This is a genomic window from Gordonia sp. NPDC003422 (genome assembly GCF_053588675.1).
Genome location: NZ_JBSFQL010000001.1, coordinates 344316 through 400867, shown reverse-complemented (window position 1 = coordinate 400867; position 56552 = coordinate 344316). Strand labels below are relative to the sequence as shown.

Here is a 56552-nt window from a genome sequence, read left to right as displayed (position 1 = left end):
CCGCATCCACGTACCCGCCCACCTCGGCGGCAACTCACAGACCGGCTCGGCGCTGGTCCGGGTGCTCTCCCGCCCACCCAACCCCACCCCGATCGACCCCACCGGACACGGTGGGCTGCATGTACCCCCGGTCGGGGCGTTGGACTACGAACCAACAGACGCACAGCGGCGCGCCATCGCGCTGACCGATCACCACTGCCGCGGACCCTACTGCGGACGACCCGTGGAACAGTGCCAACTCGACCACGTCACGCCCTACAACCATGCCCACCCCACCGACGGCGGCTGGACCATCACCGACGACCTCATCCCGCTCTGCATCCCCTGCCACCAGTTCAAACACCTCGAGATCTGGATACCCACCCTCGCCGAAGGACGCGCGGTCATCTGGCGACACGCAGCGAGCGGGAGGACGATCATCACCTGGCCGTAGCTTTCGGTAGTGCCAATACTGTTGGGATGCTTGCCCTTCGAGGTCCTCGGCTAGCGCCTCGGGCACCCTTCGAGACGCTCGCAAGCTCGCTCCTCAGGGCGGCGCCTCAGGGAGCGAAGGAAGGCTCCTCGCTAGCTGCAAGCGCTCCACCTCAGTGTTGCGGCCACCGGGTGGCGTCGTGATCAGGGCAAATAGGCGGCCCGGAGCCTCCGCGCGGCCGGCGCCCGCGACAACTGGAGCCGAATCGGAGAACGCGAGTGCTGCAGCACTCGCGTTCTCCAACTCAACTCGAGTTCTCGCAGGACGACGCGAGAAATGGCCAGACCGAAGCCCAAGCCGCGCCCGACTTGGGCGGTGATGTGCCATGGGTGGCCTCAGACCACACCCTGTGCCGAGTCGGGTCAACCGTGTGCTGCAGCACACAGATTCTCCAACAGGACACAGAGTGTCGGGAGCGACGCCTCGGCAGGCTGAATTTGCCCAGGTCATCGGTCGTGCTCACGCCTCGCGATCGACTTGCGCTTCGGCGAAGTCCAACTGACGCAGTGCCATTCGGAGGACCTCGTCGCCGATGCGGCCGGCGGCGTGTTCGTCGATGAAGACCGACCGCTGGACTTTGAGGACGTCGAGGCGCATGCGGGCACCGGCGGCGGTGGGGCTCTCGCCAATGGTCTCGGGTCCGCGGCCGAGTTCTTCCCACGCCGAATTGCGTTGGGTGGTGACCCATTTGCGGAGCATCATCACCTGGAGTCGTCGGGGGTCGTCGTCACCGATGTCGGCGGCGTACCCGTCGAGGACCTGCTCGGCCTCGCGGCTCGCCCGGTCCTGCGCGGCCGCGTAGGCCAGACGATCGGCGGACTCGTCGTCCGTCGACACCCCGAGGCGCCGGATCACCCACGGCAGCGTGGTGCCCTGGATCAGCAGGGTGCCGATCACCACCACAAAGGTGAGGAACAGAATCTCGGGCCGGCCTGGGAAATCCTCACCGGTCTGCTCCACCGTCAATGGGATGGCGAAGGCCGCGGCAAGCGAGACCACGCCGCGCATACCCGACCACGCCACCACGAACACCCACCCAGGCGGCGGAATGCCCTCGCGGGCACGGATCTTCGCCGAGAACAATCGCGGCAGGTAGGTGGCCGGATACACCCAGACGAATCGGATCAGGATGGTGGCGGCCAGCACTGCCGCTGCATCGATGGACACCTGCACCCACGACTCGCCGGACAAACCCTCGATCAGGAAGGGCATCTGCAGTCCGATGAGCAGGAAGACGAACGCCTCGAGGATCGCGTCGATCGACTTGCGGACCGCCTCGTCCTGCAGGCGGGTTGCGTAACCCGCACGGACCGAACGCGATCCGAGGAACAGTCCGGCGGTGACCACCGCGATGACACCCGACGCGTGGGCCTCCTCCGCGGCGAAATACGTCGCGAACGACACCATGATCCCGATCGCCGTCTCCATCGGCGGATCGTCGAGCCAGGTGCGCAGCCACGACACCGCGAACCCGATAACCAGCCCGATCACCACCCCGCCCACGGCCGCGAGAGCAAACATCGCCAGCCCTTCGGCAAGGCTTGCGGTGGCGCCGACCGCGACCACCGCGATCCGGAACGCGGTCAGCGCGGTCGCGTCGTTCAACAGGCTCTCACCGCCCAGCAGCGTCATGATCCGACGCGGCAACCCGAGACGCCGCCCGATCGCCTGCGCCGACACCGCGTCGGGCGGCGCGACGACCGCACCGAGCACCAGTGGCGGCAGCGAGCGGCAGATTCGGTACGGTCCAATACGCGACGAGCCCCACCACCAGTGTCGTGAACAGCGGCAGCCCGACGGCGAGCAGTCCGATCGCCCGCCGATTGGCGCGGATGGCCTGGTAAGAGCTGTCCTGGGCGGCCGAGTAGAGCAGCGGCGGCAAGATCAGGAACAGCACCAGGTCGGGTTCGAGCATCACCTCGGGCATGCCGGGGATCCACCCCACGGCGAGACCGACCGTGACCAGGACCAGCGGGGCCGACAACCCGTACCGGCGGCACAGCGCCGCGATGGGTACCGCGGCGACCGCGACGAGCAGCAGCTCAGGACTCACCCGTCGAACACTAGTGGGCGGGGATAATGGCGGCCATGCGTATTTTCGGCAGGCAACGACCCAGCCGTTCGGGAGCGGACTCCGGCACTGCCTCGGCGGCACGGTGTCCGGAGCTCGGCGAGATCGGAGTCGACGCGGGCACCGACCCGGCGCCCCGGACCGGAGACTCTCGGGTGTGCGAAGGCTGCGTCGCGCTCGGCGAGGATCATTGGGCGCACCTGCGTATGTGCTTGACTTGCGGACATGTGGGTTGCTGCGACTCCAGCCCCCGCCGTCACGCGACCGGGCATTTCGAGGCGACCGGGCATCCGGTCATGCGTTCGGCAGAGCCCGGCGAGGCGTGGCGCTGGTGCTACATCCATGAGGTGATGGGATGACAGACGGGGAACGTAGGATTTGAGGATGACGTCGAACAGCGACAGCGTCGTACCGGACGCGCATGGCGAAGGCTGGGTCGAGCCGACCGCACACCCCGCCGAGCCGCCCGCGCCAAACCTGGTCAAGCCGGCTGCGGAACAGGCCACGCCGGCAGCGGACGCCCCCAAGCCCGTCGAGGACTCGGGTGAGCCGGAGAGCCGCGTCGGTCCGCCCGACGTCATCGGCACACCACTGAGCCCGACGGCGACCAAGGTGATGGTCCTCGGTGCCGGCGAACTCGGCAAAGAGCTGGTCATCGCCTTCCAGCGACTTGGTGTCGAGGTTGTCGCCGTCGACCGGTACGCCGACGCGCCGGGCCACCAGGTCGCACATCACGCCGAGGTCATCGACATGACCGACCCGGACGCGGTGCTCGCGCTGATCGACAAGCACAAGCCCGCCTACGTCGTCCCGGAGATCGAGGCGATCGCCACCGACGCCCTGGTCAGCGCCGCCGAACGCGGACTCACCGAGGTCATCCCCACCGCGTCGGCCGTGGTCGCGACGATGAACCGCGAAGGCATCCGACGGCTTGCCGACGAGGAACTCGGGCTGCCGACGTCGCCCTATCTGTTCGCCGACACGCTCGACGAACTGCGGGTCGCGGCCGAACAGATCGGGTACCCGTGCGTGGTCAAGCCGGTGATGTCGTCGTCGGGCAAGGGGCAGTCGGTGGTGAAGACGCCCGGCGATCTGGCGGCAGCGTGGGAGACCGCGGCCACCGGCGGCCGGGTGCGCAGCGAGCGCGTCATCGTCGAAGGTTTCATCGAGTTCGACTACGAGATCACGCTGCTGACGGTCCGCTGCGTCGACCCGAAGACCGGTCGCCTCACCACCGCGTTCTGCGCGCCGATCGGACACCGGCAGATCAACGGCGACTACGTCGAGAGCTGGCAGCCGCACGATATGAGCGCCGACGCGCAGGCCGCGGCGACGTCGATCGCCGCCCGCATCGCCACCGGCCTGGGTGACGGAAAGCTCGGTGGCCGTGGGATTTTCGGTGTCGAACTGTTCGTCAAGGGCGACGACGTCTACTTCTCGGAAGTCAGTCCGCGCCCCCACGACACCGGCCTGGTGACGATGGCGACGCAGCGTCTGTCCGAGTTCGAGATGCACGCACGCGCGATCCTCGGCTTGCCGGTCGACGTCACGCTCGCCTCGCCAGGCGCCTCCGCGGTGATCTACGGCCAACTCGACCAGCCGGCGATCGGCTACGAGAACGTCGCCGTGGCACTCACCGTGCCCGAGACCGACATCCGGCTCTTCGGCAAGCCGGAGAGTTTCCACCGCAGGCGGATGGGCGTGGTCACGGCCACCGCCGACGATGTGGCGACGGCTCGCGAACGTGCGGTCCGCGCGGCGTCGATCGTGTCGCCGGTCGCGGGTCGGCCTGCGCAGCGCCGAGTGCCGCAACCCCCGAAGCCGAACCCCCCGAAGCCGACCGCCCAGAACCCGAGCCCCCCGAACCTGAACCCACCGCCGCGTCCCGCGGGAGGACCACCGCCCGGTGCCGGCCAGCCCGGCCCGCCGCCGGGAGTTCGCGTGCCCGGCCCGCCGCCGGGAGCTCGTCCACCCGGACCGCCGCCGGGGGCTCGTCCACCCGGACCGCCGCCGGGGGCTCGTCCGCCCGGTCCGCCGCCCGCGCGCGGATCGGCTCCGCAAGGATCGCCGCCCGGGTCACGTCCGGGACCACCCCGGCCACCGGGCCCGCCGCCTCGTCCGGCTGCACCCGTCGGGCTGAGCAAGGACAGCAGCGGCAAGGAGGGCAGGGACGCCCGGGAGCCTGCACCGGCCGACGGGCCGCAAACCCCGGTCGACTGACGCCGACGTGCCCCTTTACGGAGAGTTGATCGTCGCTGCGGTGATCCTCGTCGGACTGGTCGGCATCGTGATCCCGGTGCTGCCCGGCACCTTGCTCGTCGGTGGCGCGATCCTGGTCTGGGCGATCATCGTCGGTGGCGCGGCGTGGGCGGTCTTCGCGATTGTGGCCGTGGTCCTTGCCGTCGGCGAGGTCGTCAAGTACTTCCTCGCTGGTCGCACTCTGCGCTCGGGTGGTATCCCCAACATCACCGTCATCGTCGGCGGTCTCGCCGCCATCGTCGGGTTCTTCGTGATCCCGCTCGTCGGACTGTTCGTCGGGTTCATCATCGGCGCCGCCGCCACCGAACTGATCCGCACCCGCGATGGCGCGGCGGCCTGGCGGGGGACCATCGCGGCCAGCAAGGCGGCGGCCGTGACGATCGGTATCGAGTTGGTGGCAGCGCTCATCGCGACCGGAATCTGGACCGCCGGCGCATTCACATGGTGAGAGCGTCGCTCGCCGGTCCGGTGGCGTGCGTGCTCCTGCTGGTGGCCGGCTTTGTCGACGCGATCGCATTCGTCTTTCTCAACGGCAACTTCGTCTCGTTCATGTCGGGCAACACCACGGTTCTCGGCGCGGCACCGAGTCGGGGGCTGTGGAGCGAGGCCGCCCTCTGCATGACGCTCATCGTGCTGTTCTTTTGCGGCGTCCTGGGTGGGTCGGTGTACAACCGGCGGACGCGACGCTCACCGGTACCGATGCTGGGACTGGTCACGCTGGGACTCGCGCTGGCGGCCGTGGTGGCCGAGCTCGGGGCCGGCACCGCCGCGATGCTGATCGTGACGGTGGCCGCGGGGCTGATCAACACCGTGTTCGAGCGCGACCACCTGCGGCACGGCCTCACCTACGTCACCGGCACGCTGGTGAGCGCCGCCCGACAACTCGCCGACGCGGTGACCGCCGAACCTGGCGAGCGCAACCATCGGGCCTGGCTCGCGAGTATCGGGATGTGGTTCCTGCTGGCACTCGGGGCGGTCGCGGGCGGATTCGCCTACCGATGGATCGCGTTGGGGGCCTTGTACATTCCGGTGGCGCTGCTGGCCGTCGCACTGTTGGCAGTGGGGCTGCTGAGCGGAACGATCAACGGTCCCCCCGACACCGGGTCGGTCATCACGTGAGCACGCAGCCCGAAGGCGTCGTCCAGCAGTTCGGCGTCGATGACGTCGTCGGGTGTTCCTTGGGTGGCGATAGCGCCGTCCTTCATGACCAGCAGTGAATCCGAGTATCGCGCAGCAAGATTGAGGTCGTGCAGCACCATGACGACGGTCTTGCCGTGGTCGGCCTTCAAGGTCGCGACGAGATCCAGGATGTCCACCGAATGGGCGAGATCGAGGTAGGTCGTCGGTTCGTCGAGCAGGAGCAGGTCGGTGCCCTGGGCCAGAGTCAGGGCGATCCACACCCGTTGGCGCTGACCGCCCGAGAGCGCGTCGAGGGTGCGATCGGCGAGGTCGGTGGTGTTGGTCAGTTCCATCGCCTGCGACACCGCGGCCTCGTCCTCCGACGACGCCTGGGAGTACCAGCGCTGATGCGGATGCCGACCGCGGCGGACCAGCTCGGCAACCGTGAGTCCTTCCGGCGCAACGGGATTCTGCGGCAGGATGCCCAGCGTACGGGCGACCTGCTTGGGGCGGACCCGGTTGATGTCGACGTCGTCGAGGTACACCGTCCCCGCCCGTGGCGGCAAGAGGCGGGCCAGGCAGCGTAGCAACGTCGACTTCCCGCAGCCGTTGGCGCCGATGAGCGTGGTGATCTGGTGGTCGGGGATCGCGAGGTCGAGGTCGGAGATCACGACGCGATCGTCGTAGCCGACCGAGAGATGTTCGGCGCGTAGGCGACTCATGTGGTGGCCTTTCGGGACATGGTGACCATCAGGTAGATGAGGAACGGGCCGCCGAGTGCGGCGGTGACGATGCCGACGGGCAGCCCGTCCAGCCCGGGTACGCCGATCCGGCACAGCAGATCACCGCCGAGCACCAGAGCCGAGCCCAGCAGCCCCGAGGCGAGCGGAGTGGGGACCGCGGTCCCGGTCAGGCGCATCGCGATCTGTGGGGCGAGCAGCGCGACAAAGGCGATCGGGCCCGCCGCCGACACCGACAGCGCGGTCACCCCGACAGCGACGAGCAGGATGGTCGTCGACATCGCGGTGGTGCGGACACCGAGTGCGCGAGCGAGGTCGGGTCCGAGGGACAGTGCGTCGATCTGCCGGGACAGCAGCGCCACGATGACGATGCCGACCGCCAGGCCGCCGGCGACCGGCCACACCTGCGACCACGTCGCACCCGACACCGACCCGACCAGCCACACCTGCGCGTTGGCGACGTCGTTGATCTCGGCGCGGGTGAGCAGGAAGCTGGTCAGTGCCTGCAGCATCCACGTCATGCCGACACCGATGAGCACGAGCCGGAACGGGCTGATGCCGTGATTCGACCGTCGGCCCGGCCAGGCCAGCAGGTACATCGCGACCGCCGTGGCAAGGGCGCCGATCAGCGCCGACGTCGGGACGCCGAGATCGGCGAACCAGGCACCCCAGCTGGTGGAGAAGGCGATCGCCGCCACGGCTGCCGCGCTCGCCCCTGCGGTGATGCCCAGGATGTCGGGGGTCGCGAGGGGATTCTGCGCGATGAGCTGCGTGAGTGAGCCGCACATGCCCAGCCCGAAGCCGACGAGCAGCGCGACGAGGGCGCGGGGCAGCGTCACGTCGAAGACGATCACGTTCTCGATGCGACGTCCGCCGCCGAGCAGGATGCGAGCCACGTCGATCGGGGTGAGCGGGAAGTCGCTGACGCCGATGCTGGTGAGGAACAACAGCAGGGTGAGTGCCGCCAGCACCGTGGTGACCAGCACCATCCGCGGTCGGATCAGCCACGACGCCTCGACGCGACGCGGCGTGGGCAGCGTGACCGCGAGCCGGACCGGTTTCGTCATACGCTCGCCAGCTTCTGTTTGCGGACCATGTACATCAGGAACGGCGCGCCGACGAAGGCGAGCATGATGCCCACCTGCACTTCTGCGGGCCGCGCCACGACGCGGCCGAGGATGTCGCAGCCGAGCAGCAGGATCGCGCCGAGGAGCGCGGAGTAGGGGATGATCCAGCGGTAGTCGGATCCGGTGAACACGCGTGCGATGTGCGGGGTCACAAGACCGAGGAACACGATCGGCCCACACGCTGCCGTCGCTGCACCGATGAGCAGGGTGATCGCCAGGATGCCGATGCCCCGGATCACCGCGACCCGCGACCCCAGGGCACGCGTCATGTCGTCGCCGAGGCTCAGCACGTTGAGGAAGAACCCGCTGGCCAACGCCAGGACGAGCCCGACCACGATGAACGGCAGGCTCGCCCAGAACACGTCCATGCCGCGTCCGGCGGTGGCGCCGACGCTCCAGAAGCGCCACGCATCAAGCGAATTCGAGTCGACCAGCACGATCGCCGACGTTATGGCGGTCAGCATCGCAGTCAGCCCGGTGCCGGCCAGCACCAGTGTCAACGGGCTGGCACCGGACAGTGCCGACAAACCGAACACCGCGGCGGCCGCCACCACCGCGCCGATCAGACCGAACATCATGAACGCGATCGGGCTCTGGATGTTCAGCACGTAGATACCCCCGACGACGGCGCATGCGGCACCCGCGTTGACGCCCAGCATGCCGGGGTCGGCGATCGGGTTGCGCGTGTGCCCCTGGGTGATGGCCCCAGCGGCTCCGATCGCGAGGCCGACGACGAGCCCGAGCAGGGTGCGCGGAATCCGGAGGTCCCAGACGATGTCGTCGAGGTCGTCGTTGCGCTCGATCGCAGGCATGCGGAAGTGCGTCACGGCGTCCCAGATCTGCGCACCACCGGCAGAAAAGCTGTCCCACACCGATCCGATCGGTGTGACGCGCGTCCCAACGGCGACCGACAAAAACAGCAGCGCCGCCAATACGGCCATGAGCAGGGGAATTCCCGCAATTCGGCGCACGAAGGGTCACCTTACCAACCGTCGAAATCCGCGTATGCAACCGAGAACGAACAAATTTCACTTGCGTAACAAACGTCACAGAAGACTGGGATTTGGCTGAGGTGTGAGTAACGATTCGCCCAGTGTTGGTCGATAGTCCGGGTACACCGCGACCGAGGAGGACGGTCGCCGAACGAGGAAGGTAGTCGATGAGAACCACTCTCAAACGAGCAACCACTGCGGCGATGGTCGCCGCGGGTGTGGCGGCCGGGACTCTCGCAGGCACGGGGGCATCGCAGGCAGCGACGCCGGGCGATCTGCAGATCACCGGCAGCGTCGAATGCCACTTCGGCCAGTGGGGGCAGCCGTGGAACAAGGCGTGGTACATGTACCGCTGGATGACCGTCCGCAACATCGGCGGCAGCACCATGCACAACGTCAATCTCCACGAGATCAACGGCAAATCCGTCTACATCAAGGAGCTCAAGCCCGGACAGACGATGTCCAAGTGGAGCAAGAAGGACAACCGCTGGATTCGACCCATCGAGACCCGCTGGACCGGTTGCTTCCCGAGCTCGATCTCCGGGTACACGATCGGCGCGGAGGCCGAGAACCTGGCCAACAACTTCGGGTACTGGCGAAACGACCGAACGATCTGACAGTTCGAGAACAGGCCATGCGCCTGGTGAGGTGACGGGCAGGACGCACCCGAAACACCCGCCGACGCAACAGAAAAGAGCGGCGACCGATGGATTCCCGGTCGCCGCTCTTTTGCGCTTTGCTAGGCCGTGGGCCGCGACACCTTGTCGGGCTCCGATGCGGCAAGCATGTCCTCACGCTCGACGACCTTGACGCGTTCGCGTCCTTCGGCCGCACCCAGTGCGCGCTCGTGCTCGTCGAGGCGGTACCAGCCGTCCCAGGTGGTGAACGGGATGCTCTTGGACTCGAGCAGCTTGATGACGGCGTCCTCGGAAGGGTTGGCCGGGTTGAGCAAGGCGTCGTTGGTCATGTCTTCGAGGATGCAGTCGACGGTCTCGTTCGCGTCGCCCTTGGTGTGGCCGATGAGGCCCACCGGACCGCGCTTGACCCAGCCGGTGGTGTAGATGCCGGTGAGCTGAGCACCCTCGTCGAAGACGCGTCCGGCCTCGTTGGGGATGACGCCGGCCTGCGTGTCGAACGGGATCTGCGGCAGGTTGTCCGACAGGTAGCCGACGGCCCGGTAGACCGCGCCGAGGTCCCAGTCGGTCATCTTGCCGGTCGGCTTGACGTTGCCGGTGCCGTCGAGCTGGGTGCGCTCGGTGCGCAGGCCGACGACCTTGCCGTCCTCGCCGAGGATCTCGACGGGATTCTCGAAGAAGTGCAGGAACAGCTTGTGGATGGCGCCCTGCTTGGGGTCGCGGATCGCGTAGTTCTCGATGATCGTGGCGACCTGGTCGGTGATCTTCGAACCACGGCGTGCGACGGCAGAACCCTCGTCGTACTCGATGTCCTCGGGGCTGACGACGACCTCGATGTTGGGCGAGTGGTCGAGTTCCTTGAGTTCGAGCGGGGTGAACTTGGCCTGCGCAGGTCCGCGTCGGCCGAACACGTGCACCTCGATGGCCTTGTTGGCCTTGAGGCCCTCGTAGACGTTGGCCGGGATCTCCGTCGGCAGTAGCTCGTCACCGGTCTTGGCCAGCACGCGTGCGACGTCGAGGGCGACGTTGCCGACGCCGATGACGGCGACCTTCTCCTGATCCAGCGGCCAGGTGCGCGGGAAGTCGGGGTGACCGTCGTACCAGGCCACGAACTGTGCGGCGCCGTAGCTGCCGTCGAGGTCGATGCCGGGGATGTCGAGGGCGCGGTCGTCGGTGGCACCGGTCGAGAAGATCATCGCGTCGTAGTGGTCGCGAAGCTCGTCGAGCGTGATGTCGGTGCCGTAGTCGATGTTGCCGAGCAGGCGGACCTGCGGCTTGTCGAGGACCTTGTGTAGTGCGGTGATGATGCCCTTGATGCGGGGGTGGTCGGGCGCGACGCCGTACCGGATCAGGCCGAACGGTGCCGGCATGCGCTCATACAGGTCGATGCTGACGCCGCGTTCCTTGGCGGTGTCGGACTTCATCAGGGCGTCGGCAGCGTAGATCCCGGCGGGCCCTGCGCCAACAATGGCGACCCGTAGTGGTCGGCTCTGGTCGGTCATCTCGGAGGCGTTCCTCGTTGTCGGTGGTGGCCGGTGCGAACGTGTCCGGCTGTGGTTATCCCTTCTACGGTAGGCGCTGGGACGTCACACCCCAAAATCTCTGTGAGGGTCACCTCACTTCCAAGCCGACGATCGGCGCCCGATGACCGTGCGATCGGACACAGATGTGGTGTCGATAGGATTGCCGCGTGTCAAAGCAGGTGAAGCCCGAGCCGATCGAGGAGGAGCCGGCCCCGAAGTCCTGGCGGAATGCGTGGCCGTTCTTCGTCGCGCTCGGCGCGGTGGTCCTGCTCGTCGGTGGGGTCGCGTTGTCGTATCTGTTCCGACCTGCGGAGGACCGGGCCAGTGAGACGGCCCAGGTGCAGTACGCGATCAACGATTTCTACACCGCACGCAACGGCGCGAACTACGCGGCGTATCGGGAGCACACGTGCGCGGCTGACCTCGCGTCGCCGGAGTTCATCACCGAGCAGGCGTTCGTCGCACAGAATCAGGACCTCAAGGACAACCCGATCCAGATCCCGGAGATCACCGACCTGACGGTCGAAGGTGACCGTGCCACCGCGCAAGTACATTGGCATCGCAAGGACTCATCCGACAAGGTGACCACGACGCCGACGATCGTGGTGCGCGAGAACGGCGAGTGGAAGGTGTGCAGCTCGTGACCTATGCAGGAGACCTGACCCCGCAGCAGGCCTGGGAGAAGTTGGAGAACAATCCCAAGGCCGTGCTGGTGGACTGTCGAACTCAGGCCGAGTGGTCCTTCGTCGGTGTGCCCGACCTCGAAATCCTGGGCAAGCGAACCATTTTCGTCGAATGGAACACCTTTCCGAACGGCGCGCACAACGAATCGTTCGTCGCCGAACTGCGCGATGCCGGCATCGCCGACGACCACGAGGTCATCTTCCTGTGCCGGTCGGGTCATCGATCGATCGGCGCCGCGGAGGCCGCGACCGCCGACGGGGTGGCGCTCGCCTACAACGTGCTCGACGGATTCGAGGGTGCGTTGGACGAGAACGATCATCGGGGGCAGGTCGGTTGGCGCGCCCAGAATCTTCCGTGGAGGCAGTCGTGAGTGAGCTGGCCGACCATAGGGACCGGAGGCAGTCGTGAGTGAGTTTTTCGAGCTACCTGATGGGGTGTCGCCGCAGACCGTCGCGGTTCGGGGTGGTCTGGCGCGGTCGGGGTTCTTCGAGACCTCGGAGGCGATGTACCTCACCAGCGGCTACGTCTACGACTCGGCGGAGGCGGCCGAGCGGGCGTTCACCGGTGAGGACGAGCGATTTGTCTACTCGCGCTACGGAAATCCGACGGTCGCGATGTTCCAGGAGCGGCTGCGTCTGCTCGACGGCGCCGAGGCGTGTTTCGCGACGGCCAGCGGCATGGCCGCGGTGTTCGTCGCGCTGGGTGCGCTGCTGAAGACCGGTGACCGACTGGTGGCGGCCCGCAGTCTGTTCGGGTCGTGCTTCGTGGTCTGCAACGAGATCCTGCCGCGGTGGGGTATCGAGACGGTCTTCGTCGACGGCGAGGACCTCGACCAGTGGGAGCAGGCGCTGTCGGTACCGACCGACGCGGTGTTCTTCGAGACCCCGTCGAACCCGATGCAGGTGCTCGTCGACGTGGAGAAGGTGTCGGAGATGGCGCATGCGGCCGGCGCAAAGGTGGTGCTGGACAACGTCTTCGCCACACCGCTCCTTCAGCGCGGCCTGGATCTCGGGGCCGACGTCATCGTCTACTCCGCGACCAAGCACATCGATGGCCAAGGCCGCGTGATGGGCGGCGCGGTCCTCGGCACCAAGGAGTACATCGACGGACCCGTGCAGACGCTGATGCGTCACACCGGCCCGGCCATGAGCCCGTTCAACGCGTGGACCCTGGTCAAGGGACTTGAGACCATGCAGCTGCGCCTCGACGCGTCGGTCGCTTCGGCGCTGCGGGTCGCCGAATTCCTGGAGCGCGACACCCGCGTCCGGTGGGTGAAATACCCGTTCCTGCAATCACATCCGCAGTACGACCTCGCGAAGTCGCAAATGGGTGGCGGTGGCACCGTGGTGACCTTCGAGCTCAACGACCGCTCCGGCGTCGACGGCAAGAAGCGCGCATTCGAGGTGCTCAACGGCCTGCACATCATCGACATCTCCAACAACCTCGGAGACTCGAAGTCGCTGATCACGCACCCGGCAACCACCACTCATCGTGCGATGGGACCGGAAGGGCGTGCGGCGATCGGACTCGGCGACTCGGTGGTGCGACTGTCGGTCGGGCTAGAGGGCACCGACGATCTCATCGAAGACCTCGACCGCGCGTTGGGCTGACGCGGTCCGCCCGGCCTGCTCCTGAATACCGCCCCGCATTTCCGCCCTGGCGAACGGTGTCGTCGACGATATGTCAACGGGTCGTCTGCCTCGGGCGGATTTCCGGTGCAGGTTTCGGTGGGCGGATTTCAGAGGGCCAAGCCTGTGGCGCGATCAGCCGTAGTCACCGACACCGAGCGCGTTCAGAACGGTGCGCAGTTTGACGGCCGTCTCGTCCAGTTCGGCCTGCGGGTCGGAGTCGGCGACGATGCCGCCACCCGCCCAGGTGCGAAGGTGCCGGTGGTCGGCGGCCAGTTCGAGGCACCGGATGGTGACCATCCACTCGCCGTCGCCGTGCGCGTCGCACCAGCCGAGCGCGCCGGCGTAGAAGCCTCGATCACCTTCGATCTCCCGAATCATCTCTGCCGCAACATCACTCGGTGTGCCGCACACCGCTGGTGTCGGGCCGAGGAGTAGCGCGAGGTCGAGGGCGGTGGTCGCCGGGTCACGCAGTGTCGCACGGATCGGCGTGGCCAGATGCCACAATTCCCCGGTAGAACTGATCTCGGGTTCCGGCGGTGCGTCGACGTGGTCGCAGAGCTGGGCCAGTCGTTCGCGGATGTGGTCGACGACGAAGGCGTGCTCGGCGCGGTCCTTGGCAGACGCGGCGAGTCGCTCGGCGGCGGCGGCGTCTGCGGTCGGGTCGTCCGACCGCGGCGCCGACCCGGCATACGGATGACACGTGACCTCGCGACCGTGCTTGCGCAACAACATCTCTGGGCTTGCGCCGAGCAACCATGCGCCGGTGCCGAGGTCGACGGCGAATGCGTTGTGCCCGGCATTGCCGCCCGCGAACACCTCGACCAGCTCGCCAGGGTCTACCGGCGGATCGACCTCGAGGTCGACTCGTCGGGCCAACACCACCTTGTCGACCTCGCCGGCGACGATGCTCTTGATCGCGTTCGCGACCCGGTCGCGGTGTTCGGCGGCGTCCGGGTGAAAACTCTGGGCGACCACGGTCCGTGGCGTCGCGGGTCGACCGCCCAGCGGTGCGTCGTCGAAGTCGAGCCGGTTCGGTGCGACGAGGGCTACTGCGTCGTGTGGGTCGAAACCGATGGCCCCGGTCAGCGACCTGATCTGGCCCGATCGCAATGCGGCCGACGCGGCGTCGACCTCGGTGAATCGCCGCGCTACGCCGTGGGCGCGCACGGTGCCACGGGGTCGGGAGAGGACGAACACGGTCGGGTCGGTCGGCTGCACTCCCTCACGCTACCGAGTGAGTGCACCCCTATTTCCGCTCACGCTGAGTGAAAATTGACACCCCTGGGCCTCGTCGGTCACTCTTGGTGCAGGTCATGAGTGCCAGTGACAAGCCCCGGCTCGCTGGTCGGCAACCCTCCTCCGTTGGTGGGGTGCTCCGGGTGACGACCTGGCCGTTTTCGACGTGAACGCGGCAAGCACGGATTCCTAGGAGTATTTGCCATGACTGCTGTCCTTCCTGTCGCTCGCGAGACACGCTTCGACGTCGCTGCCGCGGCACCCGTCGTCGGCGCCGACACGTGCGTGCCCCTGATCACCGGCGAGAGCATTCGCTACGCGAACCTCGACTACGCCGCGAGTGCACCCGCGCTGACCTCGGTCGCCGACGCCGTGACGCGCTCGCTGTCTGAGTACGCCAGCGTCCACCGCGGTGCCGGCTACCTGTCGCAGCTCAGCACCACCCGCTACGAGGAGTCGCGCGAGACCGTGCGCCGATTCCTGCGGGGCCGCACCGACGACACCGTCGTGTTCACCCGCAACACCACCGACGCCATCAACCTGGCCGCGCATATCACCCCGGGCGACGTGGTGGTCCTCGACATCGAGCACCACGCGAACCTGCTGCCGTGGACCACGCCGCTCGATCCGGCCACTCGTGTGCGGGGTCGGGTGGTCGAGGCGTGCGACACCATCGCCGACACGCTGATAGCGCTCGAGGCCGAATTGGCGTCGAAACCCGCTGCACTGCTTGCCGTCACGGCCGCGTCGAATGTGACCGGAGAGGTGCTGCCGATTGGACGCCTCGCGTCGATCGCCCATCGTCACGGCGCGCGGATCCTGGTCGACGCCGCGCAACTGGTTGCGCACCAGCCGATCTCGATCGTCAGCCACGGCATCGACTATCTAGTCTTCTCCGGACACAAGACCTACGCGCCGTTCGGTGCGGGTGTGCTCATCGGGCGCCCGGACTGGTTCGACGCGGCAACGCCGTATCTCGCCGGCGGTGGTGCCACCCGCGACGTCTCCGCGGGTGGCGTCACCGCAACGTGGCACACCGGCCCGGCCCGCCACGAGGCGGGATCACCGAATGTGCTGGGCGCCATCGCGATCGCGGCAGCGTGTGACGCTTTGACCGAACTCGGCCCCGAAACGATAGGCCTGCACGACGAGACGCTCCGGGCCCGACTCGATGACGGCCTGGCCGCCATCGACGGCGTCACGCCTTTGCGCATCTTCGACGATTCGCGCAATCGGGTCGGCATCGCGGGTTTCGTCGTCGACGGGGTGCCGCCGCGCGTCGTCGCCGAATACCTGAGCGACCACCACGGCATCGGTGTGCGCGACGGAAAGTTCTGTGCCCATCCGCTTCTGAAGCGCTTGGGTCATCCCGAGGGTGCTGTTCGCGCGAGCTTCGGCTTGGGGACCACCACCGAAGACATCGATCGACTGCTCGACGCACTCACCGAATTCACAGGGGGACAACGGAAATGACCATCACCACGCCCGCCCGGTCCACTGTCAGCATCGGTCGTCCGGCGTTGCGAGTCGCCGTCGCGGGCGACGACGTGGCCCAGTCGCTGCCGATCGTCGTGCGGCGAGAGTTGTTACGGGAGGCCCAGCGTGCGCGTTCGCTGCTGCGATCCGGGACCCACGATCCCGCGAACTTCGCTGTGGCACTGGAGGTCGAGGTGGCCATAGCCCCGACGCCTGCGTCCGCGCGGGCCGCGGTCGCACACGCCGACGCCACGCGTGACGAGTCGGCGTCGGAGACAATCCGCTACGTGGGCACCGCACACGGACTGACCACACTGATCCGCGACATCTACGCCGCCGAGGTCGCCGACGCGGTGATCCTGGTGCCGATCGACGGGTCGGCCACGGCGCGCCGCGTCCGCGAACAGGTGTTGCCGTACTTCGCCGAGGAGCGTCGTCGGGTCGCCTGAGGGGTTCCGCTGTAGGCAATCTGTACCTGGGAGCGCCACCACGTGCACTGTGCAGCTGACGCGCCTCCCGCGTACAGATTTCCGACGGGGAGACGGAGCTCTCGGTGCTCAGGCCTCGCCACGTTCCCATTGTTCGATGAGCCGTGCCTGCGATTCGTCGGTGAGCGTGCCGTAGAGCTTGAACCGGGCCATCCCGCCGTCGGGGTAGATGTCCATGCGGGCCTCGGTCATGGGGCGGTCGAGGTCGAGGACGAAGCGGTGCCGGGTGTCGGGCTGGAGTTCGGTGCGGGGCAGCACCTCGAACCATTCGCCGTCGCCGTCGCGTCCGCGCACCATCGCCGACCCCGGCGCGTTGCCGAGGAAGTAGCTGGTGTCGAGTTCGACGAGACTCACCAGTCCCTGCCCGGCCAGGCGCACCTGCACCCAGTCGTTGCCCTCGTCGCGTCGACGAGAGGTCTCCCAGCCCTCACCCATGTGCCGCGCCCGGCCGGGCATCAGGAGGTTGTTGGGGGAGCTGTAGAACATGTTGGAGCAGGCCGTGATCAGGCCACCGTTCTCCAGCGCGGCCAGATCGAAGTGTCCATAACGGAAGAAGTGTGGGTCGGGCACACCCCGACCGTGCACTCGGAAACGTGCGACACCGCCGTCGGGATGCATGGTGAGCCGGACGTGGGTGAAGCGATTGGTGGCGTCGACCTTGAACGGGTTGCGCGTGTCACCGTCGACCGCCTGCTTCTCGACGATGGTCACCCACTCGGTGTCCTCGACCAGTTGCTCCGCCGACACCACGCCCTCGACCGCGGCCGCCTCGACGGAGATGAACGGCGGATAGTTGCCCTTGAACCACGAGGTGTCGACGACCACGCCGTACACCACGCCGGGCGCCCCGAGCCGGACGATCGCCTGGTCGACGCCGGTACGACGCCGACGACGTGTCTCCCAGCCGTCGTAGACCTGTCCTTTGTGGCCAAAGGTCGCCGGTTGGTACTGCGCAGGCGGTGTCTTGATGAGGTTCTGGCTCTCGGCGAACAGGTCGTCGTTGGTCCAGACCACCGCGCCGCCCAGGTCTCGAAGTGCCAGGTCGGGCATCGACGTGAAATGTGGGCGGGAACCTGACGGAATCGGCGGCGGCTGAGGGGTCACGGGTTCCGATCTTATAGAGGCATTTGCCTGGGCTGCCTCCCGAGCGCATACTTGCCACGCGCAACTAATTGCGGTCAGAAACTAGTTGCATCCGATAATGATTCGAGGAGGCCGAGATGCTCGACGACGCTCCCATCGACGAACTCTTCGACACCCTCGCCCGCTATCTGCGTATCCGCGACCGAGCCGTGCACACCACGTTCCGCACGCCCGACGGGGAGTTCGAGACAGCTGCGTACAAGGCCCTGTTCCATCTGGCGAGGCAGTCGATGCGGTCGCGGGAGGTCGCGGAATCCCTGCGCGCCGATCCGTCGACCGTCAGCCGATACGTCGCGCAACTCGTCGATCAGGGATTGATCCGCCGTGAGGCCGACCCCGACGACGGCCGCGCCACGCTCCTGGTCATCACCGACGCCGGACGCGACCGCGTGGACCTGATGCGGACGATGCGGCGCGATGCGATGAACAACGCCATGGGCGACTGGACCAACGACGAACTGCGGACCCTGGTGAGCCTGCTCGGCCGGTTTGTGGATGCCGCGGAGAAGGCGATCGCCCCCGCACAGGACTGCACGGAAGGACGCCGATGAGCGAGCAAACCGAGACGGCCGGAGTCGGACTGACGCACCGCCAGATCCTGACGATCCTCGCCGGGCTCATGATGGGCATGTTCCTCGCCGCGCTCGACCAGACGATCGTGTCGACGGCCATCCGCACCATCGCCGACGATCTCCAGGGCTACGACCTGCAGGCCTGGGTGACCACCGCCTACCTGGTCACCTCGACCATCGTGACGCCGCTCTACGGCAAGCTCTCGGACCTGTACGGGCGCAAACCCTTCTTCCTGCTTGCCATCTCGATCTTCATCGTCGGATCGCTGTTGTGCAGCATGGCCACGTCGATGTACGAGCTGGCGGCCTTCCGGGCCCTGCAAGGTCTGGGTGCGGGCGGCCTGTTCACGTTGGCGCTCACCACGATCGGCGACATCGTGCCGCCGCGCGAACGGGCCAAGTACCAGGGCTACTTCCTCGCCGTGTTCGGCACGTCGAGCGTGCTGGGTCCGGTGCTCGGCGGGTTCTTCGCCGGTCAGTCGGAGATCCTGTGGGTATCCGGCTGGCGTTGGGTGTTCCTGGTCAACGTGCCGATCGGCATCATCGCGCTCGGTGTGGTCTACAAGGTGCTCAACTACGACCAGCAGAAGGGCACCGGTGGGCGCACCGACTATTGGGGCGCAACAGCGCTCGCGGTCGCCGTCGCACCGCTGCTCATCGTCGCCGAACAGGGTCGTGAGTGGGGTTGGACGTCGGGCCTGGCGTTCCTCTGCTACGGCATCGGAGCGGCCGGCGTCGCGGCGTTCATCTGGATCGAACACACCATGGGCGACGACGCGCTGATTCCGTTGCGCGTGTTCAACAATCGGGTGTTCACCCAAGGCGTCATGATCTCGGTGGTGGTCGGCGCGGTGATGTTCGGCGGTATCTCCATGCTGCCGCAGTACTTCCAGGTCCTGCGCGGATCGAGCCCGATGGTGGCCGGACTGCAGATGCTGCCGATGGTGCTCGGCCTGATGACCGGCTCGATCATCTCCGGCCAATTGATCTCGCGGACAGGCCGTTACAAGATCTTCCCGATCATCGGTTCGATCATGATCACCGTGATGACGTTCCTGCTGCACACCGTCGGCGTCGACACCCCGATCGCGATCGTGATGGCCTATGCCTTTGGCCTCGGGTTCGGGCTGGGCAACATGATGCAACCCATCATGCTGGCCATGCAGAACATCTTGGCGCCCAAGGACATGGGCATGGCCACCGGGACGGCAACCTTCTTCCGTCAGATCGGCGGCACGCTCGGCGTCGCGGTGTTCTTCTCGATGCTGTTCTCCCTCATGGGGCCCAACATCAAGGACGAAATGGTCACCGCCGCACAGACTCCCGAGTACCGGGCGGCCGTCGTCGAAGCCGCTGAGAGCGACGACCCGCAGGTCAGCGGGTTCGCGAAGTCGTTGATCGCTGCGTCGGAGAATCCTGGTGCGTCATCGTCGTCGGAGAGCGTCATGTCGGACACGTCGGTGATCGAGAAACTGCCACCCGAACTCGGCGACCCGATCAAACGCGGCTTCGCCGATTCGATGGACACGGTGTTCCTGGCCGTCTCGATCATGTCGATCCTGGCTGTCATCGGCACCATCACCTGGCGCGAGCTACCGCTGCGATCGGGGAAGCCGATCGGACGACCGGAATCGGCGCCCGCCGCGGGGTAGGTCGAGACGCTCAGCCGCGCGACGGCTCGTTGGCCTGCTCGGCGTGCTCGGCGAGACGGTCGATGGCCTCTTGGGCAACCTTCTCGGCCTCGGCCCTGCCGACCCAGCCGCCCGGCTGAACCTCTTTGCCGGGTTCGAGGTCCTTGTAGTGCTCGAAGAAGTGGGAGATCGGGCCGAGCTCGTACTCGGAGACGTCGTTGATGTCCTGGATGTGATCCCAGCGGACGTCGCCCGCAGGGACGCACAGCAGCTTGTCGTCGCCGCCGGCCTCGTCGGTCATCGTGTACATGCCGACGATGCGCGCCCGCACGATGATGCCGGGGAACACGGACTCGGGGAGCAGCACCATCGCGTCGAGCGGGTCACCGTCCTCGCCGAGGGTGTTGTCGATGTACCCGTAGTCGGCGGGGTAGCCCATCGAGGTGTACAGGTACCGGTCGAGGTAGACCTTGCCGGTCTCGTGGTCGACCTCGTACTTGTTGCGGCCACCCTTGGGGATCTCGATGGTCACATCGAATTCCACGGTTCCTCCTGGCAGTCTTGATCGTGATTGATTCGGCGTCCGACGTGCTCGAGCGGGCGCGCGCGGGCTCAACGATACTGTTAGACCCAACGCACCGTTGCACCGACCGCACCGTCACCGACCCGGAGGTTCCGTGGGCGCACCCGCCAATCCGACTCCTCGCGCCAGGCGTCGTCGGCCGCTGCTGTGGACGCTGATCACGGTGTTGATCCTGGCGATCATCGCCGCCGCGACCGTCGTCGTCGCACTGAAGCTCGACGAGGACACGGAAGAACCGCTGCCCGCGGGCATCCCTCCGCAACCGGCGTTGATCGTGCCGAATCCGCAGGTCAAGCCCGTTTCGGCGACCGCTCCGATGCCTACTTCGGCCGGGGTGTCCCGGGAGATCGCCGGCGAGCTGCGCGACCCGGCGCTGGGTGTGCTGACCGGCCAGATCAGCGACGCCATCACCGGTCAGGTGCTGTGGACGCGCAACGCCGACGACCCGCGTATCCCGGCGTCGAACGACAAGGTGCTCACCGCCGCCGCGGTGCTGCTGGGGATGCCGCACGACCTGCGGCTGACCACCACCGTCGTCCTCGGACCCGGCGGCGAACTGATCCTGAAGGGCGCGGGCGACCCGACACTGTCGGCGCAGCCCGTCGGCGCCGACACCTTCTACACCGACCCCGGACGCATCGCCGACCTCGCCGCGCAGATCAAACGCTCCGGCGTGCCGGTGACGTCGGTGGCCATCGACCAGAGCGCGTTCTCTGGGCCGTCGATGGATTCCACCTGGGATCGCCGCGACATCGCGGGCGGCGACATCGCGCCGATCGAACCCCTGATGGTCGACGGCGCGCGCCTCGAACCGCTCGACGAGTACTCGCCGCGCACCCCCACTCCGGGTCTGGCCGCGGGTCAGGCGCTGGCCGATGCGCTGGGAGTCCAGGGTCGGGTCACGCAGACCACCGCCCCCGCGAACGGTCGGGTCGTCGCGTCGGTCCAGTCGGCGCCGCTGGTCACGCGGGTCAACGACATGCTGCGCTACAGCGACAACGTGCTGGCCGAGACGCTGTCCATCGAACTCTCCGTGCACCAGGGCGGACCGCCCACGCTCGCGGCGGGCGTCGACGCGATCGAGAAGACCTTGCAGCAGACCTTCGGCGCGCAATGGGCCGGGACCACGTTGCGTGACGCGTCGGGCATCTCCTACGCCAACCGGGTGCCCGCCGAACTCCTCGACGCGGTGATGACGGCGGCGAGCGGGCCTGCACAACCGGCGATGCGACCGATGCTCGACGGATTGCCGATCGCGGCGGGCGTCGCGGGCACCCTCGCCGACCGCTTCGACCCGACGACCAACCCGGGCGCCGGCTGGGTGCGCGCCAAGACCGGAACCCTGACCGGGGTCAGTTCGTTGACCGGGATAGTGCAGACCATCGACGGCCGTGTGCTGTCGTTCGCCCTGATGTCGGGCGGGACGTCTCCGGCCGACGCCCGGCCGGCGTTGGATGCGGTCGTCGGACAACTGAGGGAGTGTGGCTGTCGATGAGTGAGTCCGTGGTTGATCAAGCCGTGTACGAATCGGAGCCGGTGGGTGCCCGGATCGATTGGGGGTTCGCGTCATCGACGGCCAAACGGCTGACCCGGCCCGGCCCCAAGACCACCGCCTACACGCGCGACGCCGCCTACGCCGAACTCGACGACGCGGCCCGGCGTGCCGAGGGACCGGTGCGGGAGGTCACCGGCCTGGCCGACGGCCTGCCCATCCCGACCGCGCGCATCCTCGACCGCAAGGGCTGGATCGACGCGGCGTCGTTGTCGATGCGCAGCATGTTGGGTGCGGATGACGCTGAGCTCGACGACGGGATTCTTGCCGGCGCGACGGCGAAGATCGGCGGCCTGCAGGCCGGTGGTCTGCTCGCGTTCCTGTCGACGGTGATCCTGGGCCAGTACGACCCGTTCACCGTCGGCAGCGGCGGTGAATCCGATCCCGGTGTGCTGATGCTGGTGGCGCCCAATATCATCGCGGTTGAGAGGACGCTGAAAGTGGTGCCGTCGGATTTCCGGCTGTGGGTGTGTCTGCACGAGGTGACCCACCGCGTGCAGTTCTCCGCGAACCCGTGGCTGCGTAACTACATGCAGGACAACATCGAGATCCTCACCACCGATGCCGGTGAGTCGGCAACCGAGGTTGTTTCGCGACTCACCAAGTCACTCAAGAGCGATCAGCCGCGTGAGAAGGGTGTCCTCGGTGCGATGCAGTTGCTGCAGACGCCCGAACAATACGACGCGTTCCGCCGAATGATGGTGCTCGGCACCCTGCTCGAGGGGCACGCCGACCACGTCATGGATGCGGTCGGACCTGCACAGGTGCCGACGGTCGAAAGCATCCGCGCGGCATTCGACAAGCGGCGCACCGCCCCACGAAATCCGGTTCAGCGCATCATCCGTGCGCTCATCGGCATGGATGCCAAACTCGCCCAATACATTCGGGGCAAGGCCTTCGTCGACGCGGTGGTCGGCGAGGTGGGCATGGAGCGGTTCAACACCATTTGGACGTCGCCGGAGACCATGCCGCTGCCCGAGGAGATCGACGAGCCGTCGGCATGGATTCGGCGCGTGCTGTAACCCGCGCGATCGCCGACTTCGCCGCGGTGCATCTGCGCGGAGTGACTCGCGTGTGCGTCGGGTTGTCGGGCGGGCCGGATTCGCTTGCGCTGACGGCAGGTTCGGTGCGGGCGGGGCTGTCGGTGACGGCGCTCGTCGTCGACCATGGTCTGCAACTCGGTTCGGCCGATGTCGCCGACGCGGCGGCCGACGAAGCCCGTCGGCTGGGTGCGGATGCCATGGTGCTACCGGTGACGGTCGGCGTCGACGGCGGTCTTGAGGCGGCTGCGCGGGCGGCGCGATACGCGGCGCTCGACGCCGCGCGTGGTGGTGCCCCGGTTCTGTTGGGCCACACCATGGACGACCAGGCCGAGACGGTGCTGCTCGGGCTGGGTCGAGGTTCCGGCGCTCGCTCGATCGCGGGTATGCGCGCGTGGTCGGCGCCGTGGGGTCGGCCGCTGCTGGGTGTGCGACGGTCTACGACGCTCGCTTTGTGCACCGAGTTGGGGCTGGCACCCCATACCGATCCGCACAACCGCGATCCGCGATTCACCCGCGTTCGGCTCCGTGGCGAGGTGCTGCCGCTGCTCGAGGACGTGCTCAAAGGCGGTGTGGCCGAATCATTGTCGAGGACAGCGTCGGCGTTGCAGGCCGATAACGATGCTCTCGATGGTTACGCGGAGGAACTCGCCGGGCGCGCCGCGACCGACACGGGTCTCGCGGTTGCTCTGCTTGCCGACGCGCCAGATGCCGTGCGCACCCGCGTGATCCGACGGTGGCTGCTCGGCGTCGGCGCCACCGAGCCGACCGCTCGGGTCATCGGTGCAGTCGACGAACTGGTGATGCGATGGCGAGGCCAGGGTGGCGTCGCCATCGGGGGTGACGGCGCCGTGCGACTCGAGGTGGCTCGGGTCGGTGAGGTGATCGGTGTGGAGCGCACGCCTCGCTGATCCGAAGGGCTCGGTGACCGACCCTGTGAACTGCGGAAACACGCAAGTACCTGCCCACAAAATCTAGGGGAAGAAGTTTCTTCCCCGGGGTTCGTAGTCGTCCGCGAGAATTTTCTGGGGGAGGACTCCAAGGGTAGGGGAGGAAGTTTCGTCCCCTAGATTTTGTGGGCGCATGGGCCTGGGCGTCACGTTCCGTGGAACGCGACGGCCGACGACCGGTGACTGAGATCGGGCCCGTCAGCGTCCGCTTCCGGGACATGCCCGGATGACCACCGTCAGGGGCCCGATCCTGGCCGCCGGTTCGGCCCTCTTCCCGCTTAAGATCGACGACGACGACGTCGGCCGGTGGGGTAGGGGCTCTTGAATCCCGAATCGCCGTTACCGTAGTGTCACTTAGGTACATCCAGCCGTGTCGGTGGACGCTGCTGACCGCCAAGCTCGTCGTCTTCGGGGTGCTCGGGGCCGCCACCACCGCGGTGGCCGTCGCGGTGACCAACAGCGTGCTCCCACGACTCTCGCCGAACACATGGTCCGAGGTGTCGCTGTTCACCTCGGAGGGCATCCGGTTCTTGTGGGCGATCCCGCTCTACACCGTGCTGCTGATCGCGTTGGGCCTCGGACTCGTGGCGCTGATCCGCCACACCTACCTGGTCATCGCGTTGGTGCTGTTCGTCAAACTGGGCACCGAGGCGTTCCTGCTGCTCGCCGACATCGACCTCGGCGATGCCTTTCGGCACTACTCGCCGTTCATCAATGCTGAATACAGCACCGGGCAGCTGCAGGGGATGCCCGAGGGGATCTGGGGCGTCAACATCGCGATCCTCTATTACGCGGTGTTCTTCTTGGCGGTGTTCGGCCTCGGCCTGTGGCGGGCGTCGCGGGTGAGTCGGACGTGAGGCGGTTCACCGTACATGGCACCCTTGAACCGTGCACAGCACCGATCCTTACAGCGATGACATCGAAGCCGTTCTGATCACCGAGGATCAGATACGGGCGCGAACGGCCGAGCTCGCCGCATCGATAGGTTCCCGGTATGCCGACATCGACGAGGATCTCGTCCTGATCGGAGTTCTCAAGGGCGCCATCATGTTCATGACCGACTTCGCTCTGGCCTTGCCGATCCCGTCGCAGATGGAGTTCATGGCGGTGTCGAGCTACGGGTCGTCGACGTCATCGTCGGGTGTGGTCCGCATCCTCAAGGACCTCGACCGCGACATCGAGGGCCGTGACGTGCTGATCGTCGAGGACATCATCGACTCGGGCCTCACGTTGTCGTGGCTGATGAAGAACCTGGCGACCCGCTCACCGCGCAGCCTCGAGGTGTGCACGTTGCTGCGCAAACCCGAGGCGGTGCGCTCACCGGTCCGCGTCGCGGAGGTGGGCTTCGACATCCCCAACGAGTTCGTCGTCGGCTACGGCCTCGACTACGCCGAGCGCTACCGCGACCTGCCCTACATAGGCCGGCTCAAGCCGTCGGTCTACACGCACTGAATAGCGGGGTAGGGAACGGTTTCACCAGCGTGATCGTTGACCGGTAGCCTCTATGTGTACCTACCGTGGGAAGGACATGGGAACGGTCGCGGGCCCCAACCGGCGAGCCCGACCCCACCAACACGCATGAACCGTAAGTCAGTCTTCCGAAACCTGGCCATTCTGGCGCTAGTACTGCTCGCCCTGTGGGGCTGGAGCGTGCTGCGCGATTCGGACCGGGAGTACACGGGCGTCGACACCTCAGTCGCGCTCACCCAGCTCGATCAGAAAAACGCCAAGTTCGTCAGCATCGACGACCGCGAGCAGCAACTGCGGATCGAGCTCAACAAGTCGATCAAGCACGACGACAAAGACGTCGACAAGATCAGCGCCAAGTACCCGGCACAAGCGGGCGACCAGATCTTCGACCAGGTCAAGGCCACCGGCGCGCCGTACACCACCAACGTCAACGAACAGTCGGTGCTCTGGCAGATCCTGCTGTTCGCCCTGCCGATGATCCTGCTGTTCGGTCTGTTCTTCTTCGTCATGAACCGCATGCAAGGCGGTGGTCGCGGCGGCGTGATGGGCTTCGGCAAGTCCCGCGCCAAGCAGCTCACCAAGGACATGCCGAAGACGACCTTCGCCGACGTCGCCGGCGCCGACGAGGCGGTCGAAGAACTCTACGAGATCAAGGACTTCCTGCAGAACCCGGCGCGCTATCAGGCGCTGGGCGCGAAGATCCCCAAGGGCGTGCTGCTGTTCGGTCCGCCCGGTACCGGTAAGACGCTGCTCGCGCGGGCCGTCGCCGGGGAGGCCGGGGTTCCGTTCTTCACGATCTCCGGTTCGGACTTCGTCGAGATGTTCGTCGGTGTCGGCGCATCGCGTGTGCGCGACCTGTTCGAGCAGGCCAAGCAGAACAGTCCGTGCATCATCTTCGTCGACGAGATCGACGCGGTCGGGCGTCAGCGTGGCGCCGGACTCGGCGGTGGCCACGACGAACGCGAGCAGACGCTCAACCAGCTGCTGGTGGAGATGGACGGCTTCGGTGACCGGTCGGGCATCATCCTGATCGCCGCGACCAACCGTCCCGACATCCTCGACCCCGCACTGCTGCGCCCCGGCCGCTTCGACCGGCAGATCCCCGTCGGCAACCCCGACATGGCCGGCCGCAAGGCGATCCTGCGTGTACACGCCAAGGGCAAGCCGATCGACCCCGACGCCGACCTCGACGGCTTGGCCAAGCGGACCCCCGGCATGTCCGGCGCCGACCTGGCCAACGTCGTCAACGAGGCGGCGCTGCTCACTGCGCGCGAAAACAAGCAGACGATCACCGCGGAGGCGCTCGAAGAGGCGGTCGACCGGGTGATCGGGGGCCCGCGCCGCAAGAGCCACGTCATCAGCGAACACGAGAAGAAGGTCGTCGCCTACCACGAGGGCGGACACACCCTCGCGGCCTGGGCGATGCCCGACCTCGACCCCATCTACAAGGTCACCATCCTGGCCCGCGGACGGACCGGCGGCCACGCCCTGGCCGTGCCCGAGCAGGACAAGGACCTGATGACGCGGTCGGAGATGATTGCGCGTCTGGTGATGGCGATGGGGGGTCGCGCCGCGGAGGAACTCGTCTTCCACGAGCCGACGACGGGCGCGTCGTCCGACATCGACCAGGCGACCAAGATCGCGCGTGCGATGGTCACCGAATACGGCATGTCCGCAAAGCTGGGCGCGGTGCGCTACGGCCAGGATCAGGGCGATCCGTTCCTCGGACGGTCGATGGGGTCGCACACCGACTACTCGGCCGAGATCGCCGGCGAGATCGACGACGAGGTTCGTCGCCTCATCGAGGCCGCGCACACCGAGGCATGGGCGATCCTCTCGGAGTACCGCGACACCCTCGACGTGCTGGCCACCGAGTTGCTGGAGAAGGAGACGCTCACCCGCAAGGATCTCGAGAAGATCTTCTCCGACGTCGAAAAGCGTCCGCGGATCACCGCGTTCAACGAGTTCGGTGAGCGCACCCCGAGCGACAAGCCGCCGGTGAAGACACCGGGAGAACTGGCGATCGAGCGCGGCGAGCCGTGGCCGCCGGAACCCGAACCGGTGCCCGAGCCCGTCGGTGCGGCGGGGTACCCGGGTGGTCCCCAGGTGCCCGGGCAGATCCCGTCCTATCCGCCGGGAACTCCGGGACAGGCGTATCCGGGACAGCACGGACAGGGCACGCCCTACCCCCAGTACCCGAATCCTCAGTATCCGGCACCGAACTACCCGAACCCCCAATATCCCAATCCGCAGTACCCGAACCCCCAATATCCGAACCCGCAGTACCCGGCTCCGCCGGAGCACGCAGGCGGGGGCACGCGTCCCGACTATGGCGCGCCGCGGGATTGGTCGGCACCGGGCTGGCCGCCCCAAAACTCGACGCCACCGGACCCGACGCCGGGCCGGCCGCCAGAGATCAACGGCACCGGGCACGGCAGCGGTGACACCAACGGCACCAACGGCAGCGGAACCAACGGCAGCGGGCCAGGTCAGGGGACATGACGATCAGCGAACGCCACGACGCCGAGTTCGACACCGACTCCGATGTCCCCGGAACCGGCTTCGACCAGGCACGTGCAGAGGCAGCGGTCCGCGAGTTGTTGATCGCGGTGGGGGAGGACCCGGAGCGAGAAGGGTTGCGGCGCACGCCAACCCGCGTCGCCAACGCGTACCGGGAGATGTTCGCCGGGTTGTACACCAACCCCGACGAGGTGCTCGCCACGACCTTCGACGAGGACCACGACGAACTCGTCCTCGTCAAGGACATCCCGATGTACTCGACCTGCGAACACCACCTCGTGTCGTTCCATGGCGTCGCGCACGTCGGTTACATCCCGGGCGTCAGCGGGCAGGTGACCGGGTTGTCGAAGCTCGCTCGGCTCGTCGACCTGTACGCCAAACGGCCGCAGGTGCAGGAACGGTTGACCAGTCAGATCGCCGACGCGATCGTGCGCAAGCTCGATCCGCGCGGGGTGATCGTGGTGATCGAGGCCGAACACCTGTGCATGGCGATGCGCGGTATCCGCAAACCCGGCGCGACGACCACGACTTCCGCGGTCCGAGGCCTGTTCAAGACCAGCGCGGTCTCCCGCGGCGAAGCGCTCGACCTGATCACGCGGTGACCGCGTCTGCGCGCTGCCTCGTCATGGGGGTCATCAACGTCACCGCCGACTCGTTCTCCGACGGTGGCCGCTACCTCGACGCCGATGCGGCGGTCGCGCACGGACTCGAACTCGTGGCACAGGGCGCCGACCTCATCGATGTCGGCGGTGAATCGACGCGGCCCGGTGCGATTCGGGTCGACCCGGACCTCGAGGCGGCGCGGGTGACACCGGTGATCGCTGCGCTCGCCGAGCAGGGTGCGCGCATCTCGGTCGACACCATGCGCGCCTCGGTCGCGGCGGCCGCGATCGACGCCGGCGCAGCCATCGTCAACGACGTGTCCGGGGGCCGCGCCGACCCCGACATGGCCAAGGTCGTCGCCGACGCCGGCGTGCCGTGGATTCTGATGCACTGGCGTCCGGCAGGCGACAGCGGCGACCGGCGCTTCACCCATCGGATCGGCGATGTCGGCGGCTATCGGGACGTGGTGGCCGAGGTCAGCGGCGAACTGCTCGCCCAGGTGGATGCGGCAGTGTCCGCAGGGGTCGACCCCGACCGCCTCATCCTCGACCCTGGCCTCGGGTTCGCCAAAACCGCCGAACACAATTGGGCTCTTCTGCACGCGCTGCCGACCCTCGTCGGGCTGGGGTTCCCGGTGCTCGTCGGTGCGTCGCGCAAGCGTTTTCTCGGCACCTTGCTGGCCGACGGTGACGCGGTCCGCCCGCCGCAGGAGCGCGACGTGGCGACCGCGTCGATCTCCGCCCTCTCTGCTGCGAACGGTGCGTGGGGGGTTCGGGTGCACGACGTGGCCGGCAGCCGCGACGCGGTCGCGGTGGCCGACGCCTGGCGGTCCGGTGGCCGGCGCGGCGACCTCGCCGATCGGGTGGGCGTTCATGACTGACCGCATCGAGTTGCGTGGCCTGCGGGTGCGCGGGCATCACGGCGTCTTCGACCACGAACGACGCGACGGGCAGGACTTCGTCATCGACGTCGTGCTGTGGCTGGACCTGAGCGCTGCGGCTGCTTCCGACGACCTCGCCGACACCGTCGATTACGGGGTTCTGGCGCAGACGGTCGCCGACATCGTCTCGGGCGAACCGCGCGACCTCATCGAGACGGTCGGCGCGGAGATCGCCGAACGGGTGATGGCCGACGAGCGACTCGCCGCCTGCGAGGTCACCGTGCACAAACCGTCCGCGCCGATCCCGTTGACCTTCGACGACGTCGCTGTGGTGACGCGCCGTTCCCGCAAGGCGATGGGCGGCCGATGAGTCGCGCGGTGCTGTCGGCGGGCTCCAACGTGGGTGACCGGCGTGCGCACCTCGAAAGTGTGGTGTCGGGGTTCGCCGACGAACTCGTCGCGGTATCGAGCGTGTATGCGACCCCACCCTGGGGTGGTGTCGAGCAGGACGACTTCTACAACATCGCCCTGATCGTCGACGGCCCGTTGTCGGCGGCACAGTGGCTGGCTCGCGGCGCGGCGCTCGAAGAAGCGGCCGATCGTGTTCGGGAGGTCCGGTGGGGGCCGCGGACCCTCGACGTCGACGTCATCACCGTCTCCGACGACCACACCACCGTCTCCGACGACAACACCACCGTCTCCGACAATGACGACGGGGTGGTGGTCAGCGACGACCCCGTGCTGACCCTCCCGCATCCACGGGCCGCACAACGCGCGTTCGTGCTCATCCCGTGGCTGGAGATCGACCCGGCAGCCGCACTCTGGACCCCAGACGGCGTTGTCCCGGTCGAAGGGCTCCTGAAGCAGCTCGACGACTCGGAGAAGCTAGGGGTTCGTCGCGTCGACACGATCGGGTGGGCCTCGGCATGACGTCGCCCCTGCCTGCGGGTCACCCGCCGCACGACGACGAGCCGAAGATGGGTCCCACCCGCGTGCGGGACCTGGTGATCATCGCCGCGGTGGTCGCCGCGGCGTCGTGGATTCTGGTGCGCTACAACTACTCCGACCTGCCGCCGCTGCCGCTGCTGGCCGGCATCGTGCTGTATGTGCTGGCCGTCCTCGAAGTGGTGATCGCGTTCGTGGTGCGATCCCGCGTCGCGTCCCGCGACATCGGTGCGGCGAACGGGCAACTGCACCCACTGACCGCCGCGCGTGTGCTCGCGCTGGCCAAGGCGTCGGCGATCCTGGCGGCCATCGCGATCGGGGTGTGGGTCGGGCTGCTCGCTTTCCTGCTCAACCAGCACGATCTGGCGGCCGCCGATCACGACAAACCGGGTGCGATCATCGGGCTGGTGGGCGGCGTCTTTCTCGCGGTCGCCGCGCTGTGGTTGGAGTATTGCTGCCGCGCTCCCGACGACCCCACGTCCGACCATTCCCCACCGGCCTGAATCGGAGATTCATGACTCTCCGGAACAGCTTGGCCGACGAATGACCGGTCAACCGGTAAGTTCTCGGTCATGACGACCTCGAACGGCCGTTCCACCGAGCCCCGACGTTCCGGTCGGTCGGTGGGCCAATGGTTGCTCGGGCTGCTGATCGTCCTGGCGCTGGCAGCGAGCATTCTGATGGTCTTCACCGATCAGCTGTCGATCCCCGGTTCCCTCGCGGTGATCGCCGCGCTGTGGGCGGCGGTCATCGGCGCCATTCTCGTCACCAAATTCCGTCGTCAGGCCGAGAGCGCCGAGGCCAAGAGCCGCGACCTGCGACTCGTCTACGAGCTGCAGCTCGAACGCGAGATCGCCGCGCGTCGACAGTACGAACTCGATGTGGAGACCACCATCCGGCGCGAGGTCAGCGCGGAGGCCAACGAAGAGCTCTCCGAGTTGAAGGCCCAGGTCCTCGCGCTGCGTTCGAGCTTGGAGATGCTCATCGGCGAGCCCCTTCCCGATCAGCGCACGGCGCTGCCGAACGAGAAGATGCGCGAGCTGGCGTCGGGTCTCGGTCCGGGCTATGGGGATTCGGGATTCGGGGACCCGGGATTTCGGGGGTCACCCTTCGGTGCCGGCGCACCCGACTACGGTCGCTCCTCGGGATTTGCCGACGACGACGCACTCGCTGCACGTGACTTCGCCGCCACCGCACCGGCCGGTGACGACGGTCGGCACATCGACAAGGTGGTCGACCCCAACGAGATGACCGAGGTCATCCCTGTGGTCACCGATGACCCGCTCTCCGGCCGGATCGCCACCGAGGTTCCGCTCGAGGACGTTGCGGACGACGAGGTCTCAGTCACCGAGGCCGTTGGTGAGGTCTCGGACGCGGAGGTCGTCGAACCTCCGTCGGAGCCGGTCGTCGAGGAGCCACCGCAGGCCGCCGAAACCCCCGCACAGTCGATGCCGTTCTCGGGCGGGTTCTACGTCGGTTCCGAACCCCCGGTTGCCCCGGGGACCACGCCGCCGGCACCGTTCACCGACGAGACCCCCACCGACGAGTGGGCTCGGGAGGCCGTCGCGAAGGCAGCCAAGGAGGCCCCGGCCGACGTCGCTCCGGACGCTGCGGTGGGCCGTCACGAAGGCGGACCCGACGCCACCCCGGCCGCGAGCTTCGGCCGTAGACGCCGACGCGACGTCGACGACAACGAGAGTTCCCACTCGGCGGGTCTGCCGGTCTCCGAGTTGTTGGGCCAGCTGCGTGCAGCCGAGTCGAGTGGTGGCGGTAGGCGTCGGCGGGCCGACTGACTTAGGTTCTGCCTGTCTGTCGGCGGATCAACCCACGTTTTGCGTGGTGAGACGGCATTAGACTGCTTCCATGACGGCGGCGACATACGCCCAGAGTGCGGTCGTAGGCGAGGATCACTGTCCTCGCCTCGGTGAGCGCGGCGCCGCGTGGCAGCAGTGTCTGGTGAGTGCCGCACTGTTCGTGCCGATCGTCGCCTGGTGGCCGATGTCGTTGTGGCTCTACCAATTTGACCCGCACCATGGCGAAAGCGGTCCCGCCCGCGTCGCGGCGTTCAACGCCGACGGCCCCAACGCGAGTCTGATTCTGCGTTGGGCGCTGACGGCGATCATCGTGGTGTACTTCGTCGCGGTCATCGTGTGGTGGGCGCGCAGTCCCCGCCGGGCGGTGATTGCGGCGCCCATCGCGGCGGTCGGAGCGATCGGGTTCTGGGGTGGTCAGGTGCCGCTGCTCCTCTCGGCGCAGGACAACCTCGTGATCGATGCGGCCAAGCATGCGGCGATCTTCGTCGCGCTGATGATTGTCGCGTGGTCGATCGCCCGACGCAGACATCCATGGTGGCTGCTCGGGGTGCCGATCATCGCGGTGCTCGCGGTCAACGCGAGCCGGCATCCGGAATGGTTCCCCAATCCGACCGATGTCGTCCTCGAGCGCACGGCCGACGGAATCCAGAGCGCAGCGAACCCGCCGTTCTGGCCGATCACCCGTCAAACCTTCGGCGACGTCGCCGACCTCATCGCCGGAATCCTTTTGCTCTGGGCGATCGACGCCGGGTTCGGGGCGATCGTCTCGCGGGGTACAGCGTCTGCACCGTCCGCCGCCTGAGGTTCGTGCCGCTCCCTGAGGTTCCTACCGCTCCCTGAGGTGCGAGCCTGCGAGCCTCGAAGGGTCGTGGTGAGCCGACAATGTCCTCTCACCAGGGGCTTCGAGGCTCTCGGCTGGCGCCTCGAGCACCGCAGCCGGCGGGGAGGGGGTTCCTCAGCCGGCGCCGGGAGATGGTGGGCGGCAGGGATCAGTGCAGGGTCAGCGCGTATCCGATGGCGAACGCGACGCAGGCGACGCCGATGATGATGGCCAGCAGGTTGAGGGTCTGAGCGAGCCTTGCGGCCGGTGGGAGACCGCCCGACAACCGGCGCGACCGTCCGGCGAGGTGCAAACCCAGCACACCCACCGGAACGCCGATGCCCGCGACGACGCTGAGCGGGATCGCGAGGATGCCGCACGCCAGTGCCTTGGTGGCGGCCGACGCGTCGGGCTGGAATCCGGTCGGGGGAGCCACGACGTGCGGTGTCGCGTGCCGGATGGTGGGGTCGTCGTAGTGCGGGGTGTGCCGGTCGAACGATGCCCGCATCGTCGACTCGTAGGAGGGTGGCGGCGGTGTCACGGGGGGCGGCGCCGGACGGAATCCGGCACTGCGGGTGGTCCGCGGTTGGTGGCCGGGATGCGGTTGCGGCGGTCGGGTCGGTGCTGGTGCCGCTGCGCGGATGCGGAGGGTGTCGGGCACTGGGACCCGCGCGGTGCTCGCGGTCCGGACGGCACAGGCAGCGCGGAATTCGGCTGCGAACGCGCCGGCGGTGGCTGGGCGGTCGGCGGGATTCTTGGCCAGGCCGTGCTGGACGGCGTCGTCGATGGCCGGGTCGAGGTCGGGGCGACGATCGGTGATCGGTGGTGGGCGTTCGTTGAGGTGATGGTGGATGAACACGGCCGGGCTGCGTGCCATGAATGGCGGTGTCCCGGCGAGCAGTTCGTAGACGGTGCAGGCCAGTGAGTACACGTCGCTGCGGCGGTCGAGCGCCTCGCCCGACAGTTGCTCGGGTGACGAGTACGGGTACGACCCGATCACGGCATTCGCCGACGTGAGAGCGGTTCCGACGTCGTTTTGGCGGGCTATTCCGAAGTCCGCCAACCGGATTCGTCGTTCAGCTGGCTCGTCGTCGACGCTGCTGACGAGGATGTTGGCCGGCTTCACATCGCGGTGCAGCAGACCGTGCCGGTGAGCGTGGTCGAGGGCGCCGCCGATCGCGTCGGCCACCGAGGCCACATTCTCCACGCCGAGTCCGTTCGGCGACCGTTCGACGAGCGCGGCCGCGTCGGTGCCGGGCACGTACTGCATGGCGATCCAGAGCCGGCCGTCGGATTCGCCGCGGTCGTAGACGTTGACGATCGACGGGTGGTCGAGTCGCGCGGCGAGCTCGGCCTCCCGGACGAAGCGCGCACGGAACATCGCGTCGTCGGTGAAGTGCTCGCTGAGGACCTTGATCACGTCGCGTCGGGGGAGCCGGGGATGCTGCGCGAGGTAGACCTCACCCATGCCACCCGCACCGATCTTGCGCACGATCGTGTACCCGGCGAACTCTGTGCCCTGGGTGAGGCTCATAGGGACCTCCACGATGGTGCGCACCGACGGCGCGAACCTCAGAGTACGCCGGTTTTGCGCAGGTCACGAGGCCTGCCGATCGGTCGAACGACCCCCTGGACCGGTGTCAGACGACACTTGCGCGGTGAGCCGCGTCACAGGAAATGGCCACGGCGGCACGCCACCACCTACCCTTGGACTGCAACGTCTGGTACCCGCGCCTACTGCCGGGACTGGAACGAACTTTTTGGAGGACAGCGGTGACCTCACCGAGCGGTGATATGCCCATGCCGTCGGGGCCCATGTCGTCGGGCCGGCGACCCGGCAGCCGTGCGTCCGCAGATCTTCCTGGCGTTTCCAACCTCCCCGCCCCCGCTCGGCTGACCGTCGGCATCGTGTCCGCGGGTCGTGTCGGCACCGCACTCGGCGAGGCGTTGGAGAAGGCCGGTCACATCGTCGGCGGGGTGGTCGCGCGCTCGGCTGATTCTCGCGCCCGCGCGCGTCGTAGGCTTCCCGAGTCCGAGATCCTCGATCTCGCCGCCGTCGTCGCCCGATCGGAGTTCTTGCTGATCAGCGTGCCCGACGCGGCTCTGACCCGGGTCATCGACGACATCGCCGCCACTGGTGCACTGCGCCCTGGCACGCTGGTCGCGCACACCGCCGGGGCGCATGGCGTCATCATCCTCGAACCACTCACCGCCCTCGGAGCGGTGCCGATGGCACTGCATCCGGCGATGACCTTCGTCGGTACCGAGGAGGACACCACTCGTCTGGCGCATGCCTGCTTCGGGGTGACAGCTGCCGACGAGGTCGGCGCGGCAATCGTCAGCTCGCTGGTGCTCGAGATGGGCGGTGAACCCGTCCGGATCGCCGAAGACGACCGCACGCTGTATCACGCGGCACTCGCGCACGGGGCCAATCATCTGGTCGCGCTCATCTCCGACGCCGTCGCGATCCTCAACGCCGCCATCGACAAATCCGGGCGCGAGACCGCGACCATCGACGGCAACGCGGTGCTGCTGGCCGAACGCATCCTCGGGCCGCTGGTCACCGCGTCGTTGCAGAACGTCCTCGAACTCGGACCGTCGGCGCTCACCGGCCCGGTCGCGCGCGGTGACGCGCACGCCGTCGCCGGCCATCTCGACGCCGTCCGCGCGATCTCCGGCGGATCCGGTCGTGATGGTCTGGCGGAGGCGTACCGCACCCTGGCGCGCCGCGCGGCGACATACACCGACGCACCGTCGGATCTGCTCGACGTCCTGGAGGAGGCACGATGACGGGCTACACGCCGGGACAGCTCACCGTGCACCGCGATCCGGCCGAATTACGACGCGTCACACGGGCGCTGCGCTCGGCGGGCAAGCGAGTCGTGCTGGTGCCCACCATGGGCGCCCTCCATGCCGGACATCTGCAGTTGGTGCGTGCCGCCAAGGCCAAAGGCAATGCGGTGGTGGTGGTGTCGATCTTCGTCAACCCGCTGCAATTCGGGGTCAACGAAGATCTGGACGCCTATCCACGCACCTTCGACGCCGACCGCGCACTCCTCGAGCCGCTCGGCGTCGAGCTCGTGTTCGCTCCGACTGCCGCCGCGATGTACCCCAACGGTCAGCGCACCATGGTGCGTCCCGGGCCGGTTGGCGAAGTCCTGGACGGGATCTCGCGCCCCACCCATTTCGCCGGGATGCTCACCGTGGTGCTCAAGCTGCTCAACATCGTCGGCCCGCACGCCGCCTACTTCGGCGAAAAGGATTACCAGCAGCTGGTTCTCATCACCCAGATGGCCGCCGACCTGAACCTTGACGTCGAGATCGTGGGCGTCCCGACGGTGCGCGAGTCCGACGGCCTGGCCATGTCGTCACGCAACCGCTACCTCGACCCCGCACAGCGCGAGCTGGCCACCACGCTCTCCGCCGCTCTCGTCGCCGGCGCCCATGCCGCGCCCGGTGGCCAGGACGCGATTCTGGCTGCCGCACAATCGGTTCTGGACACCGCGCCGGACATCGCCGTCGAGTACCTCGCGCTGCGCGGACGTCAGCTCGAAGAACCGCCGAGTGCCGGGCAGGGCCGACTCCTCGTCGCCGCACGGCTCGGGCCGGCACGCCTGATCGACAACGTGGGCGTCATGATCGGCGGCTACCCCGAAACAGACCCCACCCCAACAGCTCCAGCCACAACAGAGGGACACTGACGATGCTTCGCACCATGATGACGTCGAAAATCCACCGGGCCATCGTGACCCAGGCCGACCTGCACTACGTGGGGTCGGTGACCATCGACGCCGACCTGCTCGACGCGGCCGACCTGCTCGAAGGCGAGCAGGTGACCATCGTCGACATCACCAACGGTGCCCGGCTCGAAACCTACGCGATCGCCGGTGAGCGCGGTTCCGGTGTCATCGGGATCAACGGTGCCGCAGCGCATCTGGTCCACCCGGGCGACCTGGTGATCATCATCGCCTACGGCATTCTCAACGAGCAGGAAGTGCGCGAGTACGCGCCGCACGTCGTGTTCGTCGACGATCACAACCGCGTCCAGGAGTCCGGCACCGATCCGGCGCGCGCCCCCGAGGGGTCGGGTCTGCTCGACCCCCGGCACGCCGACAACCACGCCTTCGTCGACGCCTGATCGCCGGCCGTCACATGCTGCTGACCGTCGACGTCGGGAACACCAACATCCACCTCGGCGTCTTCGCGGGCGTCGGTGACCACGCGAAACTCGTGCGGGACTGGCGAATCCACACCGACCCCCACTACACCGCCGACGAACTCGCCTGGGCGTTCCGGGGAATGCTCGGCCCCGACATCGAGCAGGTGACCGGTGTTGCGGCACTGTCCACCGTGCCGTCACTGCTGCGGGAACTGCGCGTGATGGTGCCCCGCTACTTCGGATCCGGGCCGCACGTCCTGCTCGAACCGGGTGTCCGCACCGGTGTGCCCCTACTCGTGGACAATCCCAAGGAGGTCGGCACCGACCGTGTCGCCAACTGCCTTGCCGCGCACCATGAGTTCGGTGGTCCGTGCATCGTGGTCGCTTTTGGTACCGCGACCGTCGTCGACGCCGTGTCGGAGAAGGGCGAGTTCCTTGGCGGAGCCATCGCGCCGGGTGTGAACCTCGCGGTCGAGGCGCTCTCCGAGCACACCGTGACCGTGCGCAAGGTGGAGCTGATGCCACCCCGCAGTGTGCTCGGCAAGAACACCGTCGAGGCACTCCAGTCGGGCATCCTGTACGGGTTCGCCGGCCAGGTCGACGGCCTGGTCGAACGCGTGCGGGACACCGTCGACGGTTTCGGCGACGACGACGTCCCGGTGGTTGCCACCGGCTATCTCGCGCCACTGATGTTCGACGAATGCCGCTCGCTCACCGACCACCACACCCACCTCACCCTCGAAGGGCTGCGGCTGGTCCACGAACGCTCGAAGGCCGGACCGCGCCGCGCTCGCTGACCAACGTCGCTGCCAGTCGCTCCCTGTGGCGCCCCCGCTGGCGAGCACCCCTCCGCTCGCTGAGGTGCTCGAGGCGCGATGACGAGCCTCGAAGGGCAGGCGAGACAACAGCATTGGTGACAGCGAGGACTACGGCGATCAGCGATCCGCCCGCCGACGGCGTCGGCGATCGTGGAGGGGGAAGGTGGGTCGGGCCGGTGGCCAGGATCGGGCCCCTGAGGGTGGTCCTCCGGGTATGTCCCGGAAGCGGACGCTGACGGGCCCGATCTCAGTCACCGATTGTCGGTCGTCGCGTTCCGCCGACGGCGACGCCAGGAACATGCGCCCACAAAAAGTCGGGGAAGAAACTTCGTCCCCGACCCTTGGTGTCTTCCCCCAGAAATTTGTAGGGGACGACTGTGAACCTCGGGGAAGAAACTTCTTCCCCTAGATTTTGCGGGCACGACGCTCGCGCATTTCCCAGCTCAGCGGGGTCGATCACCGAACTCGTCAACCAGCAGGCGGGACCCCTGGCCATCCCGGGGCATCTGTGGCACAATTCCTGCCGTGATCAAGAGCTGTCAGGAGTGTTGTCAGGGCTGAGTCCGCATCTGCGGCCGCCCTCCTTCGCGCTCCCCGCTCAATTTCAGATCACTTCGAGGATTCCTCACCATGACCGCTTCGGTTGTCGATACCCCCATTCCTGTCAGTGTCGTTCCAGTCCGGGTCGCCGCCCCGACCGACTCCGTTCCGCTGTCGCTGCAGGTCAGCGACTACGCTGCCGCTGTCGCAGGTGGCGCAACCCCCGTTGACGTGCGCGGACACCGCCGCCGCCAGGCCGACGGTGCTCTGTTCGGCGCGCTCGCCATCGAGGCCGTCGAGGTGCTCGAACGCCTCACGCCCGGTGCATCCGGCGCATTGCGATCGGCGACCGCCGATGCCCGCTGGATTCTGGTCAGCGAGGACGGCCACGAGGCCGAATGGCTGGCGTGGCATCTGCAGGCCCGCGGCGTGCACGGTGCCGTCTTCGTGGTCGGCGGTCATCGTCGTCTGCGTCGGGCGGGCGTGAACGGCCGCATCCGTGCCGACGAACTCGCCGTCATCTCATCGCACGACAACTGAGCCCCGCTGATACGAGTTTGGGAGTCGGTGACCGGCCCCGATAGTGTGCACAGCGTGAGTGACAGCGCGACCAGCACCGACGACCAGACCCCGGAACAGCTGCGAATCCGCCGCGAGAAGCGGGAACGGATTCTCGCCGACGGCCGTGAGGCGTACCCGGTGTCGATCGCGCGCACGCATGCGCTGTCGGAGATCCGCGCCAACTACCCCGATCTCGAGGCCGGTACCGAGACCGGCGAGATCGTCGGGGTGGCCGGGCGCATCATCTTTCTACGCAACAAGGGCAAGCTCTGTTTCGCAACCTTGCAGGAGGGCGACGGCACGCAACTGCAGGCGATGATCTCGTTCAACGGCGTCGGGGAGGAGTCGTTGGCGCGGTGGAAGGCCGAGACCGACCTGGGCGACATCGTCTTCGTGCACGGCGAGGTGATCAGTTCGCGCACCGGCGAGCTGTCGGTGATGGCCGACAGCTGGGAGATGGCGTCGAAGTCGCTGCGGCCGTTGCCGGTCGCGCACAAGGACATGAACGAGGAGACCCGCGTCCGCCAGCGCTACGTCGACCTCATCATGCGCCCCGAGGCGCGACAGATGGCGCGCACCCGCATCTCGGTGATCGCCGAACTCCGCAAGGCACTCGACGCGCGAGGGTTTCTCGAGGTCGAGACGCCGATGCTGCAAACCCTGCACGGTGGCGCAGCGGCACGCCCATTCGTGACGCACTCCAACGCCTTTGACATGGATCTGTTCCTGCGGATCGCGCCGGAGCTGTTTCTCAAGCGATGCGTCGTCGGTGGTATCGAGCGCGTCTTCGAGATCAACCGCAACTTCCGCAACGAGGGTGCCGACTCCACGCACTCGCCCGAATTCGCGATGCTCGAGACCTACCAGGCCTACGGCACCTACGACGACGCCGCGGTGATGACTCGGGAACTCGTCCAAGAGGTTTGCCAGGGCGCGCTCGGCACACTGACCCCGACCATGCCCGACGGCTCCACCTACGACCTGTCCGGCGAGTGGACATCGCTCTCGATGTATCCGTCGCTGTCGGAGGCGTTGGGCCAGGAGATCATTCCCCTCAGTGACAGCGGCGGCACGACCGTCGACGAGTTGCTGGCCATCGCTTCTCGTGTGGGACTGGAGATCCCGAAGGACAAGGGCTACGGCCACGGCAAGCTGGTCGAGGAACTCTGGGAGCACATGGTCGGGGACAAGCTCGACGCCCCGGTGTTCGTGCGGGACTTCCCGGTCGAGACCTCGCCGCTGGTCCGGGCGCACCGCACCATCCCGGGCGTCGTCGAGAAGTGGGACCTGTACGTCCGCGGCTTCGAGTTGGCCACCGGCTATTCGGAACTCGTCGACCCGGTCATCCAGCGTGAGCGCTTCGTCGACCAGGCCCGTCTGGCTGCCGCGGGCGACGACGAGGCCATGGTGCTCGACGAAGAATTCCTCGCCGCCATGGAACATGGCATGCCGCCGACCGCCGGCACCGGCATGGGCATCGACCGCCTGCTGATGGCGCTGACCGGCCTCGGTATCCGCGAAACCATCCTGTTCCCGCTGGTCAAGCCCATCCGCGACTGAGTAGCTGCCGAACCCGTTGGGCGGCAGCGTCATCCGCTACGACGCGAGACCACCGTTCATCGGGCTTCTCCAACGTCTGAGTCTGCCGTCGGGCGACGTCGGCGTTCGCGTCCGACGCATCCGGCCGACGGTGCTCGATGCGTGAGATACGTTCCTGCTCATCGATTTCCAGCCAGATTCCGGCGAAGTCGACACTGATGTCCGCGATCGTCGTCGATTGGGTTCGCCGACCGAACACCGCGTCGGCGATGACGCTCATGCCACCTCGCAGGCCGGCTTCGGCGAGCCGGTACAACTCGGTGTAGACCTTCGCGCGTGCCTCGTCGGTGTAGGCCGAGCGGGGGAGCGGTGCGGTCATCGCCACTCCGGCGAGTCGTTTGCGCAGGACATCGGTGCGCAGGATGCGTGCGCCGGGAGCGGGCGCCAAGTCGCCGCCGACGGCTCGTGCGATGGTCGACTTCCCGGTGCCCGATCCGCCCCCGATGGCCACCAGCCTCGGCGGCTCGGGCTCGGTGAAACCGATTGCGAGAGAGAGGTAATGATGCGCACGCTCGAGCGCACCCTCGGCCGCCGCGACATGCGCTCGGACGGTGGCGCGGATGCCGAGGATGAGCGGCAGGAGCGCGTAGCCGTCCTCGTCGGCGGGGGAGAGGTCGAGGTAGGCGTTGATCATTACGTTCGCCTCGTGGTGGAGCCCGCGCGCCCACAGGTCCATGACGAGAAAGCCGATGTCGTAGAGCACGTCTGTGGTGGCCAGCTCGGCGTCGAACTCCAGGCAGTCGAACGGGATCGGCTCACCGTCGACGACGGCGATGTTGCCCAGGTGCAGGTCACCGTGTCCGCGTCGCACCCGGCCCGCAGTGGCGCGGGCGTCGAGGAGGTCGGCGTGCGAGGCGATCATCTCCGTCAGCCGGTCGGTGAGACGCTGGGCCTGATCCGGCTCGATGATGTCCGGAAAGGCAGCCATGCTCGCCAGATTGCCGTCGACCACGTTCTGGAGCCGCGCCGCGCCGTGCGGGTCGTCGCACACCTCGGCACCGTCGTGCAGGTCGACGACCCGTTCGGCCAGACGTTGCAACAATGCGTCGTCGAGCCCGCCGTTCTCGGCCTTACAGACGAGGAGTGCGTCGTCGGCGAAGCGGGTCATCTCGAGTACCCAGTCGACGGTGTCGCCTTCTCCGTCTAGGGAAACCGATCCGTCGTCGGTCCGCCGGATAGCGTGCAGTCCACGGTAGATGCCGGGCGCGGTGCGTCGGTTGAGCTCCAGTTCGGCGGCGAGCGCATCGTGACGACGATCGGGGGTGGAGAAGTCGAAGTAGCGCAAGCGAACCGGCCGCTTGAGTTTCCACGCCCGGTCGCCGTTGAGCAGGACGGTCGCGCCGTGGGTGTCGATGCGGGTGGTGTCGGCGTCCGGGTCAAGCATGCCGGCAGCAGTCAGCAGTTCGACGGCGTCGTCTGCGGCAGTTCGTGTCACCCGAACAGCACACCACAGGTGGCGGTGGCTGTCCTGATCGAGTGTCGTCTATAGACTCCGGGGATGCCCGCGACACCGCAGCAGCAGAACGGCGCCGGACGCAACCTCGTCGTCTGCCTCGACGGCACCAAGAATGAGCCCGAGCAGGGCAGCACCAACGTCGCCCGACTCTTCGACGTCTGCGTGAAGAACGACGCGCAGCTGGCCTATTACGACCCGGGAGTCGGAACGATGGGCGCACGTGGCGCGGTCACCAAGGTGGGCAAGGCGCTCACGCGGGGATGGGGACTCGTCGCCGGCTACGGCGTCAAGGACAACCTCGAAGAGGCCTACAACTTCCTCGCCAACAACTACCGAAAAGGTGACCGCATCTTCGTGTTCGGGTTCTCCCGCGGCGCGTACACCGCGCGGGCGCTCACCGGGATGCTGAATACGATCGGTTTGCTCCGACCAGGTGCCGAGAACCTCACGCCCTATGCCGTCAAGCTGTATGCGCAGAACAGTGGCAACGCCGGAACCGAGGAATACTTCAAGCCGCGCAACAAGTTCCGAAACAGGTTCGGGAACCCGGACTTTCCGAGCACCTTCGACACGTCAACCAAGCAAGTGCATTTCCTCGGTGTCTGGGACACGGTCAAATCCGTTGGTGCGTTGAATGTCCGGGCAGGATTCGAAGAGGCGCGCTGGCCGTACACCGCGAAGATCGCCAACGTCAACATCGCCCGTCATGCCATGGCGCTCGACGAACGTCGACGCCCGTACGGCTGCTACCGGTTCGACGCGACGACAGTCAAAGAGTCTGACGGCCGGCACCTCGAGGTCTGGTTCCCTGGCGTGCACAGCGATGTCGGCGGCCAGTACGACGACGACCACCACGCGTCCGACGTCGCCTTCGACTGGATGCTGCGCGAGGCACACGAGGCAGGTTTGGCCCTCAGCAAGCAGAAGTACTCGTCACTACTGTCGGTGCCGTTTTCCACCGGGCTGCCGGCCGGGCATGCCACCGAAGGTTGGCTGCACCCCAACGGGCGCACATGGATCCTGGCCGGCGGGTGGCGATCTCGTCGTCCGCTACCCGGCGACCTCGTCCATCCGACCGTGGATGAATGGATCGACCACGGCAACGCGGGCAAGCCCTACCGACCGGACCGTGCGCCGGATCTGCAGCGGCTTACGTAAGCTCCCGCTTGAGGATCTTGCCGGCCGCGTTGCGCGGGAACGCCTCGACGAACACCACCGATCGCGGCACCTTGAAGTTCGCCAGATGCTCACGCGCATAGGCGATCACGGCGTCCTCGTCGAGTCCGGCGTCGTTGCGGATGGTGAGGTAGGCGCGCCCGACCTCGCCGAGCCGCTCGTCGGGCACCCCGACAACGGCCGATTCGGTGACACCGTCGAGCCGCGCGAGGGTCTGCTCGATCTCGGCGGGGTAGACGTTGAAGCCGCCGCAGATGTACATGTCTTTCAGCCGGTCGGTGATCTTGAGATTGCCGCCGGCGTCGATGGTTCCGATGTCGCCGGTGTGCAGCCAGCCGTCGGCGTCTATCGTCTCCGCGGTGGCCTCCTCGTTGTCGAGGTAGCCGACCATGACCATGTCGCCGCGGGCGAGCACCTCGCCCTGCTCGGAGAGCATGATCTCCATACCCGCGAACGCGCGTCCGCAGGTGTTGGCGACGGTCTCGTCATCGTCGTCGGGCGTGCAGGTCGACACGAAGCCGCTGCATTCGGTGAGGCCGTAGGCGGTGACGACGGTGTCGACGCCGAGATCGCGCTGGATGCGTTCGATGAGCACCACCGGCACGATCGCGGCACCGGTGACAACGAGTCGCAGGGTCGACAGGTTGAAGCCATCGCGGTCAACGGCGTCGAGGATGGTCTGGAAGATGGTGGGAGCGCCGGGGAAGATGGTGGCGCGCTCGTCGTCGACCAGTTTCATCGCGGCGGTGGGTGAGTACACCGCGAGCGGCAGCATCGTCACACCGAACAGGACGCACGGCAGGATGCCGGCCTTGTAGCCGAAGGTGTGGAAGTAGGGGTTCACCATCAGGTAGCGATCGCCGGGATGCAGGCTGCCATTGGCGCCCCACGCATGCGACCCGGCCAGCGTCTGACGATGGGTTGCCATGACACCCTTGGACTTTCCGGTGGTTCCGGAGGTGAACAGGATGTCGGAGAGATCGTCGGGGCACACCGCGTCGGCCCGACGATCGGCCTCGGTGAGCGACTCCGCAGTGCCACGTTCGAGGAAGTCGTGCCACGACGTGGCCGGCTCGGGTGGCACGGCCTTGGGCGCGAGCGGTACCTGGATGATCACGTCGGGCATCGCATCGGCATGATCGGCCAGCAGTTCGGCGAGATGGTCGGAGCCGAGGAATTCGCCCGACACGATCACCGCGCGAGCGGCCGACCGCTCGATGATCTCGATGGCCTCCCCGACGGTGTAGCGCGTGTTGAGCGGCACCAGGGTGGCGCCCGCGTAGTGCGAGCCGAGCGCGGCGATCGGCCAGTGGAAGCTGTTGGGCGCCCAGATCGCCACCCGGTCACCGGGCTCGATGCCGGACGCAACCAGGGAACCGGCGAATGCGCGGACGACGCCGTGGAATTGCGCCCACGTCAATTCCAGGTGTGGATGTGTCGAGGGATGCCACTGGCCGTCGATGATGGCGATACGGTCGGGCCAGGTGGCGGCGGCGCGATGCAGCGCGGCCGGTGTGGTCTGCGGGTAGCTCGCGGCGGGCGTCGACGAGGGCTGCTCCATGGTCCTTAACCTAGCACCAGCCCCAACCTAGCACTTGCTTGGTGGGCTATGCTGACGGTCATGACCTCGATCAACCTCGCGGATCGGGCCGTCGACCTCGGCGAATGGGCCCGGAGTCGGTCGGCAGAGTCGACGCCCCGTGCCGCCGACGAGTTCGCCGCAGCCGTGCGTGCGTGGCTCGACGAGAATCTCGCCGGTGAGTTCGAGTACCTCAGGGGTCGCGGCGGCCCGGGTAGCGAGCACGAGTTCTTCGACGGCCGGCTGGCCTGGGATCGACATCTCGCCGCTTCTGGTTGGACCTGCCTGGGCTGGCCCGCCCGGTACGGCGGACGCGGTGCGACGCTGGAACAGCGCATCATCTTTCACCGCGAATACGCCCGCGCCAACGCACCCGCTCGCGTCAACCACCTCGGCGAAGAACTTCTCGGACCCACACTGATCGAGTTCGGGACCGAGGAGCAGAAGCAGCGCTTCCTGCCCGGTATCGTCGACGTCACCGAGCTGTGGGCGCAGGGCTATTCCGAACCCGGCGCCGGGTCGGATCTGGCGGGTGTGTCGACCACCGCTCGGCTCGACGACGGACGCTGGATCGTCAACGGACAGAAGATCTGGACCTCCCTCGCCCATGTGGCCCAATGGGTGTTCGTACTGTGCCGCACCGAGCCTGGCTCCACGCGGCACAGTGGACTCAGCTTCTTGCTGGTGCCGATCGACCAGCCCGGCGTCACCGTCCGGCCGATTCAACAACTCACCGGCACATCGGAATTCAACGAGGTGTTCTTCGACGACGCCGTCGCCGACGCCGACCTCATCGTGGGTGAACCCGGCGACGGCTGGAAGGTCGCGATGGGGCTCTTGCAGTTCGAGCGTGGCGTGTCCACGCTCGGGCAGCAGGTGGGATTTGCCCGCGAACTCGACAACCTCGTCGACACCGCGAAAAGCAATGGCGCCATCGATGATCCGGAGATCGCGAGCCGGCTGGCGCGGGCATCGATCGGCCTGAAGGTGATGGGTGCGCACGCTCAGCGCACCCTCGATGGGGACGTAACGAATCAGGCTGGGGCCGCCTCGGTGTCGAAGTTGTTGTGGGCCAACTGGCATCGGGATCTCGGTGAGCTTGCAGTGGACGTGGTCGGTGCGCCGTCGTTGATCGCTCCCGCGGCCACCGTCGAAGGTGTGGTCAACGACATCACCGATCCCGAGAACGTCGAACTCGACGACTGGCAACGACTGTTCCTGTTCACCCGCGCCGACACCATTTATGGCGGTTCGAATGAGGTGCAGCGCAACATCATCGCCGAGCGCGTGCTCGGCCTACCCCGAGAGGCCCGGCAGTCATGACCCAGACCCCAGTGCGCTCACCGCTCGCGGCTGTCCCCACCGAGATCCCCGGGCACGGTTTGCTGCTCGGCAAGAAGGTGGTGGTCACCGCGGCCGCGGGCACCGGCATCGGTTTTGCGAGCGCGCGCCGTGCCCTGCTCGAGGGCGCCGACGTCCTCGTCAGCGACTGGCACGAACGCCGACTCGGCGAGGCGGCCCGGAAACTCGCCGATGAGTTCCCCGAGCGCGCCGTGTCGCAGGTTCCCTGCAACGTGCAGGAGACCGCGCAGGTCGACGCGCTGATCGACAGTGCCGCAACCGAACTGGGCCGCATCGACGTGCTGGTCAACAACGCCGGCCTGGGCGGGGAGACGCCGGTCGCCGAGATGTCCGACGAGGAGTGGGACCGCGTTGTCGACATCACCCTCACCGGTACCTTCCGTGCAACGCGCGCTGCGCTGCGCTACTTCGGCGGCGTCGAACACAATGGGGTGATCGTCAACAACGCGTCGGTGCTCGGCTGGCGTGCGCAACGCGGTCAGGCGCACTATGCGGCGGCCAAGGCTGGTGTCATGGCGCTGACCCGTTGTGCCGCAGTGGAAGCCGCCGACGTGGGGGTGCGCATCAACGCGGTCGCACCATCGATCGCCAAACACCCCTTCCTGGCCAAGGTGACCAGCGACGACCTGCTCGACGAACTCGCGTCCCGGGAGGCCTACGGCCGAGCCGCGGAGGTGTGGGAGGTTGCCGCGACGATCGCCATGCTGGCCAGCGACTACACCACGTACCTGACCGGCGAGGTGGTCTCCATCTCCAGCCAACGAGCTTGACCGACAACAACAACCACCAGGAGCAACCATGTCCACTCCGCAGGCCTACATCGTCGACGCGATCCGCACCCCGGTCGGCAAACGCAATGGCTCACTCGCCAAGACCCATCCCGCCGATCTCGGCGCCCACATCATCTCCGCACTCGTCGAGCGCACCGGGATCGACCCGGCCGCCGTCGACGACGTGGTGTTCGGCTGCCTCGACACCATCGGCGGGCAGGCGGGCAACGTGGCCCGGACCGCATGGCTCGCCGCCGGTATGCCGCTGGAAGTGCCTGGGACAACAGTGGATCGGCAGTGCGGGTCGTCGCAGCAGGCCATCCATTTCGCCGCGCAGGGCGTCATGAGCGGCACCCAGGACATCGTCGTCGCGGGTGGACTGCAGAACATGAGTGCCATCCCGATCTCGCAGGCGATGATCGCGGGCAAGGAGTTCGGCTACAGCACGCCGACCGCGGAGTCGGTGGGCTGGCAGGAGCGATTCGGCGACGCGCAGATCTCGCAGTTCGTCGGCGCCGACATGATGGCCCAGCGCTGGGATCTGTCCCGGGAAGATCTCGAGCGGTGGGCGCTGCAGTCGCATGAACGCGCCCGCGCGGCCATCGCGGCCGGCCGCTTCGACAACGAGAACGTCCCGCTCGGCGACTGCGTCGTCGACGAATGCCCACGGGAGACGTCGATGGAGAAGATGGCCGGTCTCGCGCCGCTCGCCGAGGGGTCGGTGCTGACCGCGGCGGTCGCGTCGCAGATCGCGGACGGTTCGTCGGCCGCGCTCGTCGTGTCCGAGAAGGCACTCAAGGAGCACGGTCTGACGCCGCGTGCGCGCATCCATCACCTGTCGGTGCGCGGCGACGACCCGGTGATGATGCTGTCCGCACCCATCCCCGCGACCAAGTACGCGCTCGAGAAGACCGGTCTGAGCATCGACGACATCGACGTCGTGGAGATCAACGAGGCCTTCGCGCCCGTCGTATTGGCATGGTTGAAGGAGACCGGCGCCGATCCCGCGAAGGTCAATCCGAATGGTGGCGCCATCGCGCTCGGCCACCCGCTCGGCGCCACCGGCGCGAAACTGTTCGCGACCCTGCTGGGCGAACTCGAACGCACCGGGGGCCGCTACGGCCTGCAGACGATGTGCGAGGGCGGTGGCACGGCCAACGTGACGATCATCGAGCGCCTGGGCTGAGCCGGGCCGGTCTCAGCCGGTGACGATGGCCTGATCTGTGGCCGTCGTGTCCCGATCCTTCTGACAACAGGCGTAGCCACATGCCTGTGATCTGGCGCATACTATGGTGTGGAACGGGCGGACATATTCGTTTCAACCGCCACATCACGACCAAATCGGAGGATCTCGATGACCAAGCCTGCTGAGACCGGCGCCGGGGTGACAAACGCGGATCGCCGCGAGTCATCTGAAGAACACACGATGGCAGAGCTGGTCGAGATCCAGCGGGCCGCGTTCTTGCGCGACGGCATCCCGAGCGCGGACGTTCGCATCGACCGCATCACTCGACTGTCGGCGCTGCTGCTCGACAACGCCGAGGAGATCGCGGAAGCGCTCGCCGAGGACTTCGGTTCGCGACCGCGCGAGCTGTCGCTGGCCACCGACGTCGCCGGCTGCATGATCGACCTCGCCCACCAGCGCCGGGGCGTCAAGGAGTGGATGGCCGAGACCAACACCGCCAAGCTGCAGGGAATGCTCGGCTTCAAGCAGCGGGTGCGCCACGACCCGCTCGGCGTCGTCGGAATCATGGGCCCGTGGAACTTCCCACTGCAGCTGACCTTCGTGCCGGCGGGTTCGGCCTTCGCGGCGGGTAACCGCGTCGTCATGCGTCCGTCGTCGATCACCGCACGCTGCACCGAGGTGGTCGCCAAGCATGCGCCCAAGTACTTCTCGATCGAAGAGTTGGCGGTCATAACACCCAAGCACGGTTCGGGGTCGGACTTCGCCAAGCTCAAGGTCGACCACATGTTCTTCACCGGGTCGCCCGACGTCGGCGCGTCGGTGGCGCAGGAGGCCGCGAAGAACCTCGTGCCGGTGACGCTCGAGCTGGGCGGCAAGAACCCGGCCGTCGTCGACGTCGATGCCGACATCGACAAGGCCGCCAACATGCTGGCCGACGCCCGCATGGTCAACGGTGGCCAGGTGTGCCTGTGCCCCGACTACGTGTTCGTTCCCGAATCGAAGCTGGGTGAGTTCACCGACAAGGTGGTCGCACGCTGGACCAAGAACTTCCCGACGATCTACGACAACGAGCAGTTCACGTCGACGATCAACCAGAAGAACTACGACCGCATCGTCGGACTGATCGAGGATGCCGAGTCGCTGGGAGCGGCAAAGCGTCAGGTGATCCCGGGTGGCGAGCCGCTGCCGGACGCCGAGCGCCGCAAGATCCCGCCGACGCTGCTGACCGGGGTCAAGGCCGGCATGAAGATCGAGGAGGACGAGGTCTTCGGTCCGGTCCTCACCGTGTACCCCTACCGCGAGTTCGGTGAGGTGATCAGCCACATCACGTCGCATCCGCATCCGCTGACCATGTACTGGTGCGGCGACGACAACGACCGTTTCGCCGCGCTCGCCGACGGCACGCGCAGCGGTTCGATCAACGGCAACGACTTCGCCGCACACATGTTCGGCGCCGACCTGCCGTTCGGTGGCGTCGGTCGCTCGGGCATGGGTGGCTACCACGGCAAGACCGGTTTCGAGACGTTCAGCCACGCACGTGCGATCGCCTTCTCGACACTGCCGGTGTCGATCGCCGAGATGATGTCGCCGCCGTTCCTGCCCAAGGACACGAAGCTGACGAACAACCAGATGAAGATGTGGAACTTCTTCAACAAGCGTGCGATGAAGAAGGTGCGCAAGCGCCTGCGCTGACCTGTTCTGCTGATGTGACACCCCCTTGGCCGGGGCCGTTGTGAGACGGTCCCGGCCAAGCGCTTGCTAGGGTGGGTCAGACCCTCAGGAGGTGTGGTGTCACCACGCAATAGCACGCAGACGTCGCGTCGCGACGAGTTGCTGGCCACGGCCGGGCGGATGTTCGCCGAGCAGGGTCTGCGATCCACCACGGTGCGTGACATCGCCGACGCCGCCGGGATTCTGTCGGGCAGCCTCTATCACCATTTCGACTCCAAGGAGTCGATGGTCGACGAGATCTTGCGTGGCTTCCTCGACGACCTCTTCGACCGCTACCGCGCGATCGCCGCTGCCGGTCTCACGGCCACCGAGACGTTGCGCCAGTTGGTGATTGCGTCCTTCGAGTCGATCGACGCCCAGCGCAACGCCGTCGCGATCTACCAAGACGAAGCCAAACGCCTTGCCGGACAAGCACGTTTCGCCTACATCGGCGAACTCAACACCGAGTTCCGGCAACTCTGGCAGTCGGTGCTGCAACGCGGCGTCGACGACGGCGAGTTCCGGGCCGACCTCGACGTCGAACTCGTCTACCGCTTCATGCGCGACACCGTGTGGGTCGCCGTGCGCTGGTACCGCCCAGGTGGAACCCTCACCGTCGAGGCGATCGCCGATCAGTACCTGTCCGTCGTCCTCGACGGCATCCTCCCGCGGTAGCCGCCCGCCCTCACCCGAGCTCTCCGAGCCTGCTGAGTAGCCGTGGTGTTGCCATCGGTACCGGTCCACGTCGGCCGAAATACTCACGAGGGACGTCGGAGACGAAGGTGGTGGCGATGTCGCGGTCGTAGAGGACGTCGACAAGATGCAGGAACCGTTGTGCCGGTTCGCGACCCGCGGTAGACAGGTCGGGGATTCCGGTGACCATCCATCGGCGGAAGCGATCGCTGAGGGTCAGATAGTCGGTGGCGCCGAGCGGACGTCCGCAGATGTCCGCGAAGTCGACCCACAGAAGGTGCGGTTCGGCGCGTCGTGCCGGCAGCGTCCGGTCGGCAACGGACACTGGGCATCGATACTCCACGGCGTCTGCGGGGATGGTGGTGGTCCATCGTCCCGACGCGAATCCGGAATCGCGACTCGATACCGTCCGATAGTCCACGCCCGCATCCAAAAGAATTGTGGTGCACGAGTTTTGGATCAGATTGATCGTCGGTAGGAAACCATCGTGGAACAGCGGGTTCGGCATGAGTTCGGTGGGGGTGCGGTTCGACGTGAACACCACGCGCACACCGTGTTCGGCTGCGTAGCGGAGGATTCTCGCGACGAAGATCCCGTCGGCCGGGTCGTCGACGTCGAAGTCATCGAAGCACACCACCGAACGTGAGCCGATCAGTTCGGCCACTGCCGGGTCGAGCCCGCCCGCTCGCCGAATCGCGTGATGGAGGTCCCGTATGAAGGTGTGCCAGTGAACCCGCAGGACAGCTTGAGTCGGTAGTGCCGATGCGAACACGTCCATGAGCCACGATTTGCCGCGACCGGGTGGTCCGGTCAGGTACAGCCAGCGGTCGCTCTCGCGCAGCACTGTGGCGGCGCGACTCTGTGTCGGGTCGAGCGTGAAGCCGGCACGTGCTGCTGCCTCGTCGAATGTGTGCGGACCGGCGATGACCTGCGGGGATCGACGCCGACGCGGTGACTGCATACGGTAACTCTATCATCATAGAGTCTTGTGCTACCGTCGATGCATGCCTCGCCCCGGCCGTCGGCCTGCCATCTGCGACGCGGCCATCGAGCTTGCTGCAACCGGTGGTACGCACGCAGTCACCCATCAGGGCGTCGACCGTCGGCTCGATCTGCCTCGGGGCTCGACGTCGTACTACTACCGGACAAGAGAGGCGCTGGTCGGGGCCGCGGCGGAGCGTTTGGTGGAACGCTCACGCGAGCGGTTCGAGTCGCGGATGGCCGGGGAGCCGATGCTTCCGGGAGTATTGATCGCGGACTATCTCGATGAATTACTCACCGAACGACGTGCCGATGTGTTCGCCAGGCTGGCCCTGGCCCTCGACCCCTCGCTGGCCGTCGGCACGCGAGATGCGCTGTCCCGGTGCTTCTTCTCGCTGCCGGCAGCAGAACGATTGATGACCGCGCTGTCGGCTTCCGATCCTCGTGCGGCTGATTCTCGTACTGCGGCCGATGAACTGGTCACCGTGCTGGAGGGAATTGTCGCCGCTCACACGTACGGGCTGCATCGTCGAGCGGGAGTTGGCAGGGGAGACCTCGCAGAGACGGTGCGACCGTTGGTGGAGAGAATGTTGCCGATCAGTTCGGAACCGCCGCCGACCAGCGGATCGGCGGGCCCGGCGTCGCGGTGAGGACACCGCGCTCACCGAGGACGATGAGGTGCGCGTTGGTTTCGCGTAACGCCATGTACGCCAAGCCTTCCGAGAGTTCGGAGAACGGTCGGGACCAGGTGACCGATCGGGTGATCTCCCAGGGCGTGGACTCCGGATCCTTGCGCACGGCGGCGGTGATCTCGTCGAGCCGTTGCTCGTGATGGCCCAACAGGTCGGTGACGCGATCGGCGAGCCCACGGAACCGGTACTCGTGCGACGGCAATGCCTCGAGATCGCCGACGTTCTCGGTATTCGCCAGCGACACGAGGTATTCGGCGAGCGGATCGGGCGAACTGAAAATACTCGTCGACACGTTCGGGCTGATGCGCGGAAGCAGATGATCGCCGGTGAACATCACGCCGGCGTCGTCGTCGGCGAAACACATGTGTCCGGCGGTGTGGCCGGGGGTCCACATCGCGCGGACGTTCCAGCCCGGAAGGTTGAGCGGCTCATCGTGGTCGAGTTCGACGTCGACCTTGCGTCCGTCGGGCAGTCGGACGAACACGTTGAGGCCACTACGGGACGGATCGATGCGCGGGCCGCCGAGCGTCTCGGATTCGGCGATCTCGGCGTCGATCTCGGCGGCCACCTCGGCATCGGTGTGATACCGCAGGTGCCGTGCGTCGTTGCGGTGCATCGCCAGCACCGGATCGGCGTGTTCGAGGAGGCGCGGGACCAGGCCGAAATGGTCGGGATGTAGGTGTGTGATCGACACATGCCGCACGTCGGCGATGTCGTGACCGGTGGCATGGATGCCGTTCACCAGCGCCTGCCACGACTCGTCGGCATTCCATCCGGTGTCGATCAGAGCAAGTCCGTCGGGAAGTGCGAGCGCGTAGACGAGGATGTAGCGCAGTGGATTGCCGGGCATCGGCACCGGGATCGACCACAGGCCCGGTCGGACTTCCTCGACCCGCGGCATCTGTTTGGCGGCCCACGCCTCGCGCTGGTGGTGACCGGTGACCTCGATCGTATGCATCAAACCTCCTGAAGGCCGACACGCGTCAGGGCTGACGACGGCCTCAAATCCATACGATCACAGCACTTGGTTGCGCTCAACAACAAGTTGCTACTGTGACGTGAGTAACACGGACGAAGGGGTTCACGCATGGTCGGTCAGTTCACGCCCCAGACAGATGCGGCAATTCAGGTCGCACGGCAGCAAACCCTGTCTGACCTGCTTCGACGCACCGCCGCGCGACTACCGGACAAGGTCGCTATCATCAACGGGTCGCGCGAGTTGACCTTCGCCGAGTTCGACGCGGCGGTCAATCGATGTGCCAACGCTCTTGTCGCGCGCGGGCTCGACAAGGGGCAACGACTGGCCCTCGTCAGCCACAACAACTGGCAGTTCGCGGTCCTCCACTACGCGACCGCCCGGCTCGGCGTCATCCTCGTGCCGGTGAACTTCGGGTTGGGTGCCGCCGAGATCGCCTACATTCTCGAACACTCAGGGGCGTCGGCCGTGGTGGCCGAGGACGCTCTGGCGCCGGTCGTCACCGACGCTGTGCAGCAGGCCGGTGTCGACGTGGTCGGAGGATTCATCACCACCGGTCCCGACCGTCCCGACACCGAGTGGGAGGACGTCGACGCGTGGATGCTCGACGGTGATGCGACGCCACCGCAGGTGTCCGTCGCTGACGACGATCCGCTGCGGCTGATGTACACCTCGGGCACCGAATCGCGGCCCAAGGGTGTGCTGCTGTCCTCGAAATCGCTGATCAATCAGTATGTTTCGTGTGTCATCGACGGCGGGATGAGCGCCGACGACATCGAAATCCATTCGCTCCCACTGTTTCACTGCGCCCAGCTGGACTGTTTCCTGTCGGTCGACGTGTACCTGGGCGCGACCAGCATCATCCTGCCGGGACCCGATCCGGCGACGGTCCTCGAGACGATCGAATCGCGCGGCGTCACCAAACTGTTCTGCCCACCGACCGTGTGGATCTCGTTGCTGCGTCACCCCGATTTCGACCGTCGCGACCTGTCGTCGTTGCGCAAGGGCTACTACGGAGCGTCGGCTATGCCGGTCGAGGTGTTGCGTGAGATGGCACAACGCCTTCCGCAGGTGTCGCTGTGGAACTTCTACGGCCAGACCGAGATGTCGCCGCTCGCCACGATCCTGTTGCCGCACGAACAGATCGAGCACGCAGGCTCGGCGGGTCGGGCTGCGCTCAACGTAGAGACCAGGGTGGTCGACGACGAGGACAACCCGGTGCCCACCGGTGAGGTCGGCGAGATCGTGCACCGCAGCCCGCACGCGTGCCTCGGCTACTACAACGATGAGGAGAAGACCGCGGCGGCCTTCCGCAACGGGTGGTTCCATTCCGGCGATCTGGGTGTCATCGACGCCGACGGCTATCTGGCAGTGGTCGACCGCAAGAAGGACATGATCAAGACCGGCGGCGAGAACGTCGCCTCACGCGAGGTCGAGGAGGCGATCTACCGCCTCGACGGCGTGGCCGAGGTCGCGGTGTTCGGTGTGCCGCATCCCAAATGGATCGAGGCGGTCACCGCCGTCGTTGTCCCCAAGGAGGGGGCAACGATCACCGAAGACGATGTCGAAAAACATCTTTCGGACATTCTCGCCGGCTACAAACGACCCAAGTACGTGGTGTTCGCCGACGCGCTACCGAAGAACCCGAGCGGCAAGATCCTCAAGAAAGACCTACGCACCGAGCATGCCGGCATCGCCACGTGACGGTCGCCGGGCTCACCCCAACGAGCCGAGTGCCTTCAGTCGTTCATGCGCTTGCGTCATGATCGATTGAATGAGTTCGTCGCAGCTGGGCAGGTCGTCGATCATGCCGACCACCTGGCCCGACGCCAGCACACCCGCACGGGTGTCGCCCTCAACCAGCCCGGCTTTGAGCAGCATGGGGGTGTTGCCGGCCATGATGATCTGTTGCCAGGTGCGCTCACCGGATTTGCGCATCGACCGTCCGTCGCGCAGCATCGTGGTCCACCGCATCCCGGTCATCTGCTTGAACTCGTTGGCATTTCGTGCCGCCGCGTACAGTGCCTTGACCCGGCTGCCGCCTTCGAGTGCTTCGACGAGCGGGGTGCGCAGCACCCGATGCGGCATGCCGTCAACCTTCACCGACACCACGGTGTCACCGAGACCTCGTTGCAAGTATTCCTGCTTGACGGTGTCGGGGACGGCGCTGTCGGAGGTGAGCAGAAAGCGCGTGCCCATCGCGACACCTTCGGCCCCGTAGGCCAGCGCGGCGGCCAGTCCTCGCCCGTCGAAGAAGCCGCCGGCGGCGACCACCGGCATGTCGATACCCTTGGCCGACAACGCATCCAGCACCGACGGCAGCAGCAGGGTGGTGGCCACCGGTCCGGTGTGGCCGCCGCCTTCGCCGCCCTGCACGATGACCGCGTCGGCGCCCCAGGAAGCAACCTTCACCGCATGCTTGGCGGCGCCGATGGACGGGATGACCACCACACCATGTTCTTTGAGCTTGGCGATGAGTTCTTGCTTGGGTGCCAGCGCGAACGACGCGACCTTGACACCCTCGCGGATCAGCAGATCGATCCGCTGCCCGGCATCGGTGGCGTCGGCACGGATGTTGACGCCGAAGGGCTTGTCGGTCAACGACTTCGTCTTGGCGACTGCGGCCTCGAGCTCGGGGTAGGTCATGGTCGCCGACGCGAGGATGCCCAATCCGCCGGCATTCGACGTGGCCGACGTGAGTGCCGGGCCCGAGACCCAGCCCATCCCGGTCTGCACCACCGGATACTCGACGCCGACCAACTCGGTGAACTTCGTGGGCAGCGAGGCGGCCCGCGCCGATGCCGTCATCGAACTTCTCGATTCCGAACACCCTTGGGATCAAGTACGTCCCGGACGAGTCCGAGTTCCTCATCGGTGGGGCGACGAGTCTCGGGGGCGTCGGTAAGCCCCGCGATCTCGAAGCTCGTGTTCTCGGCCACCTCGTCGGCCGTGACGCCGGGATGCAACGACAGCGCGCGCATGGTGTGGTCGGGCCCGCCGAAGTCGAAGACACCGAGGTTGGTCACCACACGGTGGATGTCGAGGTCGTCGAAGGCCGGGTTGGATGGGTCGGCCTTGTCGTAGCCGACGCCGCAGACGATGTCGACCGTGTCGACAAACACGCGTGCCGAGTGCCGGGCCACCCAATAGCTCGTCGGGTGATTGATGGTGTTGCCGGGAGCGCCACGCGCACCGAACATCTGGCGCGTCGGATGCTGAAGCGGCCCGAAGGCCGACAGATTCTGGTTGCCGAATCGGTCGATCTGGTTGGCTCCCATCACCACATGGCGACGGCCCGACGCGACGACGTCGAACACC

Annotated in this window: 53 protein-coding genes, 2 pseudogenes and 1 riboswitch (2 of these 56 cut by a window edge); of the genes and pseudogenes, 40 read left to right on the top strand and 15 right to left on the bottom strand. The window is 67.0% G+C overall.

The genetic code is table 11. The features are described from left to right. A protein-coding gene (locus ACWDTF_RS01695) for an HNH endonuclease (RefSeq protein ID WP_449753870.1) crosses the window boundary here: on the top strand, positions 1-433 show its 3' portion. Its footprint begins 1148 nt before the window's first position; 433 of the gene's 1581 nt are visible here — the last part of the coding sequence; the start codon falls outside the window, past its left edge; its stop codon occupies positions 431-433. Between the two features lie 498 nt (positions 434-931). Here ACWDTF_RS01695 and ACWDTF_RS01690 read toward each other — a convergent pair. Next, positions 932-2525 (bottom strand): annotated as a pseudogene (locus tag ACWDTF_RS01690) (Na+/H+ antiporter). A 35-nt stretch (positions 2526-2560) separates the two neighbouring features. Between ACWDTF_RS01690 and ACWDTF_RS01685 the strand changes: the two are divergent. From ACWDTF_RS01685 to ACWDTF_RS01670, 4 genes and pseudogenes are all read left to right on the top strand, one after another. Next, complete coding sequence (locus ACWDTF_RS01685) at positions 2561-2902, top strand: UBP-type zinc finger domain-containing protein (protein WP_240859318.1); 342 nt, start codon at positions 2561-2563, stop codon at positions 2900-2902. Positions 2903-2927: 25 nt separating this feature from the next. After that, positions 2928-4763, top strand: coding sequence for a formate-dependent phosphoribosylglycinamide formyltransferase (gene purT / locus ACWDTF_RS01680; protein ID WP_449753869.1), 1836 nt, complete (start codon positions 2928-2930; stop codon positions 4761-4763). A gap of 7 nt (positions 4764-4770) precedes the next feature. Further along, positions 4771-5250 (top strand): DUF456 domain-containing protein, encoded by a 480-nt coding sequence (locus ACWDTF_RS01675; RefSeq protein WP_240859314.1) that lies wholly within the window; start codon positions 4771-4773, stop codon positions 5248-5250. Continuing rightward, a pseudogene (locus ACWDTF_RS01670) lies at positions 5244-5798 on the top strand (YoaK family protein); the annotation flags it as partial. The gene ACWDTF_RS01675 and the pseudogene ACWDTF_RS01670, both read left to right, overlap by 7 nt. Here ACWDTF_RS01670 and ACWDTF_RS01665 read toward each other — a convergent pair. From ACWDTF_RS01665 to ACWDTF_RS01655, 3 genes are read right to left on the bottom strand one after another with little or no spacing between them, the layout of a single operon-like run. Next, positions 5795-6643: an ABC transporter ATP-binding protein gene (locus tag ACWDTF_RS01665; protein WP_240859312.1), complete on the bottom strand. Its 849-nt coding sequence runs from the start codon at positions 6641-6643 to the stop codon at positions 5795-5797. The pseudogene ACWDTF_RS01670 and the gene ACWDTF_RS01665 overlap by 4 nt on opposite strands. Beyond that, positions 6640-7728 carry a FecCD family ABC transporter permease gene (locus ACWDTF_RS01660; protein WP_240859309.1) on the bottom strand — a complete coding sequence of 363 codons (1089 nt, stop codon included), beginning with the start codon at positions 7726-7728 and terminating at the stop codon, positions 6640-6642. Before ACWDTF_RS01660 ends, ACWDTF_RS01665 begins: the two co-directional genes overlap by 4 nt. Then, positions 7725-8729, bottom strand: coding sequence for a FecCD family ABC transporter permease (locus tag ACWDTF_RS01655; RefSeq protein ID WP_240859482.1), 1005 nt, complete (start codon positions 8727-8729; stop codon positions 7725-7727). The genes ACWDTF_RS01660 and ACWDTF_RS01655 overlap by 4 nt, the downstream gene beginning before the upstream one ends. Positions 8730-8947: 218 nt before the next feature. On the opposite strand from ACWDTF_RS01655, the gene ACWDTF_RS01650 reads away from it, so the two are divergent. Next, on the top strand, positions 8948-9397 hold the full coding sequence (locus ACWDTF_RS01650) for a hypothetical protein (protein ID WP_240859308.1): 450 nt from the start codon (positions 8948-8950) through the stop codon (positions 9395-9397). A gap of 122 nt (positions 9398-9519) precedes the next feature. Here the strand turns inward: ACWDTF_RS01650 and ACWDTF_RS01645 are convergent, their stop codons facing one another. After that, positions 9520-10917 carry an FAD-dependent oxidoreductase gene (locus tag ACWDTF_RS01645; RefSeq protein ID WP_355278596.1) on the bottom strand — a complete coding sequence of 466 codons (1398 nt, stop codon included), beginning with the start codon at positions 10915-10917 and terminating at the stop codon, positions 9520-9522. Between the two features lie 188 nt (positions 10918-11105). Between ACWDTF_RS01645 and ACWDTF_RS01640 the strand changes: the two genes are divergently transcribed. The 3 genes from ACWDTF_RS01640 to ACWDTF_RS01630 are packed head-to-tail and all read left to right on the top strand — an operon-like array spanning position 11106 to position 13232. After that, a complete protein-coding gene (locus ACWDTF_RS01640; RefSeq protein ID WP_433256367.1) occupies positions 11106-11582 on the top strand; it encodes an Rv0361 family membrane protein in 477 nt (158 codons plus the stop codon). Further along, positions 11579-11992: a rhodanese-like domain-containing protein gene (locus tag ACWDTF_RS01635; RefSeq protein WP_433256365.1), complete on the top strand. Its 414-nt coding sequence runs from the start codon at positions 11579-11581 to the stop codon at positions 11990-11992. Before ACWDTF_RS01640 ends, ACWDTF_RS01635 begins: the two co-directional genes overlap by 4 nt. Before the next feature lie 34 nt (positions 11993-12026). Continuing rightward, positions 12027-13232, top strand: a complete 1206-nt coding sequence (locus ACWDTF_RS01630; RefSeq protein ID WP_433256363.1) for an O-succinylhomoserine sulfhydrylase — start codon at positions 12027-12029, stop codon at positions 13230-13232. 153 nt (positions 13233-13385) lie between these two features. Here the strand turns inward: ACWDTF_RS01630 and ACWDTF_RS01625 are convergent, their stop codons facing one another. After that, the gene (locus tag ACWDTF_RS01625) at positions 13386-14450 is read right to left on the bottom strand and encodes an isochorismate synthase (RefSeq protein ID WP_355278636.1); all 1065 of its coding nucleotides are present in this window, start codon (positions 14448-14450) and stop codon (positions 13386-13388) included. Between the two features lie 112 nt (positions 14451-14562). Further along, a riboswitch (SAM riboswitch) is annotated at positions 14563-14677 on the top strand. Positions 14678-14693: 16 nt separating this feature from the next. Between ACWDTF_RS01625 and ACWDTF_RS01620 the strand changes: the two genes are divergently transcribed. Both ACWDTF_RS01620 and ACWDTF_RS01615 read left to right on the top strand, forming a co-directional pair. Further along, positions 14694-15962 (top strand): aminotransferase class V-fold PLP-dependent enzyme, encoded by a 1269-nt coding sequence (locus ACWDTF_RS01620; RefSeq protein WP_355278606.1) that lies wholly within the window; start codon positions 14694-14696, stop codon positions 15960-15962. Beyond that, positions 15959-16414, top strand: a complete 456-nt coding sequence (locus tag ACWDTF_RS01615) for a hypothetical protein (protein ID WP_355278609.1) — start codon at positions 15959-15961, stop codon at positions 16412-16414. Before ACWDTF_RS01620 ends, ACWDTF_RS01615 begins: the two co-directional genes overlap by 4 nt. A gap of 108 nt (positions 16415-16522) precedes the next feature. Here the strand turns inward: ACWDTF_RS01615 and alc are convergent, their stop codons facing one another. Then, complete coding sequence (alc, locus tag ACWDTF_RS01610; RefSeq protein WP_355278611.1) at positions 16523-17503, bottom strand: allantoicase; 981 nt, start codon at positions 17501-17503, stop codon at positions 16523-16525. Between the two features lie 170 nt (positions 17504-17673). On the opposite strand from alc, the gene ACWDTF_RS01605 reads away from it, so the two are divergent. Continuing rightward, positions 17674-18147 carry a MarR family transcriptional regulator gene (locus tag ACWDTF_RS01605; protein WP_433256359.1) on the top strand — a complete coding sequence of 158 codons (474 nt, stop codon included), beginning with the start codon at positions 17674-17676 and terminating at the stop codon, positions 18145-18147. After that, on the top strand, positions 18144-19820 hold the full coding sequence (locus ACWDTF_RS01600) for an MDR family MFS transporter (protein ID WP_355278617.1): 1677 nt from the start codon (positions 18144-18146) through the stop codon (positions 19818-19820). The genes ACWDTF_RS01605 and ACWDTF_RS01600 overlap by 4 nt, the downstream gene beginning before the upstream one ends. Before the next feature lie 10 nt (positions 19821-19830). Here ACWDTF_RS01600 and ACWDTF_RS01595 read toward each other — a convergent pair whose 3' ends face one another. Beyond that, positions 19831-20343, bottom strand: coding sequence for an inorganic diphosphatase (locus tag ACWDTF_RS01595; protein ID WP_355278619.1), 513 nt, complete (start codon positions 20341-20343; stop codon positions 19831-19833). A gap of 181 nt (positions 20344-20524) precedes the next feature. Here ACWDTF_RS01595 and dacB point away from each other — a divergent pair, with 181 nt between their 5' ends. The 13 genes from dacB to ACWDTF_RS01530 all read left to right on the top strand — a co-directional run bounded on the left by dacB (position 20525) and on the right by ACWDTF_RS01530 (position 32958). Continuing rightward, positions 20525-21877, top strand: coding sequence for a D-alanyl-D-alanine carboxypeptidase/D-alanyl-D-alanine endopeptidase (gene dacB / locus ACWDTF_RS01590; protein WP_449753890.1), 1353 nt, complete (start codon positions 20525-20527; stop codon positions 21875-21877). After that, positions 21874-22956: a zinc-dependent metalloprotease gene (locus ACWDTF_RS01585; protein WP_449753868.1), complete on the top strand. Its 1083-nt coding sequence runs from the start codon at positions 21874-21876 to the stop codon at positions 22954-22956. Before dacB ends, ACWDTF_RS01585 begins: the two co-directional genes overlap by 4 nt. Continuing rightward, positions 22935-23885, top strand: coding sequence for a tRNA lysidine(34) synthetase TilS (tilS, locus tag ACWDTF_RS01580; protein WP_433256356.1), 951 nt, complete (start codon positions 22935-22937; stop codon positions 23883-23885). The genes ACWDTF_RS01585 and tilS overlap by 22 nt, the downstream gene beginning before the upstream one ends. Before the next feature lie 386 nt (positions 23886-24271). Beyond that, positions 24272-24781 (top strand): hypothetical protein, encoded by a 510-nt coding sequence (locus ACWDTF_RS01575; RefSeq protein WP_449753867.1) that lies wholly within the window; start codon positions 24272-24274, stop codon positions 24779-24781. Positions 24782-24812: 31 nt separating this feature from the next. Then, positions 24813-25376 (top strand): hypoxanthine phosphoribosyltransferase, encoded by a 564-nt coding sequence (hpt, locus tag ACWDTF_RS01570; protein WP_355278629.1) that lies wholly within the window; start codon positions 24813-24815, stop codon positions 25374-25376. A 126-nt stretch (positions 25377-25502) separates the two neighbouring features. Beyond that, positions 25503-27896 carry an ATP-dependent zinc metalloprotease FtsH gene (gene ftsH, locus ACWDTF_RS01565; protein ID WP_355278632.1) on the top strand — a complete coding sequence of 798 codons (2394 nt, stop codon included), beginning with the start codon at positions 25503-25505 and terminating at the stop codon, positions 27894-27896. Then, positions 27893-28516 (top strand): GTP cyclohydrolase I FolE, encoded by a 624-nt coding sequence (gene folE / locus ACWDTF_RS01560; RefSeq protein WP_355278634.1) that lies wholly within the window; start codon positions 27893-27895, stop codon positions 28514-28516. The genes ftsH and folE overlap by 4 nt, the downstream gene beginning before the upstream one ends. Before the next feature lie 23 nt (positions 28517-28539). After that, the gene (folP, locus tag ACWDTF_RS01555; protein ID WP_240859480.1) at positions 28540-29397 is read left to right on the top strand and encodes a dihydropteroate synthase; all 858 of its coding nucleotides are present in this window, start codon (positions 28540-28542) and stop codon (positions 29395-29397) included. Continuing rightward, a complete protein-coding gene (folB, locus tag ACWDTF_RS01550) occupies positions 29390-29767 on the top strand; it encodes a dihydroneopterin aldolase (protein WP_240859255.1) in 378 nt (125 codons plus the stop codon). Before folP ends, folB begins: the two co-directional genes overlap by 8 nt. After that, on the top strand, positions 29764-30327 hold the full coding sequence (folK, locus tag ACWDTF_RS01545) for a 2-amino-4-hydroxy-6-hydroxymethyldihydropteridine diphosphokinase (RefSeq protein WP_240859248.1): 564 nt from the start codon (positions 29764-29766) through the stop codon (positions 30325-30327). Before folB ends, folK begins: the two co-directional genes overlap by 4 nt. Then, on the top strand, positions 30324-30845 hold the full coding sequence (locus ACWDTF_RS01540; RefSeq protein WP_355277692.1) for a DUF3180 domain-containing protein: 522 nt from the start codon (positions 30324-30326) through the stop codon (positions 30843-30845). Before folK ends, ACWDTF_RS01540 begins: the two co-directional genes overlap by 4 nt. 69 nt (positions 30846-30914) lie before the next feature. Beyond that, positions 30915-32135: a DUF6779 domain-containing protein gene (locus tag ACWDTF_RS01535; protein ID WP_355277695.1), complete on the top strand. Its 1221-nt coding sequence runs from the start codon at positions 30915-30917 to the stop codon at positions 32133-32135. A gap of 70 nt (positions 32136-32205) precedes the next feature. Further along, the gene (locus ACWDTF_RS01530; RefSeq protein WP_355277697.1) at positions 32206-32958 is read left to right on the top strand and encodes a hypothetical protein; all 753 of its coding nucleotides are present in this window, start codon (positions 32206-32208) and stop codon (positions 32956-32958) included. A 187-nt stretch (positions 32959-33145) separates the two neighbouring features. On the opposite strand, the gene ACWDTF_RS01525 is transcribed toward ACWDTF_RS01530, so the two are convergent. After that, complete coding sequence (locus tag ACWDTF_RS01525) at positions 33146-34510, bottom strand: serine/threonine-protein kinase (RefSeq protein WP_355277700.1); 1365 nt, start codon at positions 34508-34510, stop codon at positions 33146-33148. Between the two features lie 281 nt (positions 34511-34791). Here ACWDTF_RS01525 and ACWDTF_RS01520 point away from each other — a divergent pair, with 281 nt between their 5' ends. The 6 genes from ACWDTF_RS01520 to lysS all read left to right on the top strand — a co-directional run bounded on the left by ACWDTF_RS01520 (position 34792) and on the right by lysS (position 40614). After that, positions 34792-35766 carry a Rossmann-like and DUF2520 domain-containing protein gene (locus ACWDTF_RS01520; protein ID WP_240861249.1) on the top strand — a complete coding sequence of 325 codons (975 nt, stop codon included), beginning with the start codon at positions 34792-34794 and terminating at the stop codon, positions 35764-35766. Beyond that, positions 35763-36677, top strand: coding sequence for a pantoate--beta-alanine ligase (panC, locus tag ACWDTF_RS01515; RefSeq protein ID WP_240861150.1), 915 nt, complete (start codon positions 35763-35765; stop codon positions 36675-36677). The genes ACWDTF_RS01520 and panC overlap by 4 nt, the downstream gene beginning before the upstream one ends. A gap of 2 nt (positions 36678-36679) precedes the next feature. Then, the gene (gene panD / locus ACWDTF_RS01510; RefSeq protein WP_240861152.1) at positions 36680-37114 is read left to right on the top strand and encodes an aspartate 1-decarboxylase; all 435 of its coding nucleotides are present in this window, start codon (positions 36680-36682) and stop codon (positions 37112-37114) included. A gap of 14 nt (positions 37115-37128) precedes the next feature. Beyond that, the gene (locus ACWDTF_RS01505) at positions 37129-37932 is read left to right on the top strand and encodes a type III pantothenate kinase (RefSeq protein ID WP_240861154.1); all 804 of its coding nucleotides are present in this window, start codon (positions 37129-37131) and stop codon (positions 37930-37932) included. Between the two features lie 651 nt (positions 37933-38583). After that, on the top strand, positions 38584-39033 hold the full coding sequence (locus tag ACWDTF_RS01500; protein ID WP_240861156.1) for a rhodanese-like domain-containing protein: 450 nt from the start codon (positions 38584-38586) through the stop codon (positions 39031-39033). A 27-nt stretch (positions 39034-39060) separates the two neighbouring features. Continuing rightward, on the top strand, positions 39061-40614 hold the full coding sequence (lysS, locus tag ACWDTF_RS01495) for a lysine--tRNA ligase (RefSeq protein ID WP_374247509.1): 1554 nt from the start codon (positions 39061-39063) through the stop codon (positions 40612-40614). Here lysS and ACWDTF_RS01490 read toward each other — a convergent pair. Beyond that, entirely contained in the window at positions 40595-42037 is a 1443-nt protein-coding gene (locus ACWDTF_RS01490; RefSeq protein WP_449753889.1) for a bifunctional aminoglycoside phosphotransferase/ATP-binding protein, read from the bottom strand. The two genes, lysS and ACWDTF_RS01490, sit on opposite strands and share 20 nt — an antisense overlap. A gap of 114 nt (positions 42038-42151) precedes the next feature. Between ACWDTF_RS01490 and ACWDTF_RS01485 the strand changes: the two genes are divergently transcribed. Beyond that, positions 42152-43267 carry a DUF2235 domain-containing protein gene (locus ACWDTF_RS01485; protein ID WP_240861159.1) on the top strand — a complete coding sequence of 372 codons (1116 nt, stop codon included), beginning with the start codon at positions 42152-42154 and terminating at the stop codon, positions 43265-43267. Here the strand turns inward: ACWDTF_RS01485 and ACWDTF_RS01480 are convergent. Beyond that, the gene (locus tag ACWDTF_RS01480) at positions 43260-44846 is read right to left on the bottom strand and encodes a FadD3 family acyl-CoA ligase (RefSeq protein WP_240861161.1); all 1587 of its coding nucleotides are present in this window, start codon (positions 44844-44846) and stop codon (positions 43260-43262) included. The two genes, ACWDTF_RS01485 and ACWDTF_RS01480, sit on opposite strands and share 8 nt — an antisense overlap. A 60-nt stretch (positions 44847-44906) precedes the next feature. Between ACWDTF_RS01480 and ACWDTF_RS01475 the strand changes: the two genes are divergently transcribed. From ACWDTF_RS01475 to ACWDTF_RS01455, 5 genes are all read left to right on the top strand, one after another. Then, positions 44907-46187, top strand: coding sequence for an acyl-CoA dehydrogenase family protein (locus ACWDTF_RS01475; protein WP_355277709.1), 1281 nt, complete (start codon positions 44907-44909; stop codon positions 46185-46187). After that, on the top strand, positions 46184-46996 hold the full coding sequence (locus ACWDTF_RS01470; protein ID WP_240861165.1) for an SDR family oxidoreductase: 813 nt from the start codon (positions 46184-46186) through the stop codon (positions 46994-46996). The genes ACWDTF_RS01475 and ACWDTF_RS01470 overlap by 4 nt, the downstream gene beginning before the upstream one ends. Before the next feature lie 28 nt (positions 46997-47024). Continuing rightward, on the top strand, positions 47025-48182 hold the full coding sequence (locus tag ACWDTF_RS01465; protein ID WP_240861167.1) for an acetyl-CoA C-acetyltransferase: 1158 nt from the start codon (positions 47025-47027) through the stop codon (positions 48180-48182). 168 nt (positions 48183-48350) lie between these two features. Next, the gene (locus ACWDTF_RS01460; protein WP_240861169.1) at positions 48351-49874 is read left to right on the top strand and encodes an aldehyde dehydrogenase family protein; all 1524 of its coding nucleotides are present in this window, start codon (positions 48351-48353) and stop codon (positions 49872-49874) included. A gap of 96 nt (positions 49875-49970) precedes the next feature. Beyond that, positions 49971-50567 (top strand): TetR/AcrR family transcriptional regulator, encoded by a 597-nt coding sequence (locus tag ACWDTF_RS01455; RefSeq protein ID WP_240861171.1) that lies wholly within the window; start codon positions 49971-49973, stop codon positions 50565-50567. A gap of 10 nt (positions 50568-50577) precedes the next feature. Here ACWDTF_RS01455 and zapE read toward each other — a convergent pair whose 3' ends face one another. Continuing rightward, positions 50578-51546 (bottom strand): cell division protein ZapE, encoded by a 969-nt coding sequence (gene zapE / locus ACWDTF_RS01450; RefSeq protein WP_355277714.1) that lies wholly within the window; start codon positions 51544-51546, stop codon positions 50578-50580. Between the two features lie 43 nt (positions 51547-51589). Between zapE and ACWDTF_RS01445 the strand changes: the two genes are divergently transcribed. Further along, on the top strand, positions 51590-52216 hold the full coding sequence (locus ACWDTF_RS01445) for a TetR/AcrR family transcriptional regulator (RefSeq protein WP_355277717.1): 627 nt from the start codon (positions 51590-51592) through the stop codon (positions 52214-52216). Here the strand turns inward: ACWDTF_RS01445 and ACWDTF_RS01440 are convergent. Beyond that, entirely contained in the window at positions 52164-53216 is a 1053-nt protein-coding gene (locus tag ACWDTF_RS01440; RefSeq protein ID WP_355277720.1) for an MBL fold metallo-hydrolase, read from the bottom strand. The two genes, ACWDTF_RS01445 and ACWDTF_RS01440, sit on opposite strands and share 53 nt — an antisense overlap. A 129-nt stretch (positions 53217-53345) precedes the next feature. Here ACWDTF_RS01440 and ACWDTF_RS01435 point away from each other — a divergent pair, with 129 nt between their 5' ends. Continuing rightward, complete coding sequence (locus ACWDTF_RS01435; RefSeq protein ID WP_240861175.1) at positions 53346-54938, top strand: acyl-CoA synthetase; 1593 nt, start codon at positions 53346-53348, stop codon at positions 54936-54938. A gap of 12 nt (positions 54939-54950) precedes the next feature. On the opposite strand, the gene ACWDTF_RS01430 is transcribed toward ACWDTF_RS01435, so the two are convergent. Further along, positions 54951-56042, bottom strand: coding sequence for an NAD(P)H-dependent flavin oxidoreductase (locus tag ACWDTF_RS01430; protein ID WP_240861177.1), 1092 nt, complete (start codon positions 56040-56042; stop codon positions 54951-54953). Continuing rightward, positions 56039-56552, bottom strand: partial view of a CoA-transferase subunit beta gene (locus tag ACWDTF_RS01425; protein WP_355277724.1) — the 3' portion only. It continues 254 nt past the right edge of the window; 514 of the gene's 768 nt are visible here — the last part of the coding sequence; the start codon falls outside the window, past its right edge; the stop codon is at positions 56039-56041. The genes ACWDTF_RS01430 and ACWDTF_RS01425 overlap by 4 nt, the downstream gene beginning before the upstream one ends.

Excerpts from the sequence above, each read along its gene's own strand:
- ACWDTF_RS01620 (WP_355278606.1), top strand. The coding sequence starts at position 14,694 with ATGACTGCTGTCCTTCCTGTCGCTCGCGAGACACGCTTCGACGTCGCT.
- ACWDTF_RS01470 (WP_240861165.1), top strand. The coding sequence starts at position 46,184 with ATGACCCAGACCCCAGTGCGCTCACCGCTCGCGGCTGTCCCCACCGAG.
- ACWDTF_RS01525 (WP_355277700.1), bottom strand. The coding sequence starts at position 34,510 with ATGAGCCTCACCCAGGGCACAGAGTTCGCCGGGTACACGATCGTGCGC.
- panD (WP_240861152.1), top strand. The coding sequence starts at position 36,680 with ATGCTTCGCACCATGATGACGTCGAAAATCCACCGGGCCATCGTGACC.
- ACWDTF_RS01460 (WP_240861169.1), top strand. The coding sequence starts at position 48,351 with ATGACCAAGCCTGCTGAGACCGGCGCCGGGGTGACAAACGCGGATCGC.
- ACWDTF_RS01505 (WP_240861154.1), top strand. The coding sequence starts at position 37,129 with ATGCTGCTGACCGTCGACGTCGGGAACACCAACATCCACCTCGGCGTC.
- folP (WP_240859480.1), top strand. The coding sequence starts at position 28,540 with ATGGGGGTCATCAACGTCACCGCCGACTCGTTCTCCGACGGTGGCCGC.
- ACWDTF_RS01615 (WP_355278609.1), top strand. The coding sequence starts at position 15,959 with ATGACCATCACCACGCCCGCCCGGTCCACTGTCAGCATCGGTCGTCCG.
- ACWDTF_RS01485 (WP_240861159.1), top strand. The coding sequence starts at position 42,152 with ATGCCCGCGACACCGCAGCAGCAGAACGGCGCCGGACGCAACCTCGTC.
- ACWDTF_RS01645 (WP_355278596.1), bottom strand. The coding sequence starts at position 10,917 with ATGACCGACCAGAGCCGACCACTACGGGTCGCCATTGTTGGCGCAGGG.
- ACWDTF_RS01665 (WP_240859312.1), bottom strand. The coding sequence starts at position 6,643 with ATGAGTCGCCTACGCGCCGAACATCTCTCGGTCGGCTACGACGATCGC.
- ACWDTF_RS01685 (WP_240859318.1), top strand. The coding sequence starts at position 2,561 with ATGCGTATTTTCGGCAGGCAACGACCCAGCCGTTCGGGAGCGGACTCC.
- ACWDTF_RS01440 (WP_355277720.1), bottom strand. The coding sequence starts at position 53,216 with ATGCATACGATCGAGGTCACCGGTCACCACCAGCGCGAGGCGTGGGCC.
- ACWDTF_RS01605 (WP_433256359.1), top strand. The coding sequence starts at position 17,674 with ATGCTCGACGACGCTCCCATCGACGAACTCTTCGACACCCTCGCCCGC.
- panC (WP_240861150.1), top strand. The coding sequence starts at position 35,763 with ATGACGGGCTACACGCCGGGACAGCTCACCGTGCACCGCGATCCGGCC.
- ACWDTF_RS01600 (WP_355278617.1), top strand. The coding sequence starts at position 18,144 with ATGAGCGAGCAAACCGAGACGGCCGGAGTCGGACTGACGCACCGCCAG.
- ftsH (WP_355278632.1), top strand. The coding sequence starts at position 25,503 with ATGAACCGTAAGTCAGTCTTCCGAAACCTGGCCATTCTGGCGCTAGTA.
- ACWDTF_RS01500 (WP_240861156.1), top strand. The coding sequence starts at position 38,584 with ATGACCGCTTCGGTTGTCGATACCCCCATTCCTGTCAGTGTCGTTCCA.
- ACWDTF_RS01520 (WP_240861249.1), top strand. The coding sequence starts at position 34,792 with ATGTCGTCGGGCCGGCGACCCGGCAGCCGTGCGTCCGCAGATCTTCCT.
- zapE (WP_355277714.1), bottom strand. The coding sequence starts at position 51,546 with ATGCAGTCACCGCGTCGGCGTCGATCCCCGCAGGTCATCGCCGGTCCG.
- folB (WP_240859255.1), top strand. The coding sequence starts at position 29,390 with ATGACTGACCGCATCGAGTTGCGTGGCCTGCGGGTGCGCGGGCATCAC.
- folK (WP_240859248.1), top strand. The coding sequence starts at position 29,764 with ATGAGTCGCGCGGTGCTGTCGGCGGGCTCCAACGTGGGTGACCGGCGT.
- ACWDTF_RS01490 (WP_449753889.1), bottom strand. The coding sequence starts at position 42,037 with ATGCTTGACCCGGACGCCGACACCACCCGCATCGACACCCACGGCGCG.
- ACWDTF_RS01585 (WP_449753868.1), top strand. The coding sequence starts at position 21,874 with ATGAGTGAGTCCGTGGTTGATCAAGCCGTGTACGAATCGGAGCCGGTG.
- ACWDTF_RS01430 (WP_240861177.1), bottom strand. The coding sequence starts at position 56,042 with ATGACGGCATCGGCGCGGGCCGCCTCGCTGCCCACGAAGTTCACCGAG.
- tilS (WP_433256356.1), top strand. The coding sequence starts at position 22,935 with ATGGATTCGGCGCGTGCTGTAACCCGCGCGATCGCCGACTTCGCCGCG.
- folE (WP_355278634.1), top strand. The coding sequence starts at position 27,893 with ATGACGATCAGCGAACGCCACGACGCCGAGTTCGACACCGACTCCGAT.
- purT (WP_449753869.1), top strand. The coding sequence starts at position 2,928 with ATGACGTCGAACAGCGACAGCGTCGTACCGGACGCGCATGGCGAAGGC.
- ACWDTF_RS01530 (WP_355277697.1), top strand. The coding sequence starts at position 32,206 with ATGACGGCGGCGACATACGCCCAGAGTGCGGTCGTAGGCGAGGATCAC.
- ACWDTF_RS01475 (WP_355277709.1), top strand. The coding sequence starts at position 44,907 with ATGACCTCGATCAACCTCGCGGATCGGGCCGTCGACCTCGGCGAATGG.
- alc (WP_355278611.1), bottom strand. The coding sequence starts at position 17,503 with ATGCCCGACCTGGCACTTCGAGACCTGGGCGGCGCGGTGGTCTGGACC.
- ACWDTF_RS01465 (WP_240861167.1), top strand. The coding sequence starts at position 47,025 with ATGTCCACTCCGCAGGCCTACATCGTCGACGCGATCCGCACCCCGGTC.
- ACWDTF_RS01655 (WP_240859482.1), bottom strand. The coding sequence starts at position 8,729 with ATGGCCGTATTGGCGGCGCTGCTGTTTTTGTCGGTCGCCGTTGGGACG.
- ACWDTF_RS01650 (WP_240859308.1), top strand. The coding sequence starts at position 8,948 with ATGAGAACCACTCTCAAACGAGCAACCACTGCGGCGATGGTCGCCGCG.
- ACWDTF_RS01535 (WP_355277695.1), top strand. The coding sequence starts at position 30,915 with ATGACGACCTCGAACGGCCGTTCCACCGAGCCCCGACGTTCCGGTCGG.
- ACWDTF_RS01660 (WP_240859309.1), bottom strand. The coding sequence starts at position 7,728 with ATGACGAAACCGGTCCGGCTCGCGGTCACGCTGCCCACGCCGCGTCGC.
- ACWDTF_RS01540 (WP_355277692.1), top strand. The coding sequence starts at position 30,324 with ATGACGTCGCCCCTGCCTGCGGGTCACCCGCCGCACGACGACGAGCCG.
- ACWDTF_RS01480 (WP_240861161.1), bottom strand. The coding sequence starts at position 44,846 with ATGGAGCAGCCCTCGTCGACGCCCGCCGCGAGCTACCCGCAGACCACA.
- ACWDTF_RS01435 (WP_240861175.1), top strand. The coding sequence starts at position 53,346 with ATGGTCGGTCAGTTCACGCCCCAGACAGATGCGGCAATTCAGGTCGCA.
- ACWDTF_RS01445 (WP_355277717.1), top strand. The coding sequence starts at position 51,590 with ATGCCTCGCCCCGGCCGTCGGCCTGCCATCTGCGACGCGGCCATCGAG.